39 protein-coding genes and 1 pseudogene are annotated in these 42511 nt (G+C 62.9%); 22 read left to right on the forward strand and 18 right to left on the reverse strand.

Going from position 1 to position 42511, the window contains the following annotated elements; translation table 11 throughout:
- The 3 genes and pseudogenes from VGN68_RS02635 to VGN68_RS02645 form a co-directional block, all read left to right on the forward strand.
- Positions 1-139, forward strand: a pseudogene (locus VGN68_RS02635) (IS256 family transposase); the annotation flags it as partial.
- A gap of 150 nt (positions 140-289) precedes the next feature.
- A complete protein-coding gene (locus VGN68_RS02640; protein ID WP_327473639.1) occupies positions 290-652 on the forward strand; it encodes a hypothetical protein in 363 nt (120 codons plus the stop codon).
- Between the two features lie 64 nt (positions 653-716).
- Entirely contained in the window at positions 717-1985 is a 1269-nt protein-coding gene (locus VGN68_RS02645; protein ID WP_152998866.1) for a site-specific integrase, read from the forward strand.
- Here VGN68_RS02645 and VGN68_RS02650 read toward each other — a convergent pair whose 3' ends face one another.
- Positions 1986-3992 carry a CapA family protein gene (locus VGN68_RS02650; protein WP_234180820.1) on the reverse strand — a complete coding sequence of 669 codons (2007 nt, stop codon included), beginning with the start codon at positions 3990-3992 and terminating at the stop codon, positions 1986-1988. It abuts the gene before it with no gap.
- 154 nt (positions 3993-4146) lie between these two features.
- Between VGN68_RS02650 and VGN68_RS02655 the strand changes: the two genes are divergently transcribed.
- From VGN68_RS02655 to VGN68_RS02670, 4 genes are read left to right on the forward strand one after another with little or no spacing between them, the layout of a single operon-like run.
- Complete coding sequence (locus tag VGN68_RS02655; RefSeq protein WP_234180822.1) at positions 4147-7053, forward strand: TonB-dependent receptor; 2907 nt, start codon at positions 4147-4149, stop codon at positions 7051-7053.
- Between the two features lie 56 nt (positions 7054-7109).
- Positions 7110-8642, forward strand: a complete 1533-nt coding sequence (locus tag VGN68_RS02660; protein ID WP_234180824.1) for an AbgT family transporter — start codon at positions 7110-7112, stop codon at positions 8640-8642.
- Between the two features lie 20 nt (positions 8643-8662).
- Entirely contained in the window at positions 8663-10477 is a 1815-nt protein-coding gene (locus VGN68_RS02665) for a CocE/NonD family hydrolase (protein WP_327473643.1), read from the forward strand.
- A 2-nt stretch (positions 10478-10479) separates the two neighbouring features.
- Positions 10480-11406: a LysR family transcriptional regulator gene (locus tag VGN68_RS02670; protein WP_234180828.1), complete on the forward strand. Its 927-nt coding sequence runs from the start codon at positions 10480-10482 to the stop codon at positions 11404-11406.
- 28 nt (positions 11407-11434) lie between these two features.
- Here VGN68_RS02670 and VGN68_RS02675 read toward each other — a convergent pair whose 3' ends face one another.
- From VGN68_RS02675 to VGN68_RS02690, 4 genes are read right to left on the reverse strand one after another with little or no spacing between them, the layout of a single operon-like run.
- Positions 11435-11581: a DUF2274 domain-containing protein gene (locus tag VGN68_RS02675; protein ID WP_234180830.1), complete on the reverse strand. Its 147-nt coding sequence runs from the start codon at positions 11579-11581 to the stop codon at positions 11435-11437.
- 29 nt (positions 11582-11610) lie between these two features.
- The gene (locus VGN68_RS02680) at positions 11611-12864 is read right to left on the reverse strand and encodes a PHP domain-containing protein (RefSeq protein ID WP_414713000.1); all 1254 of its coding nucleotides are present in this window, start codon (positions 12862-12864) and stop codon (positions 11611-11613) included.
- On the reverse strand, positions 12861-14666 hold the full coding sequence (locus VGN68_RS02685; RefSeq protein WP_326490201.1) for a DUF6504 family protein: 1806 nt from the start codon (positions 14664-14666) through the stop codon (positions 12861-12863). Before VGN68_RS02685 ends, VGN68_RS02680 begins: the two co-directional genes overlap by 4 nt.
- The gene (locus tag VGN68_RS02690; protein WP_234180832.1) at positions 14572-15360 is read right to left on the reverse strand and encodes an ImuA family protein; all 789 of its coding nucleotides are present in this window, start codon (positions 15358-15360) and stop codon (positions 14572-14574) included. Before VGN68_RS02690 ends, VGN68_RS02685 begins: the two co-directional genes overlap by 95 nt.
- A gap of 221 nt (positions 15361-15581) precedes the next feature.
- Between VGN68_RS02690 and VGN68_RS02695 the strand changes: the two genes are divergently transcribed.
- Positions 15582-16139, forward strand: coding sequence for a cytochrome b (locus tag VGN68_RS02695; protein WP_234180834.1), 558 nt, complete (start codon positions 15582-15584; stop codon positions 16137-16139).
- Between the two features lie 12 nt (positions 16140-16151).
- Here the strand turns inward: VGN68_RS02695 and VGN68_RS02700 are convergent, their stop codons facing one another.
- Both VGN68_RS02700 and VGN68_RS02705 read right to left on the reverse strand, forming a co-directional pair.
- The gene (locus VGN68_RS02700) at positions 16152-16589 is read right to left on the reverse strand and encodes a DUF1810 domain-containing protein (protein WP_234180836.1); all 438 of its coding nucleotides are present in this window, start codon (positions 16587-16589) and stop codon (positions 16152-16154) included.
- Positions 16586-17203, reverse strand: a complete 618-nt coding sequence (locus VGN68_RS02705) for an SOS response-associated peptidase family protein (protein WP_234180839.1) — start codon at positions 17201-17203, stop codon at positions 16586-16588. The genes VGN68_RS02700 and VGN68_RS02705 overlap by 4 nt, the downstream gene beginning before the upstream one ends.
- A gap of 55 nt (positions 17204-17258) precedes the next feature.
- On the opposite strand from VGN68_RS02705, the gene VGN68_RS02710 reads away from it, so the two are divergent.
- Positions 17259-17771, forward strand: coding sequence for an SOS response-associated peptidase family protein (locus VGN68_RS02710; RefSeq protein ID WP_234180841.1), 513 nt, complete (start codon positions 17259-17261; stop codon positions 17769-17771).
- A gap of 248 nt (positions 17772-18019) precedes the next feature.
- On the opposite strand, the gene VGN68_RS02715 is transcribed toward VGN68_RS02710, so the two are convergent.
- Complete coding sequence (locus VGN68_RS02715; protein WP_037553418.1) at positions 18020-18295, reverse strand: HU family DNA-binding protein; 276 nt, start codon at positions 18293-18295, stop codon at positions 18020-18022.
- 140 nt (positions 18296-18435) lie between these two features.
- Between VGN68_RS02715 and VGN68_RS02720 the strand changes: the two genes are divergently transcribed.
- The 4 genes from VGN68_RS02720 to VGN68_RS02735 all read left to right on the forward strand — a co-directional run bounded on the left by VGN68_RS02720 (position 18436) and on the right by VGN68_RS02735 (position 26573).
- Positions 18436-19341, forward strand: coding sequence for an endonuclease/exonuclease/phosphatase family protein (locus VGN68_RS02720; RefSeq protein WP_234180844.1), 906 nt, complete (start codon positions 18436-18438; stop codon positions 19339-19341).
- 510 nt (positions 19342-19851) lie between these two features.
- Complete coding sequence (locus tag VGN68_RS02725; RefSeq protein WP_234180846.1) at positions 19852-22815, forward strand: TrlF family AAA-like ATPase; 2964 nt, start codon at positions 19852-19854, stop codon at positions 22813-22815.
- Positions 22816-22854: 39 nt separating this feature from the next.
- Positions 22855-23640 (forward strand): hypothetical protein, encoded by a 786-nt coding sequence (locus tag VGN68_RS02730; protein ID WP_234180849.1) that lies wholly within the window; start codon positions 22855-22857, stop codon positions 23638-23640.
- The gene (locus tag VGN68_RS02735; RefSeq protein WP_327473655.1) at positions 23637-26573 is read left to right on the forward strand and encodes an SEC-C metal-binding domain-containing protein; all 2937 of its coding nucleotides are present in this window, start codon (positions 23637-23639) and stop codon (positions 26571-26573) included. The genes VGN68_RS02730 and VGN68_RS02735 overlap by 4 nt, the downstream gene beginning before the upstream one ends.
- Positions 26574-26583: 10 nt before the next feature.
- Here VGN68_RS02735 and VGN68_RS02740 read toward each other — a convergent pair whose 3' ends face one another.
- From VGN68_RS02740 to VGN68_RS02750, 3 genes are read right to left on the reverse strand one after another with little or no spacing between them, the layout of a single operon-like run.
- Positions 26584-27300, reverse strand: a complete 717-nt coding sequence (locus VGN68_RS02740) for an SDR family NAD(P)-dependent oxidoreductase (protein ID WP_327473657.1) — start codon at positions 27298-27300, stop codon at positions 26584-26586.
- A gap of 52 nt (positions 27301-27352) precedes the next feature.
- The gene (locus VGN68_RS02745; protein WP_235211415.1) at positions 27353-28225 is read right to left on the reverse strand and encodes an antitoxin; all 873 of its coding nucleotides are present in this window, start codon (positions 28223-28225) and stop codon (positions 27353-27355) included.
- A 35-nt stretch (positions 28226-28260) separates the two neighbouring features.
- Positions 28261-29685 (reverse strand): MarR family transcriptional regulator, encoded by a 1425-nt coding sequence (locus VGN68_RS02750; RefSeq protein ID WP_234180859.1) that lies wholly within the window; start codon positions 29683-29685, stop codon positions 28261-28263.
- Between the two features lie 6 nt (positions 29686-29691).
- On the opposite strand from VGN68_RS02750, the gene VGN68_RS02755 reads away from it, so the two are divergent.
- The 4 genes from VGN68_RS02755 to VGN68_RS02770 all read left to right on the forward strand — a co-directional run bounded on the left by VGN68_RS02755 (position 29692) and on the right by VGN68_RS02770 (position 32890).
- On the forward strand, positions 29692-30168 hold the full coding sequence (locus VGN68_RS02755) for a hypothetical protein (protein ID WP_234180860.1): 477 nt from the start codon (positions 29692-29694) through the stop codon (positions 30166-30168).
- 91 nt (positions 30169-30259) lie between these two features.
- On the forward strand, positions 30260-31639 hold the full coding sequence (locus tag VGN68_RS02760) for a hypothetical protein (protein WP_234180862.1): 1380 nt from the start codon (positions 30260-30262) through the stop codon (positions 31637-31639).
- Between the two features lie 156 nt (positions 31640-31795).
- A complete protein-coding gene (locus tag VGN68_RS02765) occupies positions 31796-32521 on the forward strand; it encodes a MarR family transcriptional regulator (protein WP_234180864.1) in 726 nt (241 codons plus the stop codon).
- 138 nt (positions 32522-32659) lie between these two features.
- Entirely contained in the window at positions 32660-32890 is a 231-nt protein-coding gene (locus VGN68_RS02770; RefSeq protein WP_234180866.1) for an EexN family lipoprotein, read from the forward strand.
- A 6-nt stretch (positions 32891-32896) separates the two neighbouring features.
- On the opposite strand, the gene VGN68_RS02775 is transcribed toward VGN68_RS02770, so the two are convergent.
- Both VGN68_RS02775 and VGN68_RS02780 read right to left on the reverse strand, forming a co-directional pair.
- Entirely contained in the window at positions 32897-33826 is a 930-nt protein-coding gene (locus VGN68_RS02775; protein WP_234180868.1) for a HEPN domain-containing protein, read from the reverse strand.
- Positions 33827-33836: 10 nt separating this feature from the next.
- Positions 33837-34202 (reverse strand): DUF736 domain-containing protein, encoded by a 366-nt coding sequence (locus tag VGN68_RS02780; RefSeq protein WP_234180870.1) that lies wholly within the window; start codon positions 34200-34202, stop codon positions 33837-33839.
- A 369-nt stretch (positions 34203-34571) separates the two neighbouring features.
- Here VGN68_RS02780 and VGN68_RS02785 point away from each other — a divergent pair, with 369 nt between their 5' ends.
- The 5 genes from VGN68_RS02785 (at position 34572) to VGN68_RS02805 (ending at position 38762) form a co-directional block, all read left to right on the forward strand.
- Complete coding sequence (locus VGN68_RS02785) at positions 34572-35498, forward strand: lipid kinase (RefSeq protein ID WP_234180872.1); 927 nt, start codon at positions 34572-34574, stop codon at positions 35496-35498.
- A 214-nt stretch (positions 35499-35712) separates the two neighbouring features.
- Positions 35713-36525: a TerC family protein gene (locus VGN68_RS02790; protein ID WP_234180874.1), complete on the forward strand. Its 813-nt coding sequence runs from the start codon at positions 35713-35715 to the stop codon at positions 36523-36525.
- 234 nt (positions 36526-36759) lie between these two features.
- A complete protein-coding gene (locus VGN68_RS02795; protein WP_234180876.1) occupies positions 36760-37404 on the forward strand; it encodes an RNA polymerase sigma factor in 645 nt (214 codons plus the stop codon).
- Positions 37401-38321: a FecR family protein gene (locus tag VGN68_RS02800; protein WP_234180878.1), complete on the forward strand. Its 921-nt coding sequence runs from the start codon at positions 37401-37403 to the stop codon at positions 38319-38321. Before VGN68_RS02795 ends, VGN68_RS02800 begins: the two co-directional genes overlap by 4 nt.
- Before the next feature lie 87 nt (positions 38322-38408).
- On the forward strand, positions 38409-38762 hold the full coding sequence (locus tag VGN68_RS02805) for a hypothetical protein (RefSeq protein WP_294034047.1): 354 nt from the start codon (positions 38409-38411) through the stop codon (positions 38760-38762).
- A 1-nt stretch (position 38763) separates the two neighbouring features.
- Here the strand turns inward: VGN68_RS02805 and VGN68_RS02810 are convergent, their stop codons facing one another.
- The 5 genes from VGN68_RS02810 to VGN68_RS02830 form a co-directional block, all read right to left on the reverse strand.
- Positions 38764-40395, reverse strand: a complete 1632-nt coding sequence (locus VGN68_RS02810; protein ID WP_327473672.1) for an asparagine synthase-related protein — start codon at positions 40393-40395, stop codon at positions 38764-38766.
- 56 nt (positions 40396-40451) lie between these two features.
- A complete protein-coding gene (locus tag VGN68_RS02815; protein WP_294034049.1) occupies positions 40452-41102 on the reverse strand; it encodes a lasso peptide biosynthesis B2 protein in 651 nt (216 codons plus the stop codon).
- Positions 41103-41157: 55 nt separating this feature from the next.
- Positions 41158-41280, reverse strand: coding sequence for a benenodin family lasso peptide (locus VGN68_RS02820; protein ID WP_234180885.1), 123 nt, complete (start codon positions 41278-41280; stop codon positions 41158-41160).
- Positions 41281-41360: 80 nt separating this feature from the next.
- Complete coding sequence (locus VGN68_RS02825) at positions 41361-41975, reverse strand: hypothetical protein (RefSeq protein WP_294034050.1); 615 nt, start codon at positions 41973-41975, stop codon at positions 41361-41363.
- 13 nt (positions 41976-41988) lie between these two features.
- Positions 41989-42511 (reverse strand): efflux RND transporter permease subunit (locus tag VGN68_RS02830; protein ID WP_294034051.1); only part of this gene is annotated, 523 nt, incomplete at its 5' end.

Below are 42511 nucleotides of genomic sequence, written 5' to 3' on the forward strand. Positions count from 1 at the left end.
CGCCGCGATCCGCCAGGTCTTCCTGCAGCCCGATCAGAAAAGCGCAACGCAGGTCTGGCGACAGGTCGCCGACCAGTTGCGCACCCGTTGGCCCAAGCTCGGCGCCTGCATGGACGAGGCCGAAACCGACGTGCTCGCCTAGAGGTCGTCGGCAAACTTGTATGCCTGATGCTCGTCGGTCGTCCTCGTGGACTTATAGACGTATCCCGGCATCCCCGGTGCCTTGATCCGACACATCCATGTCGGTTTCACATAGTCCCCACGAACGAAGAGGTAGATGCCTCCGTCCTTGAAAGTCTTCGATTTCAAGATGTTCTTTCCACTGGGACTTTTCGATTCCTGTGAATCGATGCTGCCAATCGTGGATTCGTTAAGACCCAATTTTTCCAAAACCTCTCCTCCAAATCACATATCCGTATGTGATCCGTATATACCGGATTTTGGATTTTCAGAAAACAGGGGGTCAAATAAACCGCAGAAAACTGCGGTTTCTGGAGCGGGCGAAGGGATTCGAACCCTCGACCCCAACCTTGGCAAGAAATTACGACAACTACGCCAGAACTTCTTTTTCTACGCCAAGGCACTAAAAAGCAAGCTTTTGTTGACTTCAACCTACGATATTCTATCCTCGACCTACCCTGCGAAGCGGTGAATTTCTATTACGTCCTTATTACTTTTCGAATCGCCCACCCTCGCGTAATATGATGGAGGAACTTGTGGCGCTTGCAAAGCTCAATAAGCGGACGGTCGATGCGCTGGCTGCACCAGCGACAGGCCAGGCATTTCTTTGGGATACCGAGATCAAAGGTTTCGGTGTCCGTGTCGGCGCAACCGGGACGAAAACCTTCGTCATCCAGTATATGAATGAGGAAGGCCGGGTTCGGCGAGTGAAGATCGGGCGCTTCGGAGTGATGACGGTCGAGCAAGCCCGCGAGCTCGCGAAGATTCAGTTGGGCAAGGTCGCCTCTGGCGAAGATCCCGCAGAGGAGTCGCGCCGGGTCCGGAAGGATCTCAATGTCGCCGAGATGTGCGAATGGTATCTCGTCGAAGCGCGAGCCGGCCGCATTCTTGGACGGAAGAACCGCCCGATCAAGGACACCTCGCTCAACATGGATGAGAGCCGCATCCGAACGCATATCATCCCGCTGATGGGCAAACGCCTCGTGCGGAAGCTGACGATCGCCGACGTCGAGGCAATGCAAAATGACATTGCAACCGGTCAGACCCGAAAGCCTCCTTCGGGCGGGCGCGGCGGCCGCCCGACGGGCGGTGCCGGCGTTGCCGGGAGGAGCCTCGGCACCCTCCAGGCCATCCTAGGCCATGCAAAGCACAAGGGACTGATTGCGGAACATCCCACGAAGGGCGCGAAGAAGCTCGCGACCAAGAAGAAGACCCGGCGTCTCAGCATCGCCGAGATCGAGCTGCTGGGTCGGGCGATCGGCCGGGCCGAACTGGGTTCCGAGAACCCCGTTGCGCTCGCAATTGTCAGGACGCTCCTTCTGACCGGCTATCGGCGCGAAGAGGCGCAGGCGCTGCAGCGGCAGTGGGTTAACCCCATGGGCGGTTACGTCGCGTTCCCCGACACGAAGAGCGACGCGCAATATCGGGCGATCGGACCCGAGGCGATCAAGATCGTCGTCGCACAGCCCGAGATTGCTGGCTGCCCCTACGTCTTTCCAGCGTCGAATGGCGAAGGCCCGTTTACCGCCGTCAGCGACTGCCTGGCCCGGCTATGCCGCTCGGCCGGCATCGAGGGTGTAACGCCGCATACGCTGCGCCACACCTTCGGGAGCATGGCGGGCGAACTCGGCTTCTCCGAGCTCACGATCCGCGCGATGCTAGGCCACGCGTCGCAAAGTGTGACGCAGGACTATGTTCATATCGATGAAGCCGTGAAGCTGGCAGTCAGCCGCACTTCGGACGAGATCGCAAAACATCTCGAGACTGGCGTGCGGAAGGCGGCAAAGATGAAGTTCGCCGCCTGATCAAGGCAGCGAACCGTCGCGCGCTTCCATTTGCTCGAGAAGCTGCACTCCGATGATCTCCAAATCGGACTTGCCGATATCGGCTACTCTCCGGATCGAGAGGTCATGCTTTAGTATGGCAAGGTCCATCATCAGATCGGGCTCCCCATTCTCCTTCACGTAAGTGGGAACCAGAATGAACGAGCCACCCGCGGGATAGTTATCGAGAAAGAACCTCAGATTCGTGTCGGCGGCAGGTTCGAGCAGCTTGAGGCGGCTCGGCATGCTCACCAGCGTACCAGCGAAATCCCCTGGCTCAGTTCCCGCCATCAATAGCACCGCATAGTGGGACGGGGGCCGACCAGGTAGTTCGCGCAAGATCGCGATGTGGATAGCCCCTTCGGCATCTCGTGCGCCGAACCGTTCGCGCCAACGCTCGAAAATTTGGCGTCCCGCCTCGCGATCCTCAAAGTGCAATCCGACGATCGGGAGATCATGCTGCAGACCGAGCATCACGCCGATCCAGCGGGCCTGCTCCCATTGCGGAATGTCCAAGATAGAGCGCACTTCGACGCTGCGGTGATCGCCAGTCGCGTATCGCTCGCTGATTGTTTCTTCTTCGGGATCAGCCTCTGGCACCCTTACAATTACCGGCCGGTCGGCCTTCGGCGGAAACCGCTCGAGCGATAGCTCGTTCCAATCCGTCAGTCGCGACGCTGGACTGTTCATCGCCCGGATGCGGCTGTTCGAACTCGCGACTGCGGCGCTGACGCGCTCAAGGAGCGATTCTTCCCGAAAAAGCTTCTCCAGAGATATTTTTTGCCGGTCGGCGAGTGAGGTCGCGACGAGCATCAGCGTCGAGAGAAGCAGGAATTGGCTATGGGTTCCGCTCTCACCGAGATGATCGGCGGGTGTCGATCCGGCAGGCCAATGAAGTTTGGCGCGCATTTTATTGCCATCGAAATCAACGCTCGGTGCTGTGGCAACATCGCTTTCCACGAGATCGATATCAAAGCGCTCGACGAATGCTCCGATCCGCAGGCCGATAACCGTAGCAAACAGCGTGTCGATAACCGCCAGCAGGGTTTGGCCGGCGAGCAGCGCTGTGTCGCTGCCCGATAGATGCACCGCGACGCGCATGCCGATAACGCGGGTCTCGATGCTGTGCGGTTGCGGGCTGCCGGTAACCAGCGGCCGACCACCGAGGTCGCCCGCTGGCTGGTTGCGCGACATGTCGAAGATCGCCCGGACCCGCTTGTCCAGCGCGTGAAAATCATCGCCGCCTTCCGCCGCCACCTTCCAAGGATTTCGGCCGTCGACATTATATCGCCGCATCCAGCGCCGGCTGAAACCATCGGGATCGGGATGGCCGGCATCCTTGGCGATGCAGGCAACGGTGCGCTCAAGGTCGTAGCGTTCGACATCCAATGTCACAAGCGCACCATCGGGCGCGCGGCGTAACTCGTTTACGCCCGGCCGGCTGTCGGTGGCCGCAGCGCCATCACGGATCGCGCCTGCGGCCGCAGACACCAGCGCGACGGCATTGGAGCCATTCAAAGCTGCGGGCGCGCTCGCCTCCGCCAGATTGGCGCCGGTCCCTGCAAAGGTGAGCCGCCGCGAACGAAGCGCGTCGATCGTCGACAAGATGCCGCCGGTATCGAGATCCCAGGCGTGATTGTTGGAGGTCGCGACGAGATTCACCCCGATCGCCTGCAAGCAATCGATAACCGACGGCTCTCCGACATGCAGCACCTCGCTGTCCGCGGGCCGTGTCGACTTGCCCGCAAGCGGTCCGGCGATCACCGTTTCAAGGTCGGTGAAAACCGCATCGCGCCCGTCCAGCAGTTGCTTAAACTCCGCCAGGCCGGTCCAGCCGATAGCCCGTAAATCCGTCTTAATGAGCGACTGACCCAAGAGACTGATCCGCAGCGACCGCTTTCCCGCGCCCGTCAGAACCGGCAGAAAAGCCACCGAAATTCCGGCACCAATCAGTTGCCGGCGCGTGGGTGTGCTGAAGCTCGCTCGCATCGTCGTCCCCTCTCTCTAAGCGCGTCATACGAAGAGTGAGCAATGCAGGGCAATGTCATGCACTTTTGTTATGACTGTATGTAGAGCTGTCATAATATTTTTTGCGGCAGCGCTTGGCCCTAAGCCATCTGCGAATCACAGATTGGGGGACAATATGACCATCGCATCCGCTCGTTTCGCCCGGCGTATCCAGCTTGCCAGACTTGCCGCCGCCGCCGGAATCAGCCTTGGCGCCCTCGCCTGGCCGTCGCTGGTTCAGGCACAAGATACGGTGGAAGCTGAAGAGGACACGGCAACGGACGTCGATCCCGGCGGCGATATCATCGTCACGGGTTCACGCATCGGACGCAAGGATGCGGCCTCGGTCGGTCCGATCCTGACGGTCACCTCCGAAGACATTACCAAGTCGGGCACCTCGTCGATCGGCGACCTGCTCCAGAAACTGCCTTCGGCGGGCGTCAGCCTCAATTCGAACGGCACGCAAGGCACCTCCTACGGCGCCAGCTCGATCAACCTGCGCTATCTCGGCGGCGGCGAAGGCAGCGGCAACCGGGTCCTCGTTCTCGTCGACGGGCATCGCTGGGTCGACGGTGTAGGCCAGCGCGGCTTCCGCGATTTCGTCGACCTCAACACGATGCCGCAGGGCATGATCGATGGCATTGAAATCCTGAAGGACGGTGCGTCGGCAATCTACGGTGCCGACGCGATCGCGGGCGTCGTCAACATCAAGACGGTCCAGCCGTTCGATGGGCTGCGCGGCTCCGTCCGTGCCGGTATCACCACCCAGGGCGATGGCGCCGAGCTTGGCGGCAAGCTGACTGTCGGCAAGACCTGGGACCGCGCTTCGATCATTTTGTCGGGCAGCTATTTCCGCTCGCGTCCGATCCGCACCGACGCGCGCGACCTGACGACGCTGACGCTCGTCCCGCAAACCGCGGTGGGCAATAACCCCAATGGGCTGTTCATCCTGCCGGGCCTCGCGAACAATGCCTATTTCGGCACCGGCGCCGGCTTCGCCAGTTCGGCGAACCCGATCGTGCTCAACAATGGCGCGACGATCGGCGCGGGGAATAGCGCCGACAATGCTTTCCATGTCGGCGCGCTTCCGGGCGACTTCTACAACACGCAGGCGCAGGGCATCTACTCGGCGGGCCCGTCGGAACGCTACGGTTTCTATGGCCGGTTCGACTATGAACTGACCGACGATGTCACGATCAAGCTGGAGGGCGTCTATAACCGGCGCAAGTCGAACCAGCTCTTCTCGCCCGTGCTGCTCGACGTCGGCGGTACCGCGGGTTCGGTTCGCGGCTTCTCCATCCCCAACAACCAGGCATTCAACCCCTTCGGCACCGCCAATGGCGTTCCCACCGCCAATGCACTCGCGTTCGGGGCCAACAGCGCGTGGCGCATCCGCAAGGTGATGACCGACGTCGGCAACCGCAACAATATTCAGGACGTCGAGACGATCCGCTTCTCGGTCGGGGTCGACGGCAGTTTCATGATCGGGGGTGGCGAGTGGCGCTGGGACGTCTTCGGCTCCTATTCGAAGAACAGCATCAACACGGTCGCCGAAAATGGCATCAACTATGACAATCTGTTCCTGGGGCTCGGGTCGCCCGCGGCCTGCGCTGCGGCGGCGGGATGCGTGCCGATCAACCTGTTCGCGCCGATGACCGCCGAGCAGGCGGCCTTCATTCGCTTCACGACGCGTGAATATAATCGCACCGAACTCTATAACGCCGCGTTCAACGTGACGGGGAACCTGTTCGACCTGCCCGCAGGGCCGGTCGCGCTCGCAGTCGGTTATGAATATCGTCAGAATCGTGGCTTCGACGCGCCCGATCCGATCGTCAATGCCGCCCCGACCTATCTCAATCCCGCGCTCTATACGAAGACCACCGGGCAGACACGCACGGCCACCGTCGGCAGCTACGACCTGCACGAAGCCTATGCCGAGCTGAATGTACCGATCTTCCGCGACCAGGCCTTTGCGAAGAGCCTCGAACTCAGCCTCGCGGGCCGCTACTCGGACTATTCGACGGTCGGCAACAAGGTGACGCTGAAAGCCGGCGTCGGCTATCGTCCGATCGACGACATCCTTCTGCGCGGCACCTATTCGCAGGGCTTCCGTGCACCGTCGATCCTGGAACTCTATCAGGGTGCGCGGCAGGCGAGCTTCCAGGGCATCGACCCTTGCAATGGCGGCGCAGCGGCCAATGCAGGCCTTCCCGGGTGCGCGGGCGTGCCGGCGGGTTACAACCAGGTCAACTTCAACCTCAACGGCCTGATTGCCGGCGTGATCAGCGGCAATGTCGGTCTCAAGCCCGAAACAGCCGATACCTTCAGCGGCGGTATTGCCATCACGCCGAGCGGCATTCGCGGGCTGTCGCTGACGGTCGATTATTACAAGATCAAGATCAAGAACGCGATCGCGGCCCAGACGCCGACCCAGATCATGCAGCTGTGCGCGGTGCGCGGGGGCGTGTTCTGCGACCTCGTCACCCGCGATGCGGGGACCGGCGAAATCCTTCAACTCCTGCAGGGCGCGCAAAATCTGAACTCGATCACGACCGACGGGGTCGACGCGACGCTGCGGTACGACTTCAGCACCGACATCGGACGCATCTCGGCCGTGATCGACGCCTCTTATCTCAATTCGTTCCGGACCACGGCACCGAACCCCGCCGGCGGCGACCCGATCGTCGATGAGCGCGCCGGCAAAGGCGACACGCCGCGCGCGACCTATCCGCACTGGAAGGGTCAGGCCTCGCTCGGCTGGACCGGCGATGCCGTCGATGTGATGCTGCGCGGCCGCTATATCGGCCCGACGACCGACGTCGTGAATGCCGTCAAGGATGCGCGCACCAAGTCGATCATCTATACGGATCTCGAAGTCGGCTTCAGCATCAACGACGATGCCGCGCGCTTCAGCCTCGGCGTCAACAACCTGTTCGACAAGGCACCGCCGGCTTCCTACGCCAATGCCCCGATCAACTATGACATCTACACCTATGATGCGCGCGGCCGTTTCGTCTACGCCAGCTTCTCGGTAAAGATGTGATCGGGTTCGGCCGCGCCGACAGCGGCGCGGCCCCAATTAGGCGGGGCGCGTCGACCATGTCAGGAAAGACGGAAAAATGGCTGGACCGGGTCGAACGCTGGGGTAACGCTCTTCCCGACCCGGTCTTCATCTTCCTTGGCCTTATTGCCGCGCTGGTCGGCGTTTCGGTCGCCGCGGCGCTGCTCGGTTGGAGCGCGGTCAACCCGGTGAGCGGCGAGACGCTCACGACGAAGAGCCTGCTCTCCGCCGAGAATGTCGGCAAGCTGCTGACCCAGATGCCCGAGACGATGGCGCATTTCCCGCCATTGGGACTGATCCTCGTCGTCATGCTCGGCGCCGCGGTCGCCGAGCGCTCGGGATTGTTCACAGCCCTCATGACCCGCGCGATGCGCGGCGTCCCGACCCGTTTCCTCAGCCCGGCGATCTTCCTGATCGGGCTGCTGTCGCATCAGGCGGCCGATGCCGCTTATGTCGTGTTGATCCCGCTCTCGGCGATCATCTTCGCGGCGGCGGGACGCCACCCGCTCTCGGGGATTGCAATTGCCTATGCCGGCATTTCCGGCGCCTTCGCGGCCAATCTTGTGCCGGGACAGTTCGACGTGCTGATGCTCGGCATTACCAAGTCGGCGACCGCATTGCTTGTCCCCGACCATATGCTCAATCCGCTCGGCAACTGGTATTTCACCGCCGCGCTCGGACTGATCCTGATCCCCGTGACCTGGTTCGTGAACGACCGCATCGTCGAGCCCCGCCTCGGCGCCTGGACCGGTTCGCCGCCCGAGGGGGAGATCGAGGATCAAGCCGATCCGGCGGCACAGCGCAAAGGCCTGCGCCGCGCCGGGGTTGCAGCCCTCGCCATCGCGCTGCTCTTCGCGGCCCTTGCGCTATGGCCGAGCTACACCCCGCTCATCGACACCGCGGCAGAGGGGCCAGCACGGCTCGGACCCTTCTACGCCTCGCTGGTGGCAGGCTTCATGCTGCTCTTTCTCGTCTGCGGCTGGGCCTATGGCGCCGCTGTCGGCACGATCAAATCGCACCGCGACGTGGTGAAGATGATGACCGAGGGCCTCGCGACCATGACGCCTTTCCTCGTCATCTCCTTCTTCGCCGCCCATTTCATCGCGATGTTCGCCTGGTCGAACCTTGGTCCTGTCATGGCGATCAACGGTGCCGACTGGCTTCGTGCACAGCATCTCGCAACCCCGGTGATGTTGATCCTCCTGCTGCTCATGTCCTCGGTGTTCGATCTCGTCATCGGATCCGCCTCGGCGAAGTGGAGCGCGATGGCGCCTATCGTCGTGCCGATGTTGATGCTGCTCGGCGTGTCGCCCGAAATGACGACCGCAGCCTATCGGATGGGCGACTCGATCTTCAATATCGTCACCCCGGTAGCGGCGAACTTCGTCCTGGTCCTCGTCCTCGCACAGCGCTGGCGGCAGGATTTTGGCGTCGGCTCGCTGATCGCGCTGATGCTGCCCTTTTCGATCGCGATCGGGCTGACCGGCCTCTGCCTCATCGGAGCCTGGACAAGCTTCGAACTCCCCGTGGGCCCTGGCGCGGCCGCAACTTATGAGATGGCCGCCCGATGATCGAGACAATGGATATTCGGGTGATACGCAACGCAATGGTACCCATGCGCGACGGCGTGCATCTGGCGACCGATGTCTATCTGCCTGTAGAGGGCGCCGCGCTCCCGGTGCTCCTCGAGCGCATCCCCTATGACAAGGACGGCACCAACCACGCGGACTTCTCGGCTGCCGATCAGACACCGCTCTCGAAGCCCGAGCTTGCACAAATCTTTGCCCGCCATGGCTATGCCTTTGTCCTTCAGGACTGCCGGGGCCGCTATGGCTCGGAGGGCGTATTCCGCAAATATCTGGCGGAAGCCGAAGATGGCGAAGACACGATGGCATGGATCATGGACCAACCATGGTGCAACGGCCGGATCGGGACGCTCGGCCTCTCTTATGGCGCGCATGTCCAGGCCGCGCTCGCCACGCTCGATCCACCGGGTCTCGCGGCGATGTTCCTGGATTCAGGTGGCTTCTCGAGCGCCTATCATAGCGGGATCCGTCAGGGCGGCGCCTATGAGCTGAAGCAGCTGACCTGGGCGTTCAAACACGCGCTGCTCGCTCCCGAAACCCTGGCCGACCCGGCGCGGCGCGCGGCGCTCGAGGCCGCGGACATTCGCGATTGGGTTGGCGTGGAGAAATGGCGCCCCGGCCATTCTCCGATCAGTGCGGCGCCCGAGTATGAGGATTTCATCCTCGAGCAATGGAATGCGGACAGTTTTACCGACTTCTGGAAGCAGCGCGGCCTTTATGCCCGAGGCTGGTACGACAGCTTCGCCGATGTGCCGATGGTGCATATGTCGAGCTGGTACGACCCTTATGCGCTGACGGCCGTCGAGAATTTCACGGGTCTTGCGGCGCGTAAGCGCGGCCCGGTAAAGCTGATCATGGGCCCGTGGACGCATGGCAAGCGCTCGCTGACCTTTTCGGGCGATGCCGATTTCGGACCGCAATCGACCCTCGACCATCTGTTCGGCGACTATGTCACGCTCCGCATGCGCTGGTTCGATTGCCATATGCGGGACGCCGCGACCGATCCGCTACCTGCTTCGGTCTATCTTTTCACCATGGGCGGCGGAACAGGCCGCCGCCTGTCGAGCGGGCGGTTGGACCATGGCGGGCAATGGCGGAGTGCCGCCAACTGGCCGCTCCCCGCCATGCGGATGACCCCGTTCCATCTGCATGCCGACGGAAGCCTCGGCGAGACGCCACCTTCCAAGCCCGATGCCCGCGAATTTGTGCACGACCCGCATCGTCCGGTTCCGACAATCGGCGGAGCGATCGCCTCGGGCGCGCCGGTCATGGAGGCCGGCGGATTCGACCAGCGGGAAGGACCGGACTTCTTCGGTTCGAGCGTGGCGGGACGGGCACTGGCCGATCGGTCTGACGTCCTGACCTTCGAGACGCCGATACTGCGCGCCGATGTCGAACTGACCGGCCAGGCCATAGCCGACCTGTTCGTCAGCTCGACGGCCATCGACACCGACGTCACGATCAAAATCGTTGATGTTTATCCGGCGAGCGCCGATTATCCGGAGGGCTATGCGCTCAACATTGCGCACGGGCTGGTGCGGATGCGCTTCCGCAATTCGTTCGAGGCCCCTGAAGCCATGGAGCCGGGAAAGGTCTATCGCGTGCAGATTGCGTCTTTTCCGATGAGCAACCTTTTCGCGAACGGGCATCGCATCCGGATCGAGATCGCCGGCAGCAACTTCCCGCACTTCGACATCAATCCCAATACCGACTGGCGGATCGAGGGACTGGCGCCGGTTGTCGCGGAGACGAGCATCCACCTCGGCGGCAACCAGGCCTCGCAAATCCTGCTGCCGGTCGTGATCGACGGAGCGGACTGACGGTGCGAAAGCCGCGTGCGCCGGCCGGCGTCGAGCCCGACAAGGATGTCAGTTTCCGCGCACTTCGCGTCTTCTCCGAGATCATGCGCACCGGGTCCGCGACCGCGGCAGGCAAGCAATTGTCGCTGTCGCAGCCCGCGGTCAGCCGCGTCATCGCGCAGCTCGAGACGCAGGTCGGCTTCGACCTGTTCTACCGTGATCGCGGCAAGCTGGTGCCGACCGCCGACGGGACCAAGCTGATCCAGGAGGTCGAGCTGACCCTCGCCAGCATCGACAGGTTCAACAGCCTTGTTCGCGACATCGCAGGCTATTCGGCCGGAACGATCCGGATCGTTGCACCGCCGAGCTTTGCCGAGGGCATCCTGCCCGATATCGTCTCGCGGTTTCGCGAGCGCTTCCCGGGCGTTGAGTTCAACATCGACTCGCGCAGTGTCGAGACGGCACGGACCATGATCGCGATGCGCTACGTCGACTGCGGATTCGTGAAGCTGCCCGCGGAAGAAAATGATCTGGCGATCGAGCAGATTGTTGCGAGCGGCTCGGTATGCGTCATGCACGAGGATCATCCCCTCGCTGGTCACGCCACCATCACCCCGGCCGAGATCGGTCAGCATCCGCTCATTCTTCTCGGCGCGGGCCGCCACTGGCGGACGCAGGTCGATGCAGCCTTCGCCTCCTTCGGGCTTCGACCCGTTGTCGCGGTCGAGACCCACACCCACGGGTCGGCCTGCGCGCTTGCCGCGCGAGGCAATGGAATGGCCATTTTGAACGAACTTCTGGTGAAGCCGTACCTCCACAAGCCGCTGGTGACCCGGCCATTCGAGCCGCCCATCACCCATGAATATGCCTTTGCCGTATCCAATGTGTCGCGCCCGTCCAGGCTGACGCAGGAATTCCGCAACGAGGTCAAAGCCTATTTCGGCTCCTGACGGATCGCCGACGACGCCTGGGTGAACCTCACTCCCTGCGACGTTGCTTGCTGAACTCGCGATCGCTCGCGATGAACCGGTCGACGATCGGCGGTATCAGCTTCTCCAGCGGTAGCGGCGAGGCGAGACCATTCAAGCGCGCATGAACCGCGGCATAGTCGGTGAGGTCGCGCATCAAAGCACCCGAAAACTCGACCGAGAGCTTTACAGGCTTCTCCTCCACGATCGCGTGACCACGGCGGTCAGCGCGGAGCGATGACGGCCGTAGGTCTCGTAAATCCACTGGATGATTTCCTCGCGCCGCTCATGCTCGAAGTCGACGTCGATATCGGGCGGCTCCTTGCGCTCGCCCGACACGAAGCGCTCGAAGAGCAACTCGTGCTTGATCGGGTCGATCGAGGTGACGCCGAGCAGGAAGCAGACGCAGCTGTTCGCCGCCGACCCGCGCCCTTGGCACAATATGCCGCGGCGCCGGCTCTCGGCGACGATCGAATTGACGGTCAGGAAATAGGGCGCGTAGCCGAGCTCGCCGATCAGGCGCAGCTCATGCGCGATCTGCTTCCGATAGGCAGGCGGCACGCCGCCCGGAAACATCCGGTTCGCACCTTCCTCGGTCAACGCCGCCAACGCCTCTTGCGCGGTGCGGCCCTCCATCACCTGCTCATAGGGATATTGGTAGCGGATCTCGCCAAGGTCGAAGCGGCAGGCTGCCGCGATGTCGGCGGTCGCCGCGATCGCGTCGGGGAAGAGCGCGAAGCGCCTTTCCATTTCGGCCGGGCTCTTCAACGCCCGGTCCATGAAGCGTTCGCGCTTGAACCCGAGTGCATCGACCGTCGTCTTCTCGCGGATCGCGGTCAGCACGTCCTGCAGCGGGCGCCGTTCGGGCGCATGGTAGAGGATGTCGCCGAGCGCGACGCTCCGCACCCCGAGCTCCTGCGCCAGCGCATCGAGCGCGCGAAGCCGCGCGAAATCGCCGGGCCGGCGGCGCAGCGCGAGCGCGAGAAAGGCGCGCGGGCCGAAGGCGCCGCTGAGCTCGGCGAGATCGAGCCGCGCCCGCTCGTCGGCTTCACCGGGCAGGAGGATCGCGACGAGGCCCTCGGCCGCGGCCGCGACATCGGGCCAGTCGAGCCAGCAATTGCCCTTGCCGCCGCGCGCCTTCCCCAAGGAAAGCAGCCGGGTCAGCCGCGACCAGGCCGCGCGATCGGTCGGATAGAGGAGGATCGAGCGACCGTCGCGGAGGTCGACGCGCGTCCCCGCGATCAGCCGGACGCCGGTTGTTTCCTGTCCCGACAGGCCGCGCACCATGCCGGCGACACTGCCCCGGTCGCAAAGCCCGAGAGCCGAATGGCCGAGGGCAACGGCGGCCGCGAACAATTCCTCGGGCGAAGAGGCCCCCCGCAGAAAGGAAAAATGGCTCGTGGCGTAGAGTTCGACATAGGTCGTAACGGGTTCCGTCATCCGAACACGCCATGCATGTACCAGCTGAGGTCACCCGTCTTGTCGGTGATCGCGTCGCCGCGGCGGAAGAGCCAGAAGCGCTCGCCGCTTGTCGCCTCGACCCGGAAATAGTCGCGAACCGCCCACATCTCGCCGGGACGACGCCACCATTCGCCATGGATCCGCTCGGGGCCATCGCCTGCGACCACGGCATAGCTCCGCCCGCGCCACGCGAAGCGGCGCGGCGGATGGTCGGGAAGCAAGGCGACGACGCCCGACAGCGCCTCGGGCCGCGCGAGCATCCGGATCGGCCGCGGCCAGACGGGCCAGCCGGCGGGCTTGACCAAAGGCCCGGCGCGCACGATCGCGCGCTCGGGGACATCGCTTTCGATCGCGGACAGGCGGAACAGCGCGGCATCGCCGGCGCGGCCGGCCAGCGCATCGACGAGCGGAGCGAGGTCGGGCGCCTGGCGTGCCGTGTCGAGGGCGGCGGCGATCGCCTCGGGCGCCAGCGCTTCGACCTGCGGCGCCGCGAGAACCATCGTCTCGATCCCGAGCCCCGGTTCGATCCGGTCGATCCGGAGTCTGAACAGGCGCATCAGATGTTTCGCGTCGCGCGTCGCGCGCGCCGTCCCGACGGTGATGAACTGCGCGCCCATGTCCAGCCGGTCGCAGCGCAAGACGAGGCTCCGCACGCCAAGACTACGCTCGCGCAGCGCGAGCACGAGATCGCCGAGCAGGTCGGCGATGACCTGCTCGATCGCCTCGGCGGTCCCGATCGGTTCGAGCAAGGAACGGCGCGCCTCGGGCATGTCGAACGGCACGACCGGAACGATCGGCTCGGGCACAAAGCCGCGCGCCTGATCGAGCCGCTCGACCGCGCCGCGCCCGAGCCGCCGGGCCAAGGGCCCGCGCGGCATCGGATAAAGATCGGCGATCCGCTCGATCCCGAAGCGCGCCGCCGCGGCGAGCGCCTCCGGCGCCAGCCGGAGCGCCGCCAGCGGCAAAGGCGCCAGCGCGTCGCTCTCGCCTCCTTCCGGCAAGATCCCCACGCCCGCGCCGCCATAGCGCGCGAGCGCGTGCGCGGCGCCCGGCGTGCCGGCGATCGCGACACGCGCGGTGAAGCCGAGGCGCCGCAGAAAACCGAGCAGACGCGCCGCGAAACGCTCTTCGCCGCCGAAGAGATGCGTCGTGCCCGACAGGTCGAGCCACAGCCCGTCGGTGCCCGACACCGCCGCCGTCGGCGTCCAGCAGCGGGCGGCGTGGAGCGCAAGGCGATCGAGCCACGCGCGATCGGCGTCGGGTGCGGCGTCGAGTATGTCGAGATCGGAGACCAGCGCGCGCGCATGGGCGGCCGCCATGCCGGGCACGAGGCCGAGATCGAGCGCCGCCGGACAGGCGGCGGTCACGACGTCGCGCTGGCCGGTTCGCGCGACGACGATCGTCGGACGGAGGCCCCAGAGCGGCGGCAGCGGCGCAGCGAGCCCGCCCGACGTCCCGTCGTCCGAGCGCAACGCCCGGAACACCGGTGCGGCAGCTTCGCTCCGCCGTCCCAGCTCGCGCATCGTCGGTCGCTGGTGCGCCGGGAGGGCGTCGAGCGACGGCCTGCCGGAGTGCGTGCCTTGCGCCCAGCGCGCGCCCGGACGCCAGCCGCCGCCGCGCGGCACCGAACAGGTGCCGGGATTGTCGTCGACAGGCTCGGGGCAGCGCGGACCAGCCCGCGCCCGATCAGGCGGCGTGCCCGAATGCAACGGTGTCCGTTCTGCCCGGCGCAACCGCTCGATCGGCAGTTGCGGCAGGAAGAGCGAGGCGACCCTGGTCATCGCACGCCTCCAGTTCGAGGGAAAAAGGCGGCCCGCCGCGCTGCCGGACCAGCTCGACATTCCAGCGCCCGCGCCCGACGCCGGGCGAGGCGAGGCGGCCCGACGACAAGATGCCGATGCGCCAGCGGGTCATTGCGAGCGACGGATCGGCGAGCGGGCATTGGCCGTAACGCCGGTACCGGCGATAGAGGATCATCGGCGTGTTGCCCTCGGATGCGGCCAGTTGCAGCCGGCGCGTCGCGGTCTGATCGGCCGCTTTCACTTCGGCAACGACGCAGGCGAGCGAACCATCGCGCAGCGCGTCCTCGCACAGCGCCAGCAGTTCCTTGTCGGTCCTGCCTTGAGCATAGAGCACGCGGTCCGGACCGAGCCCCGCCTGTTCGAGACCGGGGGCATAGAGATCGAACCGCGTGAGCGCCCAGAGCGCCGACACGTCGGGCGCCGCCGCGAAGCGCGACGCGATTCCAGCCGCGAAGAGCGTTGCCGCAGCGTCGTCGCTCCAGCTTGCCGAGGCGCCCGCGACCTCATGCAGGCCTGCGCCATCGAGCCCGCCGCCAGCGAGAAGATGATCGACCGGCCCGACGCCGAACGGCAGGACCGGCCCGCGCGAGGCGGCTGCACGCGCCACCGCCGCGCGAAGCACGTCGATATCTCTGGCACTTGGCCGAGGTGCAGATTGGGGCGTCGTGCTCATGGGAATATCGACTCAAATGTTCCCTTTATGTTCCACCGAGTCAAAGGGCGCGTCAAGCGGGCCGCGACGAACCGCCGGGAATCGGTGTGCGCCTTCCGCTCAGCCTCTGTAAAAGCGCAACAAATTGGGCTCATGATCGTGACGGCTGCGTCGTGCTGACGGAACGAGGATCGCCGCCAAAGCATTGGAAGACCGGTGACGGACCTATTGCGAGGCGAATCATGCGCGAGAAGCACAGCCGCTATTCCACCGTCTCGATCGTCCTGCACTGGACGATCGCCATCCTGATCATCGCCAATGCCACCTTTGGCGGCTGGATGGAGGACGCCTCGGACAGCGAGAAACTCGGCTATTATCAGCTGCACAAATCGGTCGGGATCACGATCCTCGCGCTCAGCCTTATCCGGCTCGGCTGGCGCTTCGGCCATCCCTGGCCGGCCTTCCCCGGCGGCATGCCGTCATGGGAACGGCTGCTCGCGCGCACGACCCATATCCTCTTTTATGTGCTGATGATCGGCGCCCCGCTTCTCGGCTGGGCCGCAGCGTCGGCGGGCGGCGCGCCCGAAGTGCCGCTTTACGGCGCCGTGCCCGCACCCAATCTTCCGCTACCGCTGAATGAGGATCTCGCGGAAGAGCTCGGCGACATACACAAGCTGATGGTGAAGGCCATTTACGTCGTGCTTGGGCTGCATGTTCTCGGCGCGCTCAAGCATCATTTTTTCGACAAGGACGAAGTGCTTCACCGGATGCTGCCGCTGTTTCGCAATCCGCGCGGCTGACACGCGTCGGCGTCACGGCATGCTGTCGTCGCGGCTGAGCAGGCCCAGGGTGCGCTCATCGCGCTCGCCGCCGAACCAGCGGATGAGCGCGGCGGAGAAGAGCGGCCGCCGGCTCACGGCCTCGAACAACGTCAGCGACGAACGCAGCTTGACGGTGTCGACCTCGCCGAAGACCGCCACCGGGTCGCTTGCGGGCAGGTCCTGGATCGCCTCGACGCATTCGGCATAGCGCGCGCCGAGAAGCGGATGGGCCAGATAGGCCCGCGCCTCATCGGCTCCCGCGAGACCGTAGAGCTTCGACGTCGCGCTTCGGCCAAGGCCTGCCAGCTGCGGGAATATGAACCACATCCAGTGCGAGCACTTCTTGCCGCGGCGAATCTCGCCGAGCGCGCGCGCATAGATTTGCTCCTGCGCCGTCACGAACAGGTCGAGCCCCTCTTCGTTTGTCATAAGGCAAGAGCGCCTTGCGCAGGGGGCTTGCCATATACCTGCGTGACCTCAAGGCTGCCTTCGGGAAGCCATTTCAATATGTCCTCGGCCGGAACGCGCGGATCGAGCCAGGCGGCCCATTGATCGCGTGGCAGCGGAATGATCTGGCGATGGTGATAGGGTGCGATGTCGGGACCGGCGTCCATGGTCAGGAGGCTGAAGGCTTCGCCGACATGGCTGTCGCGCCACACACCGGCCATGCAGAACCAGCGATGGTCCTTCATCGTGAACAGCCACTTGTCGAGCCGCTTTTGCGCGGGGTCGGTGGGATCGGTGAACTCGTAGAAACCGTCGCAGAGGACGAGGCATCGCTGCATGCCGAGATCGCGGCGCTCCGAGCGCACATTATAGACCGGTTTGCCGCCCTGTCCGGGCCAACTCCAGCGCCGGTTGACAATCGATCCGGCGGAGGCGCCGTCGCTGCTCTTCACGATCGGCGCGGTATCGGTGATGCGGACATCCTCGCGCGCCGGCACGTTCGGTGCGCCCTCGGGCATATCGATCTTGATCTGGAGGTTGTCGAAGTCTTCGGCGATCGACGCGATGTCTACCTCGAGCCGATAATCATTGCACATGCGCGTCGGTCCCCTCGCCCTTGCGACTCAACATCGTTCCCATTATGTTCCACATATGGGTATCGCGCCAACCCCTTTCGATCCCGACGCCCCGAGCGGAGGCGTGCAGGCGCTCGTCCGGCGCAATCCCGACAATATGACCGAGATCGAAATGGTCAAAGCGGTTTGGGGTTCCGACCCGCGGTTCAACGACGGGATCAATTATCGTTTCGTGCGCGCCGAGGGCCGTGCCTTCCCGGCGCGCCGCTGCCTGATCCCGGCGTCCGAGTTCCGCATGGGAACCGGCGACCACCGCTACCGGGTGACGCTCGACAGCGGCAATTTCTTCTATCTCGCCGCAGTGTGGGACCCGCCACTTGCCGACTGGCCGCTGTCCTACCGCATCCTCACCATCCCGGCGGGCGCCGATGTCATTCCTTATCAGTCGCGCCACGGCGTGATCATCCAGCGGCGCGACGCGAACCATTGGCTCGACGGCAGCCTGCCGAACGAGCTGCTGTTCGAGGAACCACCGCGTCATACGCTGTTCGTTGAGCCTTTGCGCAAACAGGCAGAGCTTCCGCTCTAGATCATGATGTCGCCGGCCCGCAGGGCCCGCACAACCGCACTCTTGGCGAGCCCGCAGCGGGGCGGCGTGCGATGCGCGTCCGTGCCTAGCCGACGCACCGCAAGGATAGCGAGCCGAGTGTGCCGCGCGGCCAAAACAAAAGTGCGACCCCTGGCCGAGCCTGCGAGGCCAGAGCGCGCTCATCAGATGCCGCGCCCGACATGCCGCCGCGCGGCCGTCCCGTCGGCACACCGGCGGGACGTACCGGCTCAGCCGTTCAGACGGTCCTTGACGGCCTTCGCGGCGCCGAAGGTCAGCTTCTTCGAAGCCGCAATCTGGATGGTTTCGCCGGTCGAGGGGTTACGACCTTCGCGCGCGGCCGATTCCTTGACCTTGAACTTGCCGAAGCCGTTCACCGAGACTTCGTCGCCCTTGGCGGCGGCGTCGGTGATCGCGGCGAAAACGGCATCGACAGCCTTCTTCGCATCGGCCTTGCTCAGACCAAGTGCGGTTGCGACGCTGTCCGACAGTTCGGCGTGGTTCATAAAATCATCTCCTTGAGCGACCGGAAGGATCCCGGCCGGGCGGGCGCTATAGCGCCGCGGACGGATCGGCGCCATCTGCGCCGCGCCAAGGCGCGGAACGGCGAGTTGCACTCGGTGGCGACGTGCGGCAGTAGCGGCCGATGCTACCCCACCGCCTCATCGCATCCGCGCTTCTCCTGCTTGCCACTGCTTGCGCGCCCGCGACCTCCGCACCCGCAAACCCGACTATTCCATCGAAACCGATCAAGCTCGCGAGCTGGAACCTTGAATTTCTCGCCGCGAGGAACGGCGAAGGCTGCAACCCCAGGGATGACAGCGATTATGCAGCGATGCGCCGCATCGTCGACGACCTCGACGCCGATGTGATCGCCTTTCAGGAAGCCGAGAATGAGGCCGCCGCAGCGCGGGTCTTCGACCCCGCCAAATATGTCGTGATCATGGAAGCCCGGAAGGGCGCGCCGGGCGGCACCTGCGGCGGCAAGTTCCCGTCGCAGACGGTGATCCGCCAGGCGGTCGGTTTTGCGATCCGCAAGGACATGGCCTTCGATCGCCATGCCGATGTGACGTCGCTGATGCGCGGCAACGAACAGCTTCGCTCGGGCGTCGACATCACGCTCCGCCCCGAGGGCCGCACACCGATCCGCCTTCTCGGCATCCACCTCAAGTCAGGCTGCTTCTCCGGGAGCGAGGCGAAGGCCTGCCCCATATTCCAGGATCAGATTCCGGCGCTCGAAGCCTGGATCGATGGGGCCGCCGCCGGGCCCGACCGCTTCGCGGTGCTTGGAGACTGGAACCGCCGGCTCGCGCTTCCCGGCGATATGATCTGGACCGAAATCGACGATGGTGATCCGGCGAACGCCGATCTGACCCTCGCCGACGCGGGCAAGCCGCCGGCCTGCGATCCGCGTTACGACAGTTTCATCGATCATATCGTGCTCGACCGGCGCGCCGCTGCCGACCGGACGGGGTTCAGCGAGACGCTCTATGCGCCCGGCGAGAAGCATTACTCGGACCACTGCCCGATCGCGGTCACGCTGCGGCGATAGAAAAATTCCGGGCCTCGAAGTAACCTACGGAACCATCCGCGCCCGGCACGTTTCACTTACCTGTCCAGACGAAAGAATGGCAGAATTTGATGGCATCTTCGGATGAAATCTAGGGAAGCCCAGCTGCAGAGATGTAGCGGGGCTTACCATTTCCGCTCCGCAGATATGCGGGCGCCATGCCGCAAGCGAGAAGCCAAGCAGCTCGCCAATCATTCTGCGTCAGGCACGTCCTCGACACTTTCCCGACCGTCATCATCAGGAAGGGGAACCTGCTCCGGAACTTGCTCGGGGCCGGTCGGGGGAGAATCGGGATGCGGGTCGGGCGGTGCGCTTGCCATGACAGCTCCTATGGACGTTGCCACTGGGAAACGGCCGGCAAGTCCTGCGGTTCCGGCGAGCCCGAGCCGCCCTGCGATCAGGCCGCAGGCCCCGGCACAAAATAGATCCAAAATGGTTTGATCTGGCGCCGGCACTTCCGTTTCCCCCCTGTTGACGATAGCGTGCCGCGCCATGACCGTGGGGGAAGAGGAATCGATCGGACCGGGATCGTTGTGGCTGCGATGGGATCCTCACGTCCACGCCCCGGGCACGATCTTCAACGACCAGTTCAAGGGCGATTGGGAAGCCTATCTTGCCGCGATCGAGGGTGCGACGCCGGCGATCCGCGCGCTCGGTATTACCGACTATTACGGGCTTGAACTCTACAAGGAGGTTCGCGCGCGCAAGGAGCAAGGTCGCCTCAAGGACTGCGACCTGATCTTTCCGAATATCGAGCTTCGGTTCAGCGTGGGAACCGCGCGGTCGTGGATCAACGCCCATCTGCTCGTCTGCCCCGACGATCCCGATCATATCGAGCAGCTCACGCGCTTCCTTCAGCGCCTGACCTTCAAGACCACGACCGACACCTTCGCCTGCAATCCTTCGGAGCTGATCCGCTTGGGACGGTCGCTCAATTCCGAGCTGACCGATGATCGTTCAGCGCTTCGCCACGGCTCCGAACAATTCAAGGTAAGCTTCGATCAGCTCCGTGAAGAATATAAGGGGATGAGCTGGGCGCAGGAGAATATCCTGATCGCGGTCGCCGGCGCGAAGGGCGATGGGACATCGGGACTTCAAGATGGCGCAGACCAGGCTTTGCGCCAGCAGATTGAACATTTTGCTCACATCATGTTCGCGTCGAGCCCGGCGCAACGTGAATTTTGGCTCGGCCGAAAAACCAGTCGCGAGCATATCTGCGAGACCTACGGCGGGCTCAAGCCGTGCATGCACGGCAGCGACGGGCATTCTGTGGAACGAACGGGCGCGCCCGATGGCGACCGCTATACCTGGATCAAGGGGGCGGCGACATTCGACGGACTGAAGCAGGCCTGCATCGATCCCGAAGGCCGCGCTTACGTCGGGACCGAGGCGCCGCCCGCAGCTGCGCCGTCCGAGACGATCCGCCGTGTGACCCTGACGAATGCGCCGTGGGCCCCTAATTCGGTGATCGATCTCAACCCGGGCCTCGTCGCGATCATTGGTGCGCGCGGGTCCGGCAAGACCGCGCTGGCCGACATGATCGCAGCGGGCTGCGATGCCCATGCCGACCAGCTCCCTATGCAGTCGTTCCTGGTTCGGGCGAGCGAATATCTCGACGATGCGACGGTGAAGCTCGATTGGGGCAATGGCGTTGTCACCGAACGCGGCCTCGATAATGCCGCGGCGGCATGGGACGGCTACGCCCGCGCTCGATACCTGACACAGCAGTTCGTGGAATCGCTCTGCTCACCGGAGGGAATGACCGATGGCCTGTTGTCGGAAGTCGAGCGCGTGGTCTTTGACGCGCACAGCCCGACCGAGCGCGAGGGCGCCGTCGATTTTGCGGACCTTCGCGACCTCAAGGCAGCCCGGTTCCGCGAGGCGCGACGCCGCGAAGAACAGAAGCTCGAGGAATTGTCCGACCGGATCAACATCGAGCTCGAGAAGCAATCTCAGATCGTGGCCATTCGGAAGCAGGTCGACGAGAAGAAGCTCAAGATTACCCAGCTCACCGATGACCGCGGCAAGCTTGTCCGCAAAGGCAGCGAGGACCGGATCAAGCGCCTCGAGGCCCTGACCGAGGCGGCAAACGAGGTGCGCGCACGGGTTAGGCGCCTGACCAATCGCGAGCAGAAGTTGCTACTCGTCCAGGACGAGGTTTCGGACTTCCGGACCCATCAGGCGCCCGAAAATCTGCGCGATGCGCAAGAGCGCCACAAGGATGCCGGCATAGCCGGAGAGGCGTGGGACCCGTTTCTGACGCAGTACAGCGGCAATGTGGACGGCATCATCAACGACAACCTGTCCTCCACCCGGAAGAACCGTGACGGGTGGCGCGGGATCGATATCGCAATCACCGATCCAGCGACCCCGCTCATCGCCGACGATGCCGATCTGACGAAACTTCCCCTTGGCCGGCTTGATGCGGAAATCCGGCGGCTCGGCGATATCATAAACGTCGACAAGGAAACACGCGAACGGTTCAATTCCCTGTCGACGAAAATCACGACCGAGACCGAATTGCTCTCGGTCCTGCAGGACAAGCTGAAGGACTATGAGGGCGCAGAGGAGCGCGCCAAGGGCCTGCCTACGGAAAGGCAGTCAAGCTACCGGCGGATCTTCGAAGCGGTGTTTTCGGAACAGCAGGTCCTCAACGACCTTTACGCACCCATCCGGGCGCGAATGGACGAGACGGGCGGGACGCTCGGGAAGCTTGCGTTCACTGTCACCCGCCGAGCAGACATGGCGGAGTGGGCAAAGCGCGGCGAGGATCTGCTGGACCTTCGCCGACAGGGCCCGTTCCGCGGCGAGGGCAAATTGCTCGAGGCTGCGAATGACGAGCTTCGCGGCGTTTGGGAGAGCGGAACCGCCGAAGAAGTGACCGAGGCGCTGAAGGAGTTTCGCCAAAAATATCAGAAGAGCTTCTTCGAACATGCTCTCGCACAGCGCAGCGATCCCGCCGCATTCCGCGGCTGGCTCAAGCTGTTCGCGCGCTGGCTCTATGGCACCGATCATATCGAAGTCCGATACAGCGTAGATTATGATGGGGTGGACATCCGCAAACTTTCGCCGGGCACGCGCGGCATCGTACTCCTGCTACTATACCTCGCGCTCGACAACGCAGATGAGCGGCCGCTGATCATCGATCAGCCCGAGGAAAATCTCGATCCCAAGTCGATCTATGATGAACTCGTCGGCCTGTTCCTCAAGGCCAAGGCGAAGCGCCAGGTCATCATCGTCACGCATAATGCCAATCTGGTGATCAACACCGACGCCGATCAGGTCATCGTTGCATCGGCCGGCCCGCATCCGGGGGATGGCTTGCCCGAGATCACCTATGCGAGCGGCGGCCTCGAAGATGCACCGATCCGCAAGATGGTCTGCGACATTCTCGAGGGCGGGGAACATGCGTTTCGCGAGCGCGCACGGCGCCTGCGCGTTCGCCTGGAGCGTTAGTCTCGATATTTTGCACGGGCTCAAGGGGGAGCAAAACCAATGAGGAAAATCATTCTGGCTGCGGCGCTGATCTGCGCGCCGGGACTGGCGCAGGCGCAATCGGGCTGTGCAGCCTATACGGGCACCATGGTGCAGCCCCAGACCTTCGACCAGGCTATCGCGTCCATCAAGCCCGTCGCGCCGAAGGACGAATTCGAGACCAGCGATGCATACCGCGCCCGGCTCGCAGCAGCGGGCGGCTCCGGCCCCCTCATCATCTCGAAGAAGATCGAAGGCGCGGAATATCTGGCCTATAATGCCGATCTCGGAGCCTTCGAGGTGAAGTCCTATCTGTTCGACAATACGAACTTCAGCGCTTGGGACACCTTCTATTATGCAAAAGTCGAAAGTCCGAAGGCCAGCACCCTCAGCAACCTCGACGTGACGATTTCGAGCAGCGAGGTCACGACCGGCACCTATTCCGCGCAGAATGGCTTCGGGGCAAAGGCCACCATCAGCAAGATTACCCGGACCGAGAAGGCAATCTTCGAGGGGGAACCGGCGCGCTATGGCGAAGAGCTTTTCATCGCCAACAAGGGTGGGGTCATCGGGACCGTCCCCATGAGCGTCGCCGAAGCGCAAGCCTTCAAACCCCAAGCCAAGATTGCCTTTGTTGTCGTGCCGAAGCTCCCGAATGTCGTTCGCGCCACCTACCCCTATGGCAAGACGACGATCAGCAATCCGACCGATATCACGGTGAATTCGACGGTCCTGGTCGCCGACATTCAGTGCGGCCTGCTCATGGACGGGACGAACAAGGTCGTCGCAGCCTTCACGACACGATGACCGCGTCAGAAGATCCCGGAGACAATTCCGGTCACAATGCGGCCGATGACCGCGCGGAGGATGAGGCAGGACGCCCACAGCCACCGGTCGACGAACTCCTCGTTCTCGACGAGCGCCAACTCATCCGGATCGAGGCCGTACACAGGGGTTTCCTCTACCAGCATCTTTACGCGGCAGCGTGCCTTCTCCTCGCGGGAAAGGCGGGAGCCGAACATATCATCGTCGAGCGGGACGAGGACATTGAAGTCCAGCTTCCGGACGCCCGTATCTATGCTCAGGTCAAAACGCGGCAGGACGTCCTCAACCCCAGTGATATTTCAGGAGCACTAGAGCGTTTCGAGGACATACGTGCGGATCATCAGAACGGCCTGCGAGCTGGCGACGCGAGATTCGTGATCGCGACGAATGCGCCTCCGTCGCCAGCCCTGCTCAAGAAGATTGCCGCGGATGACTGGCCTGACGATGTCGAGCTGCATTGGCCAGGCGGTCCTGAGCCCTCCGACAATTGCCTGCCTCGACCTGCCGACAATGTTGCCGGTATGGCTGCATATTGCTCGGATCTCGCGGCGCAGCTGCCATTCGGGTTGCTCAGGCCGGAGACGCTGACCTGGAAGCTGGCCGCCATGGTCATGCTCGCATCCGCTGGCACGCCTCCGCGCGAGGATCACAGTTTTTCCCGCGAGGAATTGCCGGACCTGTTCGAGCAGCTCGTGGTCCAGATGCAGCAGCTTCCGGCGCCGCCCCCGGTGTACCGCGCCCAGGTCGACGAACCCGCCCTGCTAAGTGACCAGCCCGTCCGCATCATAGCGGGACTTTCGGGCTCGGGGAAAACCGCCTGGATGGCCGAGGCCGCGGTCCATGCTGCGCTCCCGGTCACCTATCTCGACGTTGGGGACACGCCGGGACCCGCGCTCGCGTCAGCGGTAGCGCGCGAAGTGGCGGCGAAGATGTTCGGTCGCTCCAACGACAAGCTCGGCGAAATTCTTCTGCCGGGCGCGAGCGGATTGGACATGGTGAGCGCGCTGAGCATCAAGCTCGGCGAAGACGGCCTTCACGGGGCTGTCGTCATCGATAACAGCCACCGCATTCCCGCGGCCGATATAGAGGCGCTGGTAGCACGGGGCCCCAATCTCCGATTTGTCCTGCTGAGCCAACCGGGTCGGCACATCGCCGAACTCGAAGCAGGACTAGATATTCAAGCCGAGACTCTGAACGGCTGGGACGAAGACACTATCGCGGCGGCAGTTCAAGATGCTGGTTGCCGTGCCGATTTCGGCGATTGCGAGCGGCTATCCAGAATTACCGGAGGCCTGCCATTTTATGTACTCAATGCGGCGACGATCGCGGCGCGCGAATATGGCGGCGACATTAGGGCCTTTTGTACGGATATCGAGCAGCAGACCAATATCGTCGAGACGGCTCAAGAGATTATCCTGAGGCGCGCGTTCGAAGGCTTGCCGCCGGTCGACAGAGAAACGATCGCGGTCCTGAGCCTCGCCGATGTCGCGCTCTCACGGGACGAAGCCAGTGCCTTGCTTCAAGCCGCATGCGACATCGACGCGAAGGCGGCCACGGCCCGGTTGCGCGCGCTTCCCGCAACGGGTGCGCTGGAATTATTCGGGAATAGCGGCCTAAAAATTCACGACGCGGTGAGGATACTCGGCAAAGCGGACGTCTCGGCAAAGGGTCAGGACTTCGAGCAGAAAGCCTTGGGCTCGCTGCAGCGGGTCATCGTAAGCTCGATCCGGACCAACTGGAGCCTCGCGAAGTTAGGACTGCTCATCCGTCTGTTCGGGCTTCTCGGTCAGGCGAGAATATTGGTGCAGTTTGCCACAGACGAATTGTTCCACGAACTCGGGGTCTGGCCGGAAATCGAACCCTATCTGCTGACGATCGCGGCCGATCCGAACGGAGATGCCGAGACAAGGCTGTGGGCGCTCGACGGCCTGGTCTTCAATGATCTGCGCGAGGGAGATTATGAGGCCGGCCGGGAGCGGGTCGACGAGATGGAATCGCTGCTGAGGGCGAACGAGCTCGGCGACGAGGAGTGGATGGCCTGGGGCATGAAGCGGATGTTGCTCTTGTCCGAGCTTGGCGACATTGATGGCGTCCGGGCCATGCTTGACGAAGTTTCGGATCGACTTCCCGACCAGCCCGAACATCTGCGCGTGTTTCGCTACAATCGCGCCCTCGCCCTCTTCAAGCTCGGCGACAACGATACAGCGGTAAGTGAGGCACTCGCCCTCATCGGCGAATATTATCGGGAGCTCGGGATCAGGCCCGACGATGTGATAGGACGGAACGCCCCCGAACTTCGGGAGCTTCTTCCCAAAGACGAAGATCTCACCGATCGGCTGAAACATCTGGCAGACAGTCACGATCTTTTCGCGCAGGCCTTGGGCCGGAAGAGCCAGCGATCTACTCTCGCACGCATCCATGCGATGAAATTCTACGAACTGTCGCAATCCTACCAGTCATTCGTCCGGGTTGGTCTCGATCTTGTCGAAGAACTGGTCTGGGTGAACGACTTCATAAGCGCCCGCGAGGCCTTCGAACGGAACATCTTCCCCATCTTGCAAGGCGCGGGCCTCGCGGGGCCCGTTCTCGAAGCTCGCGCTCTATATGCGGTGGTTCTTGCGTACTGCGGCGACCATGATGCGGCGGCGAACGAGGTCGAGCGGCTGCTGCCGTTCGAGGATGCGATGGATCCGAACCATCGCGCGGCATTCCAGGAGCAGAAGGCCATCATTCGCGAGGTTCGGCGCAAAGGCGGTCCCCCGCAGCGACAGGTTGTGATTCCTGCCCCTTTGCAGGCGCTGTTCGATCAGCGTCGCGGTGCCCCCAGGGAGGTTGAGCCGAGGAAAAAGGTCGGCCGCAACGAAAAATGTCCCTGCGGTTCTGGCAAGAAATACAAAATCTGCCACGGGCGATGATCGCGAGCGGCTAGAGTCGGTCGTAGATGGCGTTCGGCAGAAGTTTCATCAGGCCAGCGACGAGCCACCAGCGTTTGGTGACATAGGCATGAGACTTACGGGCGCGGATGGCGCCGTAGATCTGCTTCGCCGCCTTTTCAGGCGAAGCAACCCAGAAGAGTCCGTCACCCTTCGCCATCGCGGTGTCGACGAAGCCGGGCCGCACGTCGGTCGTTGCAATCGGCAGGCCCCGGCGCGCCATGTTCTGGCGAAGCCCCTCCATATAGTTGGAGACGAAGGCCTTGGACGCATTGTAGGCAGGCGCGTCGCCGCTTCCCCGCAATCCCGCGATCGACGAAATGGCCACCAGATGCCCCGTGCCTTGGGCGATGAAGTGCTGCATGCCGATATTGGCCGCGGCCGCGAAACCTTCGACATTCACCGCGATGGTCTCGCGTTCCGCCTCCCAGACAAGATCGGCATTTATGTGGCCGACCCCGGCACTGATCACCAGCAAGTCGAGCCCGCCAAGCCGCTCGATCAGGGCGGCGAGTCCGCGTTGCATCGCGGTCGTGTCGGCCACGTCGAACGCCTCGTAGATTATCGAACCGGAAGAATTGCCAGCGAGATTGGCGAGCAGGTCGCGGCGCCGACTGGTGACGCCAACCGAATAGCCATGATGCGAGAGCAGCATCGCCAGCTCTCGGCCGATCCCTGAACTCGCGCCGACTATGATCGCTTTGTTCACGGGCAAGCTCTTGGAATGCGCCGGAACGAAACTGCGATCACAGCCTTCGTCATCAGATTTCGAATGCCTTGAGGAAGTCGGCCATAATTTCCGCGGCATGTCGCTGCCGCAAGATCCGGGCGTTCAGCAGATCGGGGTCGGCCGAGACATCGGCTTCGTCGTCTTCGAAACTTGCCACGGCGACGGGCCCGTCGCGCAAATAGCTCTCGTCGGGATTGGGATCGCGGAAGCGAGCCGCCATGCGAGTAAGAGCCTCGCGTATCGCCTCGGCATGCGGACCGGTCAGTGCAGCCGCGAATGCGGATTGCGCCGCGCCGACGCCACCTTCCAGATTCTCGATGCAGTAGATCAGGTCGTGCGCATCCTTGCGCTCGAACCTCTGATCGAAAGCAAAGGCCTTGAGACAGGTGAAGGTGACGATATCAGCGTAGCGCACGACCTCGGTGGCACGGCCCTTACCGTTCAGCAGGTCCGCCGTGATTTCGACGGTCCCGTGATGGTCGAACACCATGGAAGCGTGGGGGATGTTCAACGCCGAGACATTTCCGTCCGAAGGAAGTTCCTTTACCTTGCCGCCTCCAAGTTCCGGCGAGTCCGCCAGAAACTCGAGGATCATCGTCGTGCCGTCCTCGATCTCGGCGCGCCACCGCCAGGATTGCTTCGCACCCTTTTCATTCTCGGCGCGCTCGAAGTTCATCGCCTTTAGATTTTCTTCTAGCGTACTGTAGGCTTCGGTCGTCGTGAGGATTCCGACGTCGACGACGATATCGACGTCACCCGTGCCCGCATGTTTCGGAACCTTCGGAGGCCGGGCGGTCACGAGATAGCGCGGCGCGAGACCGCCGACGAGAAAGACCGAATCCTTCCATGGTCCAAGCCCGCGCAGGAGCGTGACCAGCACGCGCTCGCACGCGTCGGTGACCATGTCTTCATAGCCGCTGATCGTCTGTGGTTTGGGCATTATTTATCCAGACGTTCGCTACGGAGGTGCATCGCCATTTCACGGGAACGGCCGGACGCCTGGAGCAGGTCGAGATAGACCTGCAGCGGCGGCGCGTAGCAGACGCCGTCGATCCGTTGGCCCACCGCGACATCGCGCCGGCTCTTCGCCTCGATGATGCCGAGGTTCCATCCTTCAGCGACCGGCCGCGCGTCGAGATTGAGCAGCGCCTCGATCAGCTTCTGCCCGGGCTCGATCCGGCAACGGAGCTGTGAGATCGACGAGAGATAGGGGGCATAGATTTGAGCGGCGACTTCGCCGGTGACCGCATAGGCGGCCTTCGCCTCGTCGCACGCCTGATCAAGGCGCAGCGCGAGCGCCAGTGCGTCACTCCCTTTCGGGACATAGTAACGCCGCACCGTCGGCGCCTTCTGATCGCTCGCATAGCTGGTCCAGGCTTCGAGAAGGGGCCGTGCGGCGCGCAGGCGACGCTGTTTCGACGGACCCGCGCCCTGCACATCGACCCACTCGCGCCGTTCGAGCTCCGTGAGGGTCTCGGAAGCCGTGGCTGGCGAAACGCCGCTCGCATCGGCGAGATCCTTCACGCCCAACCAGTCCTGCCGCCTCTCATAAATTTCATGGAGTGCGCGCGCTTTTTGGCCCTGAAAAATGGAATCGAATTTCTTAGTCCCTTTTTTCGGAGCCGGTTTATCGAGGAATATAAATGCCTTTTTGCCCGGAATATAAAGCGAGCCTCCAAGGTCGAAATATCCGACGCGCTCTTCCCGAAAGATTTCTCGAGCGCCCGGCGAGATGGCACGAGCGACGAAAAAGGGAATAATTTCCCGGTCGTCCCCGGAATTGCTGAGATGGGCCTGATTATTCCGAAGCTGCCAGATTGCTTCGCGCACATCGCGCGGAAAAAGCTGCGCCTTGATTTCGACAAGCAGGAGCAGCGGCTGGCGGTTGATAAATGCACCAATCAGCGCATCGGCGCGGCCGCGCGGCCCAATTTCGACCTCATATCGCTCGATCTGCGCGTGCGACTGAGGCAGCGCCAAAAGCGCCTCCAAAAGCGCATCGAGCAATTCGCGCTGAGAATTTTCAAATTCGGCCATATTTTGTGTCCAGCAAAAATCAGCATAAAAGTGAATATTCGGAAAAACGTTGATATTTGCTGCGCAGAAAATTTGCATTAAAAAAATGAGAAAAATCTTTGGCGCGGATTTTGCCCAAATCGCAATAGCCTCATAATTACCGAAATTCCGGGAAGGACGCGAATGACCTGCTATTATCAGGGCTGTACCAGCAAAGGGACTACGAAGGAGCATATCCCACCCAAGGCCTTCTTTCCCGAGGGCGAGCGCGATCAGCTGCTGACGGTGCGATCTTGTCCTCACCACAACAACGCAAAATCGAACGACGATCTCTATGTCCTGGCGCATATCTGCATGAACGCCTCGCCGAGCAATCGCGCGCGCGAGGTTTGGGAAGCGAAGGTGGTTCCCCAGCTCTCATTCAATGGCGACAAGTTTCGGGAAATGCTTGCGGCGGGCGCAAAGCCGAATAGCGACGGGGTGAAATATCCCGTCAACAAGAGACGGTTTGACGACTTCTTCACGGCCCTTTCGTGCGGGCTAATTTACAAATCGCAGAAGTCGCCCTTACCCACCAGCTACCGGATCGGGCACATTTATCATGCGTTCACGAGCGACGCTGATCCCGCCGTGCAATTGCTCGAAGCAGCGATCGGCGCATTCTATAGCGGTCCGCCAATCGACAGTTTCGACTTTGGCAAACCAAATCTGCAGAACGAGCGGATCTACACCGCCGAAATCTTCGGCCACGCCGGTTTCGGGGGACATATCACCATCGCACACTGCTTTTTCGGCACCTTCAAAGTGACCTCGATGCTGTCGAAGTTCTAACCACGCCGTGCCCCAAATGGGCATGCTGATCATCCGCTCTTAAACCGTTGCACCACTTTCACATGACGTCACCTCAGCCTACATTCCGGGAATGAAGATTTTCTGGTCTTGGCAAAGCGACACGCCGCAGAACGCGGGTCGACATTTTGTACGCGAGGTCATCGCCGACGTCGCGCGCAGCCTCAACGGCGAAGATGATACCGAGGACGCCGAAAGGCCCGAAGTGGACGACGAGGACGAGGCGGACGATCTTCCCGCCGACGACGGCCGCGTCGAGGTCGATCACGACACCTACGGTGTAGGCGGATCACCGCCGATCGCCGAAACGATTCTCCGCAAAATCCGCGCGGCGGCGGTTTTCGTCGCCGACGTTACGCCGATCACTGAAACCGCGGCGGGCAAGCGGGTTCCAAATCCCAACGTCATGATCGAACTCGGCTACGCCCTTCGCGTGCTGGAACATGAGCGGATCGTGCTCGTGATGAACGGGGCAGAAGGCGCAGCCCTGAAATATCTTCCGTTCGATTTGCGCCACTGGCGGGCACCGATCATCTATAAGTTGCACAAAGATGCCCCCGAAGAGCGGAGGCTCGAGGTTGCGGCTGAACTGAAGATCAACCTTCGCAGGGCGATCTTACCGGGCCTGAAGCTTGCGGAAAAGAAGATGCGAGAAGACGAACGGCGCACGAACCGAATGCCCGAACTGAGCGTCACCCTCGATGGAGATGTCGAAGGGCCGCAGCACATAAGCCAGAAAGTGACCAGCCTCGGCGTGCGGACGCTGGAAGATATCAAGAAGGAAACGCCCCTTCTTCCACTACCGGCCAAAGGCGGCCGCATCGGTCCAGCAAGAATCACCATGTCCAGCCAAATCGGCATTCTGGACAGCCTCGGCCACAAGCGGCCCGTCTCGCAATGGACGACGGAAGAAACAGAGGGATATAACAGGCACGTTCAGGCCTATTATGCCTCTTACGCTAGATTTCTCGAGAAACGCGTCGACTTCGAGCGCCTCCGCCTCCGGAGCTTCCAGGTCAATCTGCGTCTCGAAAACAACGGCACCCTCCCGGCGACCGATATCGACGTCGATATCTATTTCCCCGAGGGGATCGTCCTCTACGACGATGATGAGAAATTCGCGGCCGAGCCAGAACCACCAGAAGCGCCTCCCCTGCGCCCAATGGGGCCGGGCACCGCAATCATCCGCCATGTCGGGATAGACATTCCAACCTCGCTTAATCCTGGCTGGATGTTACGGTCCACGCGGGTCCATCCAACCGAACGCCGCGTCACTTTCTCGGCAGACGAGCTGAAGCACAACCATAGCTTGACGTTCGACTCATTCGTCATTTCTTTCGCGACTGCCGAAGACATCAAGTCGTTTGAAGCCGAATTCGAAATTACCGCCAACGAGCCCATCGATCCAATAACCGGCACTGTCGCGTTCGAGGTGGTTTGCGGCGACGATTAGCGAGCGCTGCCGGGCCAGCAGAAGCCCGCTCCTGCCGATGAACCGCAATTGGGATTTTCGCGCATTTCAGATGCGGGATAATTGTTCGCGCTCCAAGCCCAATGGCAGTTTCAGAAACAGCCGAAAGGACCTCACACAACGAGGAATGCGCTTGAATTGACCGGCGTCGCCGCCCAATCTCCAGGCATGGGGCATCGGGAACGCGTGTTGGATTTTGTGAGCCGGTTTGCTGGCCGTGACGATGACGAAATTGCGCAGGCGCTTCACATCACGCGACGTCAGACCGTCAATCAGATTTGCAGGGCCTTGGTCCAGAGCGGACAACTTGAGCGGCGCCCCAACGGGCAAGGCAAGATCGGCAATTACCCTGCTTCTGGCGAAGCTGAACCAATAACCGACGCACATTCAGCGAGGGCCACGAAGCTGCCCTCTATCCTCCCGACGGACTGGTTCTGGGAGGGGAATGTCGTCGAGAAGCTCGCGGCACATTTCATCCGCGACGGATGGACGATCGTCCGGTGCGCGGACACGGCATCGCGCGAACCGGGGCCTGACATCCACGCTGAGCGGTCGGGAGCGACGCTGCTGGTCGAGGTCAAGGGCTATCCCTCAGCACAGTATCGCGATCCGAGACGCGCTGGGGAGAAGAAGCGCACCAGTCCTTCCCTGCAAGCCCAGCAATGGTTCTCGCACGCCCTGCTCAAGGGCATGCGACTGCAAAATGAATATCCGAACGCCACGGTCGCCTTGGCGTTTCCCGATTTCCCGCGATATCGGACTCTCACCGAGGAAATCAGGGGCGGATTAGACAGGGTGCGCTTGACGGTCCTGTTCGTAAGCGACGCGGGCACAGTATCCATTGTGGCCGCTCCCGCGCCATAGCCACGGCGGCGTTCCACTTTCGATCCTGATCGAAGACCTGAAGAGACCGACACAATTAGCCCCAATCTGGTTCTATCTGCCGCCACGCCCCTGCATGGACCTGACCGTCGGCGCTAGGTTCGTTCATCGGAGGTAGTGATGATCGATTTCAAGATACTGGCGATCGCCAGCCTGGCGACCCTGTCAGCATGCGCTGAGCCCGAGCCGCGCAGCGTTCAATATTTCGAGGCCAATCTCGATGAGGCGCGCAACGTCGTCCAAAGCTGCACGGCTGGCGATATGCGCGGCGATGAATGCAGCAATGCCAATGTCGCGGTCGAGACTGCCGAGGGCAAGGCTCGCTTCGAGCGCTTTCGCGGAAAGAAGTAACGGGCCTCAGCCTGCCTGACGCGCTGTTGCCTCAAGCTCAGCGATGCGGTCACGGCAGATAATCTCGACGATATCGGCGAGGTGCTGAACCCGCGCGCCGAGCCATTCCAGTTCGTCCGCGGTGATCGCGTAATGCTTCGAATAGCGCGCCTTGATGTACGCTTCCTTCAGCTTTTCGAAGCGCGATCGGTCGGCCTTCACTTCTCGCGGCCATGCCTCGATCAACCGGTCGTCGATCCGCTCGGCCTGGGTGCGCAGAAAAACAAGGTTATGGATGTGCGGCGTGTGGAAAGTGCATACCAACAAAATGCAGTGGTAATATCGTTCCGTCGCCTGATGAAGCTGAAAGGCGGCATTATTCAACCACCCTTCAGTGACAGCGCTTCGATAGTGATGAAGAAACTGCGCTCCGCTAGGATACCACTCGTCAAAATACTCGCGCGCCATCTCGAGCGCTGCATGCGGCGTCATAGGCTTGGGTTCTGCGAGCTCCTTCCCGTCGGCCTCGTATAGCGCGATCCCGTCACGAGCGACGTCGATAAAGAAATAGCGCCCCTGCGTAAGGCCGGAATTCACCTCGTCGAGGCTGTGAACGATGAAGTTCACCGGCGTGCGGAGCCGCTTCGTCACCGACAACTCACGAATGAGCCGATCGTCGAGCTTCGACCAATAGTCCGCCCGATCGGTCAGCCGCTTGTCATTGACGATGATCAGCAGGTCATAGTCCGACTGATAGCCCTTCGCCGTGTGCGGCTCGTCGACCCAGCCACCCCGTGCATAGCTGCCGTAGAGGATGATCTTGGAAATCCGGCCCTTGCGCTTCCAGTCCTGCGTCGCGAGCGCCAGCGCATCCTCGAATTCCTCGAAGATGATCTCGACGACGCGCTCGATCTCGCGTTGCTTGTGCGGGGGAAGATGTTCGAGGCTGCTCTGCATTGGGGTCACCCTAACAAGGTGGCGGCACCCTTGCACCCGGAAGATTGTTCCGATGCGCAAGGATGCCGCAAGATGGCCGCCGCTCAGTCGGCGGGTGTCCAGATGATCGCGAAAACATCGTCGCGATCCTGTCCCGCGGCCCGAACTCGGGGGTCGCGAGCGAAAGGGAGACATAGGGTCGCCCCGATTGCTCGGCGACGCGGATCCAGCCGGCGCCGATTTCGACGCCATCGGACCAAACGCGATAGTCGGGCTGCACATCGCTCGCCTTGCCGCGGTTGGGGCGTATCTCGATCGGTGCCTTGATCGAAAGCGTTATGAGCTGGCCCACAAAGCCCTTCTCGATGCTGCCGCTGACGATGCCGATGCTCGCCATGTCGATACTCCTGCTGATTTGCCCGGGACCATCCCGGGCGTGCAGCCGGGCGGGTCGGCGGCTTGAGGCGCTTGCGCACCCGAAGGGCCGAAGCGCAGCGGAGGAGTGAGGCTACGCCTCGCTTGCGCGGGCGCCGCCGCCGACCAGATTGGCGGAGCGTTCTTGGGTGGGACCGATCGAACTTAGACAGTGGAAGAGCGATAAGGGCGAGCGATCGCGCCAAGGATATGACGAAGCCGAAAAAGGGGCTGCATCGATACGGATGCTTCCCGGCCTCGTCGCGGCGATATATAGGCCTGCTCTATCGGACGTGGTTCTTCTGAAGGCACGCGCTCGACGGTCGTAACTCTGCTGAACAGGATCGTGTCGATGCCGTGGCCAAAAGGTACGCGCGCCCTCGTGCTGCACAATGCGAAGGCGCGGCAGGGAGAGCAGGCGCTGGTTCCCGTTCGCGAGCGTCTCGCTGCGGGCGGCCTTCTGGTGACGGTCGAGCCGTTCGAGAGCTTGCCCGAAATTGCACGCGACGTGACACGCTTGCATCAGACCGCCGATATCATTGTCGTGTGCGGCGGCGACGGTTCGATCTCATCCGCTGCGCCGGCTGTGATCGAGAGCGGCCTGCCGCTGGGAATCATTCCCGCCGGAACCGCGAATGACCTGGCGCGCACCCTTTCCATCCCGCTCGACTTCGCAGCGGCGGCCGACGTCATTGTCGAGGGTCACAGCCGACGGATCGATGTCGGCACGGTCAATGGCCATGCCTTCTTCAATGTCGCGAGTATCGGGATCAGCAGTGAACTTGCGCAGAAGCTCGACCCGGCGATCAAGAAAAGGTTCGGCCGCCTCGGCTATGCCGTCGCCGCGCTGCGGGTCATCCTGGCTGCCCAGCGGTTCCGGGCGAGGATCCGCGAGAAGGGCGAGTCGAGGACCGTCAGCACCTATCAGGTCGCGATCGGCAACGGGCGTCTCTACGGGGGAGGTAACGTCGTAGAGGAGAATGCCGCGATCGACGACGGCACGCTCGATCTTTATAGTCTCGAGGTCAAAAATCTCTGGAAGCTCGCCCTCATGCTTCGCGCCTTCCGCTCCGGCACGCATGGGGCGTGGAAGGAAGTGCGCACCGCCAAATGTGTCGAGTTCGATATCGAGACCCGGCGGCCGATGCCGGTGAACACCGACGGTGAGATCGTCACCGCGACGCCGGCGCATTTCCGAGTTTTACCCCGCGCAATTTCGGTACTCGCACCGTGCGAATGCCCCGTCACTGCGCGGCAATTCCCACTCTATCACCATTGAGCGAGGATCGGCGATCCGCCGCGAAGCCCTTGTGAGAAGGACGGCTTTGCCGTAAATCGCGAAGCGCGGGCCGGGCCCCTCTGACGGTCGTACAGCGACGGCCGTGATGTCGGACCGCATCGAGCGACGCTCGGTGCAATTGTCTGCGTTCCCATCGATCTGCACCTTTGCGCGACCGGTTCTGTGGCAGCATCGCTGAGGAAGGGCGTTCGACATGGAAGGCTTGGTCACCCTGTTTCAGGATCCCGCGGTCTGGGCGGCACTGTTGACGCTAGTGGTGATGGAAATCGTCCTCGGCATCGACAACCTCATCTTCATCTCGATTATCTCCAACAAATTGCCCGAAGCCCAGCGGCAGAGAGCCCGGCGCATCGGCATCTCGCTGGCGCTGGTCATGCGCCTCGCGCTGCTTTCGGTGATTGCCTGGCTCGTCGGGCTGACGGCGATCGTCGTCGATTTCGGATTGCAGGGCGCGCCGGATGCCTATGGCAAGCCAAGCTTCGAGACCGCCTTTTCCTGGCGCGACATCATATTGATCGCCGGCGGCCTCTTCCTGATCTGGAAGGCGACTTCCGAAATCCACCATAATGTCGATCCAAACCCGAACGACGATGTCTTCAACGCGGGCAAGAAGGCGCTGACGTTCGGATCGGCGATCGTCCAGATCCTGCTGCTCGATCTGGTCTTTTCGGTCGACTCGATCCTGACAGCCGTGGGCATGACCGAACATCTGCCGATCATGGTGATCGCGGTGGTTTCGGCGGTTCTCGTCATGCTGCTCGCGGCCGACCCTTTGGCAAACTTCATCCGCGACAATCCGACCGTCGTGATGCTGGCGCTCGGTTTCCTGCTGATGATCGGTGTCGTGCTGATCGCGGACGGCTTCGGAGCAAAGGTGCCCAAGGGCTATATCTACACCGCCATGGCATTTTCGGCCGGGGTGGAAGGGCTCAATATTTGGGCGCGGCGCAGACGTGAGCGGGTCGCGCTTGCAAAAGCCTCGGGCGAAACCGCCGAAACGAAATAGTCGACGCCCGGCAGCACCGAAGCTGTTCTGCCGTCGTTTCCGGAGAATAGACTCGATCTGGATCTATCTCGGTGCAGTCGGCTTGCATGCCGCTGCGGCAAGGCTATGCTTTGAAGTGCATCGGGCAAGGCGCACGGTGCCAGGCGTGAGAACCTGCTTAGCTTAGTTTTCCTATTCCATCCTGCCGGGTGGCCGCTGCGCATGTCCAAGCCCTCGGGCTAAAGGCGGCGGCGCTTGTTCGCTAAGCAAGTTCTCAACGCCCGGCTTGCCGCCTTCGTCCCGAACGGGAAGGCGGCAGGTATGGACTTCGAGGACAAGGACAGCGAGCGACCGGGAATTGCCGGCGGCGACCCCTTGCCGCCGGAGGATTGGGAGCGGGTCGGGCGCTCGGCGCGCATCGAGGCGATCTACTCCGAGCACCGGCCGCACATCACCCGCTTCTTCCGCGGACGCGCCCCGAACCAGGATGTCGGCGACCTTGTGCAGGAAGTCTTCAGCCGCTTTGCGAGTGCGCGCGGCGGCCTCGCTGCGCTGGTCGAAGGCCCCGGAGCCTATCTCGTGAAGAGCGCCCGGATGCTCCTCGCCGAATATGGTCGCGCCGACGGGCGCCGCCACCGGTCGCAGCACGACAGTTTCAGCGATGAACATGAAGGATCGAGCGACCCGCACGCCGCGCTCGAGGCGCGCGACGTCCTGCGCCGGGCAGAAAGAGCCATTTCGAGGCTATCTCCGCTCACGCGCGAGATTTTCCTGATGCATCGCTTCGAAGGACTACGCTATCCCGAGATCGCTCGAATCAAGGGAATCAGCGTGAAGACGGTCGAAAGCCACATGACCAAAGCCCTTGCCGCCATCAAACGCGCGCGGGGTAAGCAGTGAGCCGCGCCGATAGCGAAGCCACCGCCTGGCTCGACAAGATGATAGGCCCCGATGCCGACCAGCACCGGGCGGCGTTCGACGAATGGCTGGCCAAGCCGGGCAATGCCAAGGCCTATGACGAAGCGCGCGACAATTGGACCTGGGCTGGAGACATGTCGACCGCGCGGATCGCGGCCGATGTTCGCGCCGATGCTCGGGAGCGTGAACCCGGCGGGCGGCGATGGGCATTTGCCACGATCCTCGCTGCGGTGATCGCGGTCGGGTTCGCCTGGTATCTGGTCGGTCGCGACGGCGATCAGCCGATCATCGCCACCAATTCGGCGCAAGGCGAGAAAAGGCTCGCCGACGGGACGCGCGTGACCCTGATGGACGGCGCCCGCATCGAGACGCGCTTCTCGGACGGCGAACGCCGCGTCATCCTGCATGACGGCCGCGCCAGGTTCGAAGTCGCGCACGACGCATCGCGTCCCTTCCTCGTCGAGGCCGGAGATTCGGTCACGCGCGCGCTCGGTACCATCTTCGAGGTCGATCTCCGCGCGGATGTTCCGCGCATCGCGCTTGTCGAAGGCTCGGTCGAAGTGCGGCGCCTCGAAGGCGGAAAGGCACTTCGCCTCCGTCCCGGCGAACGCGCCGAGGTCAGGTCGACCGGCCCCCAGCCGATCACTGGCGAGGAGGCGAACGCCCCGGCCAAATCGCTGTGGGCCGACAATCTCCCGCTTGGTGCGATCCTCGACCGCGCGGGCCGGGAGAATGGCGTCACGATCAGCTTGGCCGACCCGGCGCTGGCGTCGCTACAGGTAACGGGCCGCTTCGACATGACCGATGCCCGGAAACTTGCGCTGAAGCTCGGCGCCGCGCTCGATCTCAAGGTCGAGTTCGGTACGAACGGACCGATTCTCAGCGCGAAATCCGAGTAGGACACCCAAGAAAAACCCATAGGGTGTTCGGAGCACCCGTCATTTTTTCCCTTCAGACGGCCAAAATCGGCCGCACGGGAGGGATGAATGACGATGAAATTTTTCGCGGCCGTTCTGGCTTCGGGCGTCTCGGCGACCGCACTCTATGCACCCAGCGCGTGCGCGCAGACGGGCGAGCTGACGTACAATATCGAGGCCCAGCGCCTTAGCGACGCACTTCGCAAATATTCGGACATATCCGGCCGCGAGGTCATCGCGGCTTCGAGCCTGCTCGAAGGCCGACGCAGCAACCGTGTCCGCGGGCGCCTCTCTCCCGACGCCGCCCTTTCGCCCCGCACATCAAGGCCGAGCCAAGGCAGAAGCTTGCTGTGTACCAGCGCAACCTCGACTGGTTCCGCTTCTGGCTGCAGGGCTACGTCGATCCCGATCCTGCCAAAATAGCTCAGTATGAGCGTTGGACCGGCCTGAATTTCCCGCCGCCCAAATCTGAAACCGATGCGATCCAAAGTTCGATATCGGCGAGTTCGAGCAAACGAAAATAGTCATAGTCGCCCTCGATCCGCTCGCGCGCCAGATAGGCTTCAACCCTCTTCCGATCGATCAGACCCTCGCGTGCGAGCCGCCCCTCCAGCAATATGGGCGCAAGGGCGCGGCGCTGTGCCAGGAACGCCTCGGCGCACATCGTCTCGAGCCGCCCCTTGTTGCGGCGCCATGCGACGATGCCGGGGAGGTGGCTCGCAAAGGCTGCGCGCGCAACCGCCCGATCACGGCCGCCGGCGACCCAGGCCCAGGACGGAATGGCGAGACAAAGCTCGACCACCGGCTGCGACAACAGCGGAGCGACGACATCGCGTCCGTACCAACGCCCGGGACGATCCAGAAAGTCGCCAATGCGCAGGATAGATTGTACGTGACGGATCTTGCCGACGGGGAGGTCATCCACGACCTCGTCCCATGGGTGCGGCAGCGGTTCATCGGGGAGCATGGTCCGCACGCAATATCCATCGTCGCGAGGCCAGGCGGCATCTCTGCCGGCGCGCCACTGCCGCCAGACGGCCCGGGCTGCCCTCCAGACGGTTGCATTGCAGAGACGAGCGCAATCATTGAGAGCGGCAAGGCTGCGCGGGCGCGGACCGAGCGAAAGCAACGCATCGAGCGCCGGCATGATCGACCGATTGATCGCGAAGACATTGTCTCCACCGATCCCGGTAAAGATGCTGGACCCCGACATCTCATTGGTCGCCGAACCGAGAGCCGCGTCGATCCCCGCGAGGACGCCATAGGTGGCCGGGCGCGGTGCCAGGAACGCAGGGCCTGCGGTGAGGTCGAGCACAGCGTCGCCATGCAAATATTCGACAAGGTCGATGCCGCATCTTTCGGAGACGGCGCGAGCAAAGCGTCTTTCATCGCCATCGGGGCTGGCCGTCGCGATCGTCGCGGCGGAAAAGGCGTGTCCGCCCTGCGCCAGCGCGGCCGCGACGATCGAGCTGTCGAGGCCGCCGGACAACTCGACAACGATGCTGTCGCGACTGTCGGCCCAAGCCGAAACGCAAGTACGAATGCTTTGCTCAAGAAGCATCGGGGCGTCAACCTCACCCACGCTCTCTCGCGCATGCGGCCATGGAGACCAGAAAGTCTCGGTTGTCGGAAGCCCGCGGCCAAGGATGAGCGCCGTTCCCGGCAGAAGCTCCTGGACCCCCGACAGCCCGGTTCTCGCCGTGCGAAAGTTGCTGAACGACAGGAGGTAACGAAGATATTCCTCATCGACCGAGAGGGCGACGCTGAAGGCTTCAATCAGCTCGAGGTGCGAGAAGAGCAGAACCCCTCCCGCTGCCTCCAGCCAGTATAGCGGCATCCCGGTGATCGGAGCCCGCCGGATCGTCAGACCTCCGGCCTGGTCCACCATAAACTCGAGATAATTGCCCCATGAAGTCGAGCGCGAATTCTCGAACCAATCGCCAAGAAACAGGCGTCCCGGATCGGGGATCGATATACGGACGCCATCACCTGCGAAAAGCGCTAGTTCCGGAACGAGGCGGTCCAACGAACGCAGACCATGCCTACCGGCTGCCACTGCAAGCTCTGTGGCCAAAGGTTCGCCGCCTAGAAATCCGAGGATAGCGCGCTCCATCATACGACCAGAATCGGCTGATAGTTTCGTGCCTCCTCCGCCGTTCCCGTCAGGACATATGCGCCCGACTGGAGCCAGCAATGCGCCGCGAAGGGATTGGTGCGCACTCCGAAGACGAGCGTTGGCGCGAGACTCCTGTGAAGCGCCATCCGGTATAGCGCGAGCGAATCGACAAGGCAGCGGGGCGCGATCGGAACGAAGGTCCGCGAGCGCGCGAATGTCGTCCCCAACGCTCTCAGTTCACTCTCGTGTCCGCTTCTGTCCAGAAGCCGCTTGTCGCGAAGCAGTTGCTCTATAGTCGAAGGTAGCCGGTCGGGCTTCAGCGCCCGCGCAGCCCAAGCCAATGCGCGCCAGGCGCCGAAGAGCGATCGAAGGCCGCTCCGCTCGGAGTCCGGGCGGCTGAGATCGTCTGTCGGAACGTCGATTGCGGGCGCTTCGATACGAAAACCAAAATCGCCGCGGACGAAGAGGCCGGTGTCGACGAGCAGCGTCATAGCATCACTGTCGTTGGGCTTGCCGGCGAGAAGCCGATCGAATGCCGCGCGCCGGGCATCCGTCATGAGGACGTAGCGGTCGCGCCGGAGATCGAGAAAGATCATATCCGGGCCAACGGTGCAAAAGCCCACACCGGGTGCGAGTTTCCAGCTCATCGCATCATACCGTATCCGGGTGCCGGCGGGTCGCGCCGACACCCGAACGATCGGCTCAGTCGAGGCTGATGCCGTTCTGCAGGTCCTTCCCGCCGATTTCGACCGGGGGGCCGAAATCGCCGAGGGTGTCTGCGCTGACGCTGCCGAGCTCGACGAGGTCGTTGGTTTCGCGATCCATGATCGTTTCCTCCATGATGCCGCGGAATTGCGGCTCTCTCGAAGCTAAGGAGGCCGCGCCGTATAGGAATTTAATACGACTCATATTCTCCGAATATTATCCACCGGCTCGGACCGGCGCCGGATCTCCGCAGCGACGCGGCCGGCATAAGAGGCACGGCGACGATGGAAGCGCGTGATTTTGCTGCGTAATGCGCTCCACCGGCCGAACCGGTAATCGTCCGCCATCGCCGTGAGCGCATCATTTGCGGACCCGTCGACTCGAGCCTCCAATGTGCGGATTGTCATGCTTCGCTCGACACAATTGATGATCGAAGCGCGAAGTTCGCCATTGCCGCTGGCAATTGCGATGGTCCGGAAGAGGCCATTGAGCCCCTCGGGATAGGACTGGTGATTCGCGAGCGAGATCAGTCCGCCGGGCAAATCGGGCCTCGGCGTCCTCCCCTTCAACGCCAGCGAAAGGAGAGCGCCGGTCAGCTCCTCGCCGGGGCGCGCGGAGAGCACCGTCGCGGAGACTTCGAGAAACTTGGGTTTGTGCGGATCCATGCGCATCGAATAGCGGATCGCGATCGGGTCCTCGGCAAGCCGCTCGATCCGGACATAGGGGTTCCAGATCCGGTGGTTCTCGAAATCGCCGAGGACCGCCCATATCTGTTCCGGACTATAGGGGAGGTCATGCTCCCGCTCGAACTCCATCAACTTCACTCCTCTATCGATCGGCGGCCGGGCTTTGCCCCGTGCCGATGTCGGTGACGCCCGCAGGCGATGGGTCGGCGTGCGCGCCGCCCGTTGTGAACCAGCGGCGCAGGCGCGGGGCCATCCGGCGTTCGAAGCCCGCCGCGAGGCTGAAGGACGCCGGCACGATCAGCAGCGTCAGCATCGTCGACAGGATGAGCCCGCCGATCACCGTGACCGCCATCGGCGCGCGCCATGCGCCGTCTCCGGTGAGCGAAAGCGCGGTCGGGATCATGCCCGCGACCATCGCGACCGTGGTCATCAGGATCGGTTGCGCGCGCTTGTGTCCGGCGTCGACGATCGCCTCGTCGCGCGGCACCCCGGACGCCATTTCCTCGATCGCGAAATCAACGAGGAGGATGCTGTTCTTGCCGACGATACCGAGCAGCATCAGCACGCCGATGAACACGGGAAGCGAGAGCGGATAGCCCGTCAGCAGCAACGCGACCGCCCCGCCGAGCGGGGCGAGCAGAAGCGAGCCCATGTTGACGAAGGGC

The organism is Sphingopyxis sp. (genome assembly GCF_035998965.1).
In the GTDB taxonomy this organism is placed as follows: domain Bacteria; phylum Pseudomonadota; class Alphaproteobacteria; order Sphingomonadales; family Sphingomonadaceae; genus Sphingopyxis.

Coding starts and splice junctions, on each gene's coding strand:
- VGN68_RS02805 (WP_294034047.1), top strand. CDS start 38,409: ATGACGATGAAATTTTTCGCGGCCGTTCTGGCTTCGGGCGTCTCGGCG.
- VGN68_RS02780 (WP_234180870.1), bottom strand. CDS start 34,202: ATGGCGAGCATCGGCATCGTCAGCGGCAGCATCGAGAAGGGCTTTGTG.
- VGN68_RS02820 (WP_234180885.1), bottom strand. CDS start 41,280: ATGGATCGCGAAACCAACGACCTCGTCGAGCTCGGCAGCGTCAGCGCA.
- VGN68_RS02690 (WP_234180832.1), bottom strand. CDS start 15,360: ATGAGCACGACGCCCCAATCTGCACCTCGGCCAAGTGCCAGAGATATC.
- VGN68_RS02770 (WP_234180866.1), top strand. CDS start 32,660: ATGATCGATTTCAAGATACTGGCGATCGCCAGCCTGGCGACCCTGTCA.
- VGN68_RS02655 (WP_234180822.1), top strand. CDS start 4,147: ATGACCATCGCATCCGCTCGTTTCGCCCGGCGTATCCAGCTTGCCAGA.
- VGN68_RS02775 (WP_234180868.1), bottom strand. CDS start 33,826: ATGCAGAGCAGCCTCGAACATCTTCCCCCGCACAAGCAACGCGAGATC.
- VGN68_RS02700 (WP_234180836.1), bottom strand. CDS start 16,589: ATGACAAACGAAGAGGGGCTCGACCTGTTCGTGACGGCGCAGGAGCAA.
- VGN68_RS02650 (WP_234180820.1), bottom strand. CDS start 3,992: ATGCGAGCGAGCTTCAGCACACCCACGCGCCGGCAACTGATTGGTGCC.
- VGN68_RS02725 (WP_234180846.1), top strand. CDS start 19,852: ATGACCGTGGGGGAAGAGGAATCGATCGGACCGGGATCGTTGTGGCTG.
- VGN68_RS02815 (WP_294034049.1), bottom strand. CDS start 41,102: ATGAGCTGGAAACTCGCACCCGGTGTGGGCTTTTGCACCGTTGGCCCG.
- VGN68_RS02710 (WP_234180841.1), top strand. CDS start 17,259: ATGGGTATCGCGCCAACCCCTTTCGATCCCGACGCCCCGAGCGGAGGC.
- VGN68_RS02730 (WP_234180849.1), top strand. CDS start 22,855: ATGAGGAAAATCATTCTGGCTGCGGCGCTGATCTGCGCGCCGGGACTG.
- VGN68_RS02755 (WP_234180860.1), top strand. CDS start 29,692: ATGAACGCCTCGCCGAGCAATCGCGCGCGCGAGGTTTGGGAAGCGAAG.
- VGN68_RS02705 (WP_234180839.1), bottom strand. CDS start 17,203: ATGTGCAATGATTATCGGCTCGAGGTAGACATCGCGTCGATCGCCGAA.
- VGN68_RS02715 (WP_037553418.1), bottom strand. CDS start 18,295: ATGAACCACGCCGAACTGTCGGACAGCGTCGCAACCGCACTTGGTCTG.
- VGN68_RS02745 (WP_235211415.1), bottom strand. CDS start 28,225: ATGGTCACCGACGCGTGCGAGCGCGTGCTGGTCACGCTCCTGCGCGGG.
- VGN68_RS02790 (WP_234180874.1), top strand. CDS start 35,713: ATGGAAGGCTTGGTCACCCTGTTTCAGGATCCCGCGGTCTGGGCGGCA.
- VGN68_RS02660 (WP_234180824.1), top strand. CDS start 7,110: ATGTCAGGAAAGACGGAAAAATGGCTGGACCGGGTCGAACGCTGGGGT.
- VGN68_RS02825 (WP_294034050.1), bottom strand. CDS start 41,975: ATGGAGTTCGAGCGGGAGCATGACCTCCCCTATAGTCCGGAACAGATA.
- VGN68_RS02685 (WP_326490201.1), bottom strand. CDS start 14,666: ATGACCAGGGTCGCCTCGCTCTTCCTGCCGCAACTGCCGATCGAGCGG.
- VGN68_RS02675 (WP_234180830.1), bottom strand. CDS start 11,581: ATGCGCGACCTCACCGACTATGCCGCGGTTCATGCGCGCTTGAATGGT.
- VGN68_RS02695 (WP_234180834.1), top strand. CDS start 15,582: ATGCGCGAGAAGCACAGCCGCTATTCCACCGTCTCGATCGTCCTGCAC.
- VGN68_RS02785 (WP_234180872.1), top strand. CDS start 34,572: ATGCCGTGGCCAAAAGGTACGCGCGCCCTCGTGCTGCACAATGCGAAG.
- VGN68_RS02735 (WP_327473655.1), top strand. CDS start 23,637: ATGACCGCGTCAGAAGATCCCGGAGACAATTCCGGTCACAATGCGGCC.
- VGN68_RS02720 (WP_234180844.1), top strand. CDS start 18,436: ATGCTACCCCACCGCCTCATCGCATCCGCGCTTCTCCTGCTTGCCACT.
- VGN68_RS02760 (WP_234180862.1), top strand. CDS start 30,260: ATGAAGATTTTCTGGTCTTGGCAAAGCGACACGCCGCAGAACGCGGGT.
- VGN68_RS02750 (WP_234180859.1), bottom strand. CDS start 29,685: ATGCGCCAGGACATAGAGATCGTCGTTCGATTTTGCGTTGTTGTGGTG.
- VGN68_RS02680 (WP_414713000.1), bottom strand. CDS start 12,864: ATGACGGAACCCGTTACGACCTATGTCGAACTCTACGCCACGAGCCAT.